The organism is Bradyrhizobium australafricanum (genome assembly GCF_020329495.1).
GTDB classification, from domain to species: Bacteria; Pseudomonadota; Alphaproteobacteria; order Rhizobiales; family Xanthobacteraceae; genus Bradyrhizobium; species Bradyrhizobium australafricanum.
Window position 1 is genome coordinate 57,672 of record NZ_JAGKJL010000005.1, and the last position, 57,523, is coordinate 115,194.

Annotated in this window: 49 protein-coding genes and 1 pseudogene (2 of these 50 only partly in view); 27 read left to right on the plus strand and 23 right to left on the minus strand. The window is 63.9% G+C overall.

Translation table 11 applies throughout. The annotated features are described in order from the left end of the window. Nucleotides 1-835 carry the 5' portion of a beta-keto acid cleavage family enzyme gene (locus J6525_RS06640; protein WP_225643002.1) on the minus strand. It extends 32 nt beyond the left edge of the window, so 835 of the gene's 867 nt are visible here — the first part of the coding sequence; the start codon lies at nt 833-835; the stop codon falls past the left edge of the window. A 214-nt stretch (nt 836-1,049) separates the two neighbouring features. Here J6525_RS06640 and J6525_RS06645 point away from each other — a divergent pair, with 214 nt between their 5' ends. After that, entirely contained in the window at nt 1,050-2,273 is a 1,224-nt protein-coding gene (locus tag J6525_RS06645) for an ABC transporter substrate-binding protein (protein WP_225643003.1), read from the plus strand. A gap of 142 nt (nt 2,274-2,415) precedes the next feature. Here J6525_RS06645 and J6525_RS06650 read toward each other — a convergent pair whose 3' ends face one another. From J6525_RS06650 to J6525_RS06665, 4 genes are all read right to left on the minus strand, one after another. Continuing rightward, nucleotides 2,416-3,246, minus strand: coding sequence for a helix-turn-helix domain-containing protein (locus tag J6525_RS06650; RefSeq protein ID WP_225643005.1), 831 nt, complete (start codon nt 3,244-3,246; stop codon nt 2,416-2,418). A gap of 197 nt (nt 3,247-3,443) precedes the next feature. Then, a complete protein-coding gene (locus tag J6525_RS06655; protein ID WP_225643007.1) occupies nt 3,444-4,100 on the minus strand; it encodes a glutathione S-transferase family protein in 657 nt (218 codons plus the stop codon). Beyond that, entirely contained in the window at nt 4,100-5,269 is a 1,170-nt protein-coding gene (locus tag J6525_RS06660) for an acyl-CoA dehydrogenase family protein (protein WP_225643009.1), read from the minus strand. Before J6525_RS06660 ends, J6525_RS06655 begins: the two co-directional genes overlap by 1 nt. 288 nt (nt 5,270-5,557) lie before the next feature. Further along, entirely contained in the window at nt 5,558-6,694 is a 1,137-nt protein-coding gene (locus tag J6525_RS06665; RefSeq protein WP_225643012.1) for an acyl-CoA dehydrogenase family protein, read from the minus strand. A gap of 215 nt (nt 6,695-6,909) precedes the next feature. On the opposite strand from J6525_RS06665, the gene J6525_RS06670 reads away from it, so the two are divergent. Together J6525_RS06670 and J6525_RS06675 are read left to right on the plus strand one after the other, a co-directional pair. After that, complete coding sequence (locus tag J6525_RS06670; protein WP_225643014.1) at nt 6,910-8,451, plus strand: acyl-CoA synthetase; 1,542 nt, start codon at nt 6,910-6,912, stop codon at nt 8,449-8,451. 125 nt (nt 8,452-8,576) lie between these two features. Continuing rightward, complete coding sequence (locus J6525_RS06675) at nt 8,577-9,797, plus strand: ABC transporter substrate-binding protein (RefSeq protein ID WP_225643016.1); 1,221 nt, start codon at nt 8,577-8,579, stop codon at nt 9,795-9,797. A gap of 236 nt (nt 9,798-10,033) precedes the next feature. Here the strand turns inward: J6525_RS06675 and J6525_RS06680 are convergent, their stop codons facing one another. Continuing rightward, entirely contained in the window at nt 10,034-10,798 is a 765-nt protein-coding gene (locus tag J6525_RS06680) for a helix-turn-helix domain-containing protein (protein ID WP_092079038.1), read from the minus strand. A 253-nt stretch (nt 10,799-11,051) separates the two neighbouring features. On the opposite strand from J6525_RS06680, the gene J6525_RS06685 reads away from it, so the two are divergent. From J6525_RS06685 to J6525_RS06695, 3 genes are all read left to right on the plus strand, one after another. Continuing rightward, complete coding sequence (locus J6525_RS06685; protein WP_376708449.1) at nt 11,052-13,271, plus strand: marine proteobacterial sortase target protein; 2,220 nt, start codon at nt 11,052-11,054, stop codon at nt 13,269-13,271. A gap of 204 nt (nt 13,272-13,475) precedes the next feature. Beyond that, nucleotides 13,476-14,066 (plus strand): class GN sortase, encoded by a 591-nt coding sequence (locus J6525_RS06690; protein WP_225643020.1) that lies wholly within the window; start codon nt 13,476-13,478, stop codon nt 14,064-14,066. Between the two features lie 170 nt (nt 14,067-14,236). Further along, a complete protein-coding gene (locus J6525_RS06695; protein ID WP_225643021.1) occupies nt 14,237-16,459 on the plus strand; it encodes an acetate--CoA ligase family protein in 2,223 nt (740 codons plus the stop codon). A 193-nt stretch (nt 16,460-16,652) separates the two neighbouring features. On the opposite strand, the gene J6525_RS06700 is transcribed toward J6525_RS06695, so the two are convergent. Next, complete coding sequence (locus tag J6525_RS06700; protein WP_225643023.1) at nt 16,653-17,414, minus strand: S1 family peptidase; 762 nt, start codon at nt 17,412-17,414, stop codon at nt 16,653-16,655. Nucleotides 17,415-17,548: 134 nt separating this feature from the next. Here J6525_RS06700 and J6525_RS06705 point away from each other — a divergent pair, with 134 nt between their 5' ends. The 4 genes from J6525_RS06705 (at nt 17,549) to J6525_RS06720 (ending at nt 21,295) form a co-directional block, all read left to right on the plus strand. Further along, complete coding sequence (locus J6525_RS06705) at nt 17,549-18,181, plus strand: HAD-IA family hydrolase (protein WP_225643025.1); 633 nt, start codon at nt 17,549-17,551, stop codon at nt 18,179-18,181. Between the two features lie 166 nt (nt 18,182-18,347). Next, on the plus strand, nt 18,348-18,665 hold the full coding sequence (locus J6525_RS06710; RefSeq protein WP_225643027.1) for a hypothetical protein: 318 nt from the start codon (nt 18,348-18,350) through the stop codon (nt 18,663-18,665). A gap of 299 nt (nt 18,666-18,964) precedes the next feature. Then, complete coding sequence (locus J6525_RS06715) at nt 18,965-19,912, plus strand: AAA family ATPase (RefSeq protein ID WP_225643029.1); 948 nt, start codon at nt 18,965-18,967, stop codon at nt 19,910-19,912. A 6-nt stretch (nt 19,913-19,918) separates the two neighbouring features. Beyond that, complete coding sequence (locus tag J6525_RS06720) at nt 19,919-21,295, plus strand: vWA domain-containing protein (RefSeq protein ID WP_225643031.1); 1,377 nt, start codon at nt 19,919-19,921, stop codon at nt 21,293-21,295. Between the two features lie 14 nt (nt 21,296-21,309). On the opposite strand, the gene J6525_RS06725 is transcribed toward J6525_RS06720, so the two are convergent. Continuing rightward, entirely contained in the window at nt 21,310-21,837 is a 528-nt protein-coding gene (locus tag J6525_RS06725) for a hypothetical protein (RefSeq protein WP_225643034.1), read from the minus strand. Nucleotides 21,838-21,944: 107 nt separating this feature from the next. On the opposite strand from J6525_RS06725, the gene J6525_RS06730 reads away from it, so the two are divergent. Together J6525_RS06730 and J6525_RS06735 are read left to right on the plus strand one after the other, a co-directional pair. Further along, nucleotides 21,945-22,223, plus strand: a complete 279-nt coding sequence (locus J6525_RS06730; RefSeq protein ID WP_225643036.1) for a hypothetical protein — start codon at nt 21,945-21,947, stop codon at nt 22,221-22,223. A gap of 64 nt (nt 22,224-22,287) precedes the next feature. After that, nucleotides 22,288-23,508, plus strand: a complete 1,221-nt coding sequence (locus tag J6525_RS06735; protein ID WP_225643038.1) for a T6SS phospholipase effector Tle1-like catalytic domain-containing protein — start codon at nt 22,288-22,290, stop codon at nt 23,506-23,508. A 395-nt stretch (nt 23,509-23,903) separates the two neighbouring features. On the opposite strand, the pseudogene J6525_RS06740 reads toward J6525_RS06735, so the two are convergent. The 3 genes and pseudogenes from J6525_RS06740 to J6525_RS06750 form a co-directional block, all read right to left on the minus strand. Beyond that, nucleotides 23,904-26,127, minus strand: a pseudogene (locus tag J6525_RS06740) (xanthine dehydrogenase family protein molybdopterin-binding subunit). Next, entirely contained in the window at nt 26,124-26,615 is a 492-nt protein-coding gene (locus J6525_RS06745; RefSeq protein WP_076834854.1) for a (2Fe-2S)-binding protein, read from the minus strand. Before J6525_RS06745 ends, J6525_RS06740 begins: the two are co-directional and overlap by 4 nt. Further along, nucleotides 26,612-27,955, minus strand: coding sequence for a cytochrome c (locus J6525_RS06750; RefSeq protein ID WP_225643040.1), 1,344 nt, complete (start codon nt 27,953-27,955; stop codon nt 26,612-26,614). The genes J6525_RS06745 and J6525_RS06750 overlap by 4 nt, the downstream gene beginning before the upstream one ends. A gap of 131 nt (nt 27,956-28,086) precedes the next feature. On the opposite strand from J6525_RS06750, the gene recQ reads away from it, so the two are divergent. Next, the gene (gene recQ, locus J6525_RS06755) at nt 28,087-29,955 is read left to right on the plus strand and encodes a DNA helicase RecQ (protein WP_225643042.1); all 1,869 of its coding nucleotides are present in this window, start codon (nt 28,087-28,089) and stop codon (nt 29,953-29,955) included. Nucleotides 29,956-30,022: 67 nt separating this feature from the next. Here the strand turns inward: recQ and J6525_RS06760 are convergent, their stop codons facing one another. Next, on the minus strand, nt 30,023-30,970 hold the full coding sequence (locus J6525_RS06760; protein WP_057021184.1) for a DUF1186 domain-containing protein: 948 nt from the start codon (nt 30,968-30,970) through the stop codon (nt 30,023-30,025). A gap of 211 nt (nt 30,971-31,181) precedes the next feature. Between J6525_RS06760 and J6525_RS06765 the strand changes: the two genes are divergently transcribed. Beyond that, nucleotides 31,182-32,930 (plus strand): flavin-containing monooxygenase, encoded by a 1,749-nt coding sequence (locus tag J6525_RS06765; RefSeq protein ID WP_225643044.1) that lies wholly within the window; start codon nt 31,182-31,184, stop codon nt 32,928-32,930. Nucleotides 32,931-33,014: 84 nt separating this feature from the next. Then, a complete protein-coding gene (locus J6525_RS06770) occupies nt 33,015-33,956 on the plus strand; it encodes a metallophosphoesterase (protein WP_225643046.1) in 942 nt (313 codons plus the stop codon). 159 nt (nt 33,957-34,115) lie between these two features. Here J6525_RS06770 and J6525_RS06775 read toward each other — a convergent pair whose 3' ends face one another. Then, entirely contained in the window at nt 34,116-35,381 is a 1,266-nt protein-coding gene (locus J6525_RS06775; RefSeq protein WP_225643048.1) for a S1C family serine protease, read from the minus strand. 467 nt (nt 35,382-35,848) lie between these two features. On the opposite strand from J6525_RS06775, the gene J6525_RS06780 reads away from it, so the two are divergent. Further along, the gene (locus tag J6525_RS06780; protein WP_225643050.1) at nt 35,849-36,160 is read left to right on the plus strand and encodes a hypothetical protein; all 312 of its coding nucleotides are present in this window, start codon (nt 35,849-35,851) and stop codon (nt 36,158-36,160) included. 1,219 nt (nt 36,161-37,379) lie between these two features. On the opposite strand, the gene J6525_RS06785 is transcribed toward J6525_RS06780, so the two are convergent. Both J6525_RS06785 and J6525_RS06790 read right to left on the minus strand, forming a co-directional pair. Beyond that, on the minus strand, nt 37,380-37,625 hold the full coding sequence (locus J6525_RS06785; protein ID WP_225643248.1) for a hypothetical protein: 246 nt from the start codon (nt 37,623-37,625) through the stop codon (nt 37,380-37,382). A 577-nt stretch (nt 37,626-38,202) separates the two neighbouring features. Beyond that, complete coding sequence (locus tag J6525_RS06790) at nt 38,203-39,216, minus strand: 1-aminocyclopropane-1-carboxylate deaminase (protein ID WP_225643051.1); 1,014 nt, start codon at nt 39,214-39,216, stop codon at nt 38,203-38,205. Nucleotides 39,217-39,377: 161 nt separating this feature from the next. On the opposite strand from J6525_RS06790, the gene J6525_RS06795 reads away from it, so the two are divergent. After that, a complete protein-coding gene (locus J6525_RS06795) occupies nt 39,378-39,842 on the plus strand; it encodes an Lrp/AsnC family transcriptional regulator (RefSeq protein WP_028335254.1) in 465 nt (154 codons plus the stop codon). A 185-nt stretch (nt 39,843-40,027) separates the two neighbouring features. Continuing rightward, the gene (locus tag J6525_RS06800; RefSeq protein WP_225643052.1) at nt 40,028-41,185 is read left to right on the plus strand and encodes an Ig-like domain-containing protein; all 1,158 of its coding nucleotides are present in this window, start codon (nt 40,028-40,030) and stop codon (nt 41,183-41,185) included. A gap of 20 nt (nt 41,186-41,205) precedes the next feature. Here J6525_RS06800 and J6525_RS06805 read toward each other — a convergent pair whose 3' ends face one another. Beyond that, nucleotides 41,206-41,586, minus strand: coding sequence for a c-type cytochrome (locus J6525_RS06805; RefSeq protein WP_225643054.1), 381 nt, complete (start codon nt 41,584-41,586; stop codon nt 41,206-41,208). Nucleotides 41,587-41,739: 153 nt separating this feature from the next. Between J6525_RS06805 and J6525_RS06810 the strand changes: the two genes are divergently transcribed. Then, on the plus strand, nt 41,740-42,543 hold the full coding sequence (locus tag J6525_RS06810; RefSeq protein ID WP_225643055.1) for an NAD-dependent protein deacetylase: 804 nt from the start codon (nt 41,740-41,742) through the stop codon (nt 42,541-42,543). A 120-nt stretch (nt 42,544-42,663) separates the two neighbouring features. Here the strand turns inward: J6525_RS06810 and J6525_RS06815 are convergent, their stop codons facing one another. From J6525_RS06815 to J6525_RS06840, 6 genes are all read right to left on the minus strand, one after another. Further along, nucleotides 42,664-42,960: a hypothetical protein gene (locus J6525_RS06815; RefSeq protein ID WP_057021179.1), complete on the minus strand. Its 297-nt coding sequence runs from the start codon at nt 42,958-42,960 to the stop codon at nt 42,664-42,666. Next, nucleotides 42,957-43,235 carry a cell division topological specificity factor MinE gene (minE, locus tag J6525_RS06820; protein ID WP_026192121.1) on the minus strand — a complete coding sequence of 93 codons (279 nt, stop codon included), beginning with the start codon at nt 43,233-43,235 and terminating at the stop codon, nt 42,957-42,959. The genes J6525_RS06815 and minE overlap by 4 nt, the downstream gene beginning before the upstream one ends. Next, nucleotides 43,235-44,050: a septum site-determining protein MinD gene (gene minD, locus J6525_RS06825; RefSeq protein WP_057021178.1), complete on the minus strand. Its 816-nt coding sequence runs from the start codon at nt 44,048-44,050 to the stop codon at nt 43,235-43,237. Before minD ends, minE begins: the two co-directional genes overlap by 1 nt. Nucleotides 44,051-44,071: 21 nt before the next feature. Further along, complete coding sequence (minC, locus tag J6525_RS06830; RefSeq protein WP_028335249.1) at nt 44,072-44,788, minus strand: septum site-determining protein MinC; 717 nt, start codon at nt 44,786-44,788, stop codon at nt 44,072-44,074. A gap of 180 nt (nt 44,789-44,968) precedes the next feature. Further along, nucleotides 44,969-45,310: a hypothetical protein gene (locus J6525_RS06835; RefSeq protein ID WP_225643057.1), complete on the minus strand. Its 342-nt coding sequence runs from the start codon at nt 45,308-45,310 to the stop codon at nt 44,969-44,971. Nucleotides 45,311-45,530: 220 nt separating this feature from the next. Then, on the minus strand, nt 45,531-45,797 hold the full coding sequence (locus J6525_RS06840; protein ID WP_069278709.1) for a hypothetical protein: 267 nt from the start codon (nt 45,795-45,797) through the stop codon (nt 45,531-45,533). Between the two features lie 578 nt (nt 45,798-46,375). Between J6525_RS06840 and J6525_RS06845 the strand changes: the two genes are divergently transcribed. Together J6525_RS06845 and J6525_RS06850 are read left to right on the plus strand one after the other, a co-directional pair. After that, entirely contained in the window at nt 46,376-46,612 is a 237-nt protein-coding gene (locus tag J6525_RS06845) for a DUF6894 family protein (protein WP_028335246.1), read from the plus strand. A 632-nt stretch (nt 46,613-47,244) separates the two neighbouring features. Then, entirely contained in the window at nt 47,245-47,661 is a 417-nt protein-coding gene (locus J6525_RS06850) for a VanZ family protein (RefSeq protein ID WP_092079104.1), read from the plus strand. A gap of 52 nt (nt 47,662-47,713) precedes the next feature. Here J6525_RS06850 and J6525_RS06855 read toward each other — a convergent pair whose 3' ends face one another. Continuing rightward, nucleotides 47,714-48,370 (minus strand): LuxR C-terminal-related transcriptional regulator, encoded by a 657-nt coding sequence (locus J6525_RS06855; RefSeq protein ID WP_225162391.1) that lies wholly within the window; start codon nt 48,368-48,370, stop codon nt 47,714-47,716. Nucleotides 48,371-48,832: 462 nt separating this feature from the next. Here J6525_RS06855 and J6525_RS06860 point away from each other — a divergent pair, with 462 nt between their 5' ends. From J6525_RS06860 to J6525_RS06885, 6 genes are all read left to right on the plus strand, one after another. Beyond that, nucleotides 48,833-49,753: a LuxR C-terminal-related transcriptional regulator gene (locus tag J6525_RS06860; protein ID WP_225643059.1), complete on the plus strand. Its 921-nt coding sequence runs from the start codon at nt 48,833-48,835 to the stop codon at nt 49,751-49,753. Between the two features lie 97 nt (nt 49,754-49,850). After that, nucleotides 49,851-50,861 (plus strand): UDP-glucose 4-epimerase GalE, encoded by a 1,011-nt coding sequence (galE, locus tag J6525_RS06865; RefSeq protein ID WP_225643061.1) that lies wholly within the window; start codon nt 49,851-49,853, stop codon nt 50,859-50,861. Between the two features lie 280 nt (nt 50,862-51,141). After that, the gene (locus J6525_RS06870; RefSeq protein ID WP_225643063.1) at nt 51,142-53,757 is read left to right on the plus strand and encodes an AMP-binding protein; all 2,616 of its coding nucleotides are present in this window, start codon (nt 51,142-51,144) and stop codon (nt 53,755-53,757) included. A gap of 378 nt (nt 53,758-54,135) precedes the next feature. After that, on the plus strand, nt 54,136-55,299 hold the full coding sequence (locus J6525_RS06875) for a GNAT family N-acetyltransferase (RefSeq protein ID WP_225643066.1): 1,164 nt from the start codon (nt 54,136-54,138) through the stop codon (nt 55,297-55,299). A gap of 249 nt (nt 55,300-55,548) precedes the next feature. Further along, nucleotides 55,549-56,460, plus strand: coding sequence for a 4'-phosphopantetheinyl transferase family protein (locus J6525_RS06880; protein ID WP_225643069.1), 912 nt, complete (start codon nt 55,549-55,551; stop codon nt 56,458-56,460). Between the two features lie 47 nt (nt 56,461-56,507). Beyond that, nucleotides 56,508-57,523, plus strand: the 5' portion of a protein-coding gene (locus J6525_RS06885) for a thioesterase domain-containing protein (RefSeq protein ID WP_225643070.1). The gene runs 25 nt beyond the window's last position; only the first 1,016 of its 1,041 coding nucleotides appear in the window; it begins with the start codon at nt 56,508-56,510; its stop codon lies beyond the right edge, outside the window.

Sequence of the window (57,523 nt, forward strand, 5' to 3'; positions counted from 1 at the left end):
CCACCGGGCTTGCGATCTCGCGGCCGGCGCGGCGCGCGCAGGCGGCGAGGCCTTCGACGAGCTGCCCGTTCGACGTCACCTTGGTGCCGTCGCCGAGATAGAACGTATCCTCGAGCCCGCTGCGCAGATGGCCGCCGAGGTCGGCGGCGCGCTGGTGCAGCGGCCAGATCTCGGCACGGCCGATCGCGGTGACCTGCCAATGCGCCTCCGGCGCCTTCAGCTTCAACAGGATCGGCAACAGCTCCGGATCGGCCGGCATGCCCGAGGCGACGCCCATGACGAAATTGTATTCGAGCGGACCGGAATACATCCCGGTCTGCCGGTACATGCCGACGCAGCGCACGATGCCGACATCGAAGCACTCGAATTCGGGAATGGTGCCGGCCACCTTCATCACGTCGAGATAGTCCTGCACCTTCTCGACGGCGTTGTCGAACATCATCGGCGGCCAGGCCCAGGTGTTGCCGGCCTTCACCTTGAGATAATTCAACGAGCCGGCATTGCAGGCGGCGATCTCGGGCCTGGTCTCGCGCACGCAATCGAGCGCGCCCTGGTAGTTCGGGCCGGAGGTGCCGGTGGTGTGGTTGATGATCACGCCGGGGCAGGCCTCGCGGATCGCCTGCTGGATCTCCTTGCTGACGCCGACGTCCCACGACGGCAGATGGCCCTTGTTCGGCTCCTGCTGGCGCAGATGGATGTGCATGATGCTGGCGCCGGCGTTGAACGCGGCCTTGGCCTCGCGCGCCATCTGTTCCGGCGTCACCGGAACGTTGTGCTGCTTCGGGTCGGTAAGCACGCCGTTCAGCGCGCAGGTGATGACGGCCTTGTCGCTCATGGGTCTCTTGTCCGCTTTGCAGCGCACCTGCGCTGCTGATTTCGCCATGATGAGAACTTTGCCTTCGCGCCATCTTGCGTTGACTGGCTAAGTGGATGCGCCGACGACACAATCCGTCGTCAGCCGGTTAACACAAGACGCGGCGCCCGCGTCACGCCTAACCTTGCCGCCAAGCAGAAGCGGCGCAACAAGCCGGCATCACGGGGAGAACGTCATGGTCTCGATCAACCGGCGCAGATGGCTCACCGGCGCGGCAGGCGTGGGGCTTGCCGCAGCCGCAGGCGTCCGAGCTTCACTTGCCGAGGACACGCCAGGCGTCACCGCGACCGAGATCAGGATCGGCAGCACCACCTCGCTGAGCGGCCCGGTGTCCGCGCTCGGCGTGCAGGCGCGCTGTCAGGAAGCCTATTTCAAGATGCTGAACGAGCAGGGCGGCATCGCCGGCCGGCAGATCAAATACATCTACTACGACGACGCGTTCAATCCGGCGAAGACGGTCGAGCAGGTGCGCCGCCTGATCGAGAGCGACAATGTCGCCTTCCTGTTCAACATGCTCGGCACCGCGCCGAATTCGTCGATCGTCAAATACATCAATGCCGCCAAGGTGCCGCACCTGTTTCTGTCGGTGAACGGCGACAAATGGGGCGACTACAAGACCTATCCCTGGACCATGGGCTTTGCGCCGAGCGCGCGGACCGAGGCGCAGGTGTTCGTCAAATATGCACTGAGCCAGAACAAGAACGCGAAATTCGCGGTGCTCTACCAGAACGACGACCTCGGCAAGGATTTCGTCGCCGGAGCCAAGGACGTGCTCGCCGAGCGGTTCGCGACCGCCGCCGTGGTGGCCTCGCACGAGGTGACCGATCCCACGATCGATTCCCAGATCGTGGCGCTGCGCGGCGCCAATCCCGATGTGCTGATCTCGGGCACCACGGCAAAGTTCTGCGCGCAGTCGATTCGCAAGATCTATGAGCTCGGCTGGAAGCCGATGCACTTCATCGCCAGCGGCGCCGCCTCGATCTCCTCGACCATCGCGCCTGTCGGCCTCGACAAGTCGCAGGGCACGATCTCGTCGGCCTATGTCAAGGACGTCGCCGACCCGGCCTGGGCCAATGATCCCGGCGTGAAGAACTTCCTCGCCTTCATGGAAAAGTACTTCCCCGACGGCAATCCGAAGGAAGGCTACAACCTCTACGCCTACACGGTGGCGCAGGTGCTGAAAATCGTGCTCGAGCAATGCAAGGGCGATTTCAGCCGTGACAACATCATGGCGCAGGCCAACAACCTGAAGGACATCGAGGTCCCGACGCTGTTGCCCGGCATCCGCGTCAACACCAGCCCGACCAATCATCACCCGCTGCAGCAGCTTCAGCTGCAACGGATCGAAGGTCCGGGCTGGCTGCGGTTCGGCGAGGTGATTCAGGGCGCGAACTTGTGAACGCAGAACAACCCAAGTGTCATCCCGGCGAAAGCCGGGACCCATAACCACAGCCGTCAATTGCTTCGCGAGATCTCTGCCATCCCGCGTCACGGATAGATCACGCGGTATGGGTCCCGGCTTTCGCCGGGACGACGGATGGTTAAGTCAGCGCGCGTTCGCTGGCGGCCTGCCCGGTGCGGTAGATCGCAAGGTCCCGCGAGCCGGAGAAAATCGCGCGCGGCTTCAAGCCATAGAAGCGACGAATCGAGTGGCTGAAATGGGTCGAGTCGGGATAGCCGATATCCTGCGCGAGATGCGCGAGGTTGATGTCCTGGTTGGCGAAGTGCAGCAGATGCCGCGCGCGCTTCCAGGCGCGGAAGGAGCGGAACGAAATCCCGGTCTCCTCCTTGAACAGATGCAGGAAGCGCGAGGGAGATAGCCCGGCTTCGGCAGCGCAGCCCGCCGCAGTCACCGGCTCGCCGGAGAACTGGCCGATGCGGCCGATCGCGCGCACGACCCGCGGATCGAGCACGCGCTGCGGCAGCGCGTCGCCGAAGCACATGGTGTCGAACTCGGCATTCGCGATCGCGTCACGGTGCTGCATCTCGGCAAGCGTCGCATAAGCGTTACGAATGCGATTGGCGAACAGATGAGAGTCCGGTCCTTGCAAACGGCGGGCGACGGCTTCGAGCGTGCCGTCGGGCACGCTTTCCGGCTCGATCGCGACGCAGATCGCCGAACGATATTCGCTGGTGATAGTGTGGCGCAGGTTCGGCATCGTCACCGCGAGCTCGCCGTGGGACTCGCGGCCTTCGCTGGTCGACAGATGCAAGCCGTCGCGGATCGCGACATAGACGTGGAATGCACCGGGACAGCGCTCGCGCGGGCGTCCGAGCAGCCCGGCATAGAACACCCGTTCCGGCGTGATCAGCATCCGGTGACCGGATTGCTGGTTGGAGCTCTGGCACTTCGCGTCCGCGATCGCGTCCATGGCGGTTCCTCCTCGCGCGGCTCTTTGGGCCGCTGCGGCGGAGCTACCATAACGCAAATTCGCACGGTGTCACTGCAACGAAACGTCGTCATTCCGGGGCGCATCAAAGATGCGAGCCCCCAATGCGCAATTGCGCATTGTGGAATCTCGAGATTCCGGGTTCGATGCTGACGCATCGTCCCGGAATGACGGAGAAGTTACGGCCGCGCCCGCGGCGCAACGTTCTGTTCCTGACCGGCTTTTTGCTCCGCCGCGACCGCGCGCTGGTAACCGTCGCGCTGCTGCAGCCGCGCCCAATAGGCCGCGACATTCGGCCCGAAATCCTTGGCAAGGCCGATATTGCTGGCGAGACGGAGCGCATAACCGTTGGCAATGTCGGCCGCCGTGAAGCGTTCCGCGCAGAGGAATTCAGACTTCGCGGCGGCGGATTCCACCGCACGCAGGCGGCCCAGGAACCATTTTGCATAGTCGCCCGAGACCTGCGGGTTGCGCCGCTCCTCTGGCTCGAGCTGGCTGTAGCGGAGCACCAGCGTCTGCGGAAACGTCAGCGTCGCGTCGGAAAAATACATCCAGTTCAGGAACGCGCCATAGGCCGGCTCGTCGACGCCGACGATCAGCGGCGTCGGGCCGTATTTGGTGCCGAGATAATGACAGATGCCGGAGGACTCCGTCATCCTGGTCTCGCCATCGATCATGAACGGGATGGTACCGAGCGGATTGATGCCGAGATATTCCTTGGCGAACACGCGCGGCGGGAACGGCAGCATCTTCAGCTCATAGGACAGCCCAAGCTCCTCCAGCATCCACAGCGGACGGAACGAGCGAGCGGCGTCGCAATGATAGAGCGTGATCATCAGGCGTTTCCCTTTTGCTTCAGGCCAGGTAGCGTGCCCATCATCTTGCACAATACCATGAGCATGACCTCGTCCGCGCCGCCGCCGATCGATGTCAGGCGGCTGTCGCGATAGGCGCGGCTGACCGGCGTCTCGTTGGTGAAGCCCATGCCGCCCCAATATTGCAGGCAGGCGTCGGTGAGCTCGCGGCCGAGCCGGCCGGCCTTCAGCTTGGCCATGGTCGCGAGCCGGGTCACGTCCTCGCCGGCCACCAGCGCCTCGCCGGCACGATAGATCAGCGAGCGCAGCAGCTCGACCTCGGTCTGCATTTCCGCGAGCTTGAAGTGCACCACCTGGTTATCGAGGATCGAACCGCCGAATGCCTTGCGGTTGCGAGTGTAGTCGATGGTCTCGTTGATGATGAATTCATGCGCCTTCAGGCAGGCCGCCGCACCCCACAGCCGCTCCTCCTGGAACTGGATCATCTGGTAGGTGAAGCCCTGGCCCTCCTCGCCGATCCGGTTGCGCTTGGGGACCCGGACATTGTCGAAGAAGATCTGCGCGGTGTCGGAGGAGCGCATGCCGAGCTTGTCGAGCTTGCGCGCGACCTGCACGCCCCTCGTCTTCATCGGTACACAGATCAGCGACTTGTTGCGATGGACCGGGCCGTCGCTGGTGTTGGCGAGGAGGCAGATCCAGTCGGCCTGGGTGCCGTTGGTGATCCACATCTTGCCGCCATTGATGACGTAGTCGTCGCCGTCGGAGCGCGCACTGGTCTTGATCGAGGCGACGTCGGAGCCGGCGCCGGGCTCGGAGACGCCGATGCAGGCCACCTGGTCGCCGGCAATCGCGGGGCTTAGAAATTCGCGCCGCACCTCGTCGGAGCCGAACCGCGCCAGCGCCGGCGTCGCCATGTCGGTCTGCACCCCGATCGCCATCGGCACGCCGCCGCAGGTGATGGCGCCTAGCTCCTCGGCCATCATCAGCGCGTAGGAATAATCCAGTCCCTGGCCGCCGAACTCGACCGGCTTGTTGAGGCCGAGGAAGCCGAGATCGCCGAGCTTCTTGAACAGCTCATGCGCCGGGAAGATGTCGGCCTTCTCCCATTCGTCGACATGGGGATTGATCTCGGCCGCGATGAACTTCTGTAGTGCGCGGCGCGGTTCGTCGTGGTCGGCGGTGAAGAGCATGTTCTCGAACTATCCTTTGTCATTCCGGGGCGATGCGAAGCATCGAACCCGGAATCTCGATCCATTACCTCTGGATTCCGGGTTCGCGCTGGCGCGCGCCCCGGAATGACCTTTCCTTCTCACCCCCCTGAAAGGGGGAGGTCGGCACGTTCGGCTATGCCGAGCGGGCCGGGTGGGGGTCAAACTAGCAGTCCGACTCGCGGCTTGACCCCCACCCTGCCCTCCCCCTTTCAGGGGGAGGGTTCACAATCCGCCTTTTCGCCGCGACCACATCATCACCTGACGCGATCACAACCCCATCTGCCGGCTCGCGAGGTCCTTCATGATCTCCTCGGTGCCGCCGCCGATGGCATTGACCTTGACCTCGCGGTAGATGCGCTCGACCTTGACGCCGCGCATGAAGCCGGCGCCGCCGAAGATCTGCACCGCCTCGGAGGCGCAATGCGCCATGGTCTGGGTCGCCTGGTTCTTCATCATGCAGATTTCGGCGACCGGGCTTTCGCCCTGGCCGAGCCGCCATGCCAGCATTTCCAGCATCGCCTGCGAGGCCGCGACCTTCTGTGCCATGTCGACGATCTTGTGCCTGATCACCTGGTGCTGCGCGATCGGCTTGCCGAACGTCTTGCGCTCCTTGGCATAGGCGACCGCCTCGTCGAGGCAGACGCGCGCATAGGCGGTGCAGCTCGCCGCCATGCCCATGCGCTCGCTGTTGAAGTTCTGCATGATGATCTTGAAGCCCTGCCCTTCCTCGCCGATCAGGTTCTCGACCGGCACGCGGCATTCGTCGAAGTGAAGCGTCGCGGTATCCGACGCCCACCAGCCCATCTTCTTCAGCTTGGTGCGGGACAGGCCCGGCGTATTGCCTTCGATCAACAGCAGGCTGACGCCGCCGGGACCTTCGCCGCCGGTGCGCACCGCGACCGTCAGATAGTCGGCGCGCATGCCCGAGGTGATGAAGGTCTTCTCGCCGGAGACGACATAGTGGTCGCCGTCGCGCCGCGCCCTGGTGCGCAGGTTCGCGACATCGGAGCCGCCGCTCGGCTCGGTGATCGCGAGCGCGGAGATCTTCTTGCCGGCGAGCACCTCCGGCAGCACCCGCGCCTTGACCTCGGGTCGCGCGGCACGGGCGATCGGCGGCGAACCGATGGTGTGGCTCATCAGGCTCGAGGAGACGCCGCCGGCGCCGGCACGCGCCAGCTCCTGCGAGGCCACGATTCTCATGAACTGGTCGGCGGCGATGCCGCCATATTCTTCCGGGAAGCCGAGGCCGAGTAGCCCGATCGCGGACGCCTTGGCATAGAGCTCGCGCGGAAACTCGCCGTCCTCGTCCCATTGATGGGCATAAGGCTCGATTTCTTTGGCAACAAAGCGCCGCATCACCTCGCGAAAGGCCTCATGCTCGCCGGTGTAGAACGGGTTTGCCATCCGCGTGCTCCGTTGATTCTTCCCTCCGACGATGTCCGGATTTCTCCCGGTTCACTTGCGTCGAGTGGCTGCCATCGGTGCCGACGCCCGGCCCGGCGATTTGCCAGCCACTAAACGCAAGACAGTATCCTTATACGCCCCCTCCACTGCCAATTCATGGCATCAATTGAGCCAGGAACAGGCGGCGCAAGACTGCCGTTCCGGAGGAGGGAAATTTGCCGGTTCGTTATTACGACTGGATCGCGCATCATCGCCGGCGCACGCCGGACAAGATGGCGCTTGTCGATCTCGCCAGCGGACGCCGCTTCAGCTATGCGGAGCTCGACGCCCGCGTGTCACGGCTCGCGGCCTGGCTGCGCGATGGGCTCAAGGTTGCCAGCGGCGACCGCGTCGCGGTGCTGGCGCTGAACACGACCGATACGCTGGAGGTGCAGTTCGCCTGCTTCCGGATCGGCGCGATCTTCCTGCCGCTCAACACCCGCCTCACCGTTCCCGAGCTGCGCTACATCACCGGCGACGCCGCGCCGAAGGTGATGATCTATGACGACAATCTCGCCGAGGCCGCGCTTGCGGTGGCAAAGCTCTGCAATGTCGCTGCGACCGTGAGGCTCGGCCCCGGCGGCGCCTATGAGGCCGGCATCGCGGCAGCCACGCCGCTCGAACGGTTCGAGGAGGTCATGCTCGATGACATCTCGACCATCATGTACACCTCGGGGACGACCGGCCAGCCCAAGGGCGCGATTATCACGCATGGGATGACGTTCTGGAATTGCGTCAATCTCGGCGGCCCCGCCTACATCTCGCCGGCCTCGGTGCTGCTCACGGTGCTGCCGCTGTTCCACACCGGCGGGCTGAATTGCTACACCAACCCGGTGCTGCATGCCGGCGGCACCGTGCTGATCATGCGCGCCTTCGATCCCGGCGAGGCGCTGAAGCTGATCGGCGATCCCTTGCAGGGCATCAACGTCTTCTTCGGCGTGCCCGCGATCTACCAGTTCATGGCGCAGCATCCTTCCTTCGCTACGGCGGATTTCAGCCGCCTCGTCATTGGCGGCGTCGGCGGCGCGCCGATGCCGGTGCCGCTGCTCAAGACCTGGGAGGCGCGCGGCGTGGCGCTGCAGCAGGGCTACGGCATGACCGAGACCTCGCCGGCGGTGATGGTGCTCGACCGCGAGGATGCCGCGCGCAAGGCCGGCTCCTCCGGCAAGCCGGTGCTGCACACCGAGGTCCGCATCGTGCGGCCCGACGGCAGCGACGCCGCGGTCGGCGAGCTCGGCGAACTCTGGGTCAAGGGCCCGAACATCACGCCGGGCTACTGGAACAGGCCGGACGCCAATGCTTCCTCCTTCACCGACGGCTGGCTGCACACCGGCGACGCCACGCGGATCGACGAGGAAGGCTTCTACTACATCGTCGACCGCTGGAAGGACATGTACATCTCGGGCGGCGAGAACGTCTATCCGGCCGAGGTCGAGAGCGTGCTGCATCAATTGGCCGCCGTCGCCGAAGCCGCCGTGATCGGCATACCCGACGAGCAATGGGGCGAAGTCGGCATGGCGATCATTGCCGTGAAATCCGGCCATTCGCTGACGCCGGCCGAGGTGCACGCGCATTGCCAGGCCAATCTGGCGCGGTTCAAATGCCCGCGCCTGATCGAATTCATCGAGGTCCTGCCGCGGAACGCGACAGGCAAAATTCATAAGCCGACGCTCCGGCAGCAATTCAGCCGGCCGAAGCCAACCGATACCGCGGCGTGAGCCAGACGCGCGCCGCGCGTTCCGGGATTCGCCGCGACAAGGATTGCCCCGCTGCCGTCTGCCGGGACCGGCTGCGGGTTCGTTGCGTAAGTCCCCAACCAAGATCAATCGAGGAAATTGCCTTTATGAAAACAACAACACTGTCGCTGCTGGCAGCCGCCACGGCGCTCTGCCTGCTCTCCACCCAGGCCGCCTTTGCACAAAAGAAGTATGATACCGGCGCCTCCGACACCGAGATCAAGATCGGCAATGTCGAGGCCTATAGCGGTCCCGCCTCCGCCTACGGCGTCATCGGCAAGACCGAAGAAGCCTATTTCAAGATGATCAACGACCAGGGCGGCATCAACGGCCGCAAGATCAACTGGATCTCCTATGACGACGGCTACTCGCCGCCGAAGACCGTGGAGCAGATCCGCAAACTGATCGAGAGCGACGAGGTCTTCCTGGTGTTCAACGCGCTGGGCACGCCGACCCAGACCGCGGTGCAGAAGTATCACAACGCCAAGAAGGTGCCGCAGCTGTTCCTCGCCACCGGCGCCAGCAAGTGGAACGATCCGAAGGATTTCCCGTGGACCATGGGTTTCCAGCCGAGCTATCGCGTCGAGGCGCGGATCTTCGGCAAGTACATCCTGAAGGCCAAGCCGGATGCCAAGATCGCGATCTTCTACGCCAATGACGATTTCGGCAAGGACTACCTGGTCGGCTTGAAGGAGATCCTCGACAAGTCGAGCGTCAAGATCGTCGCCGAAGAGAGCTACGAGACCACCGAGCCGTCGATCGACTCCCACATCGTCAAGCTGAAGGACACCGGCGCCGACGTGTTCGTCAACATCTCGACGCCGAAATTCGCGGCGCAGGCGATCAAGAAGATCGCCGAGCTCAACTGGAAGCCGATGCAGGTGATGACCGACGTCTCGATCTCGATCGGCGCGGTCATGAAGCCCGCCGGGCTCGAGGCCTCGGAAGGCGTGCTGTCGGCCGGCTATCTGAAGGACGCGTCCGATGCGCAGTGGAAGAATGACGAGGGCATGAAGAAGTTCATGGCCTTCGCCGAGAAGTACATGCCGGGCGCCAACCTCGCCGACGCCAATCTGGTCTATGGCTACGCCGCGGCCCAGACCATGGTGCAGGTGCTGAAGCAGGCCGGCGACAACCTGACGCGTGAGAACGTGATGAAGCAGGCCGCGAGCCTGAAGGATTTTGCGCCCGACACTCTGATCCCCGGCATTAGGATCAACACCAGCGCGACCGACTTCGCGCCGGTCGAGCAGCTCAAGATGATGCAGTTCAAGAACGGGCAGTGGGAGCTGTTCGGCGACATCATCAGCGCCGAGACCGGCGGCTAGCGCGACGCGCACCGCCACCAAACATCAGCCATCTCGAAGCCGCCCATCCGGGCGGCTTCGTTGCTTTTTGCGGTCCTTCGCAGGGTGGGGCTTGTTAAGTCCGCCGGCGACCACTCTATCACCGTCACCCTGAGGAGCCGCGAAGCGGCGTCTCGAAGGGTCGACGGCCCCGCTGGTGGCCGTGCATCCTTCGAGACGCGCTTCGCGCTCCTCAGGATGACGGGACTGGCAGATGACTATCCCGGCAAGAAAATCGCGAACGGCTCGTCGATCGTTCGACGCAGATGCTCGCGATAGGCGGCGTAGTTCGCATCATCCGCCGACACCCGGCCGAGGCTGGGCTTGGGCACGTTCTTCACCGGCAGGAACGCGATCGGCGCGGCGACCGGCGTCAGCAGCGAGCCGCGGCCGGCGAGCAGCGTCGTGATGATGCCGTACATCTCGCCGGAATTGCGCGGGCGCGACACCGTGATCACGCGATGCTGGCCGTGCCTGTTGGTCACGAGGTAGACGAAGCCGGATTCATTGGGCACCGCTACCTCGCCATACTGGGTGTAATCGGCGTCCTGCCGTTCGCCCTCGCGAAAGCCGAGCGATGACGCCGCTTCGTCCCAGGCGATCTCGGTGCGATAGGCGTACAGCGCGCCCTGCTCGCCGAACGACGGACGCACCGTGATGTAGGTCCCTTCGATCCGCGCCACCGCGCGGCGCGAATAAGAGCCGAGGCTGTCGGGTGCGATCCCGCCATTGGCGGGTGCGGCCACCGTGATCGCCTCCGGCAGCTTGCGCAAGGACACGCCGAGCGCCTGCTCCAGCCGCACCGTGGTCGCCAGCGTGAACGGGCGGCGGCCGCCGAGCACCTTTTCCAGCGTCGAGAGGCTGAGCTTGGCCTGCTCGGCCAGCGCCTGCCGCGAGATTCGGCGGCGCGCGATTTCCTCGCGAATGGTCTCCGCGACCTGCTGGCTCTGCTCGGCGGATAGCTGCTTGTCAGGCGTCGGCATCCGAATTCCTGCCCGGTTCCCCTTGATTCCGCGCAGTCTAGCAGACCGGACAATCCATCACCAAACCGCACAAATCCGCCTCCCGCGGCGGCGGGCCGCGCCGGACTGCGGCCAATCATTGCCGATCATTCTGCTCGCGCCAAAACCGCCGTTCTCCATGATCGCGAGGCAGCGAAAGCCTCGCTCGGGAGTGACGAAAATGACGATTTACGATGCATGTGAGAGCAGCCCGCAGATCCGCCTGTCGCGCAGGATGCGCATTGCGCTGTTCTTTCTGGTGGAAGGTGTCGCCGCGCTGGCGATCGGCTTTGCGGCCTTGTTCGTGAGCTTCGATCCGGTGTGGTCCGCCGAGTTGCCGCGACAGGCGGTGCTGCGGCCGAGCGATGCGCGTTCCGGCTCGCTGCTGTTCAAGACCGACGATGGCTACAGGGATGCACTCAGGCTCGGCGTCGATGTCGACCTCACCGTGTCGGGCCCGACCGTCCGCGCCCGCGTCACGCAGATCTTCCGCAACCCGACCAAGGACTGGGTGGAGGCGACCTATGTCTATCCGCTGCCGACTGGCGGCGCGGTCGACACGCTGAAGATGGTGGTCGGCGACCGCGTCGTGGTCGGCGACATCAAGGAGCGGCAGCAGGCTCGCGCGATCTACGAGCAGGCCAAGCAGAACGGCCAGAAGGCCGCCCTCACCGAACAGGAGCGGCCCAACATCTTCACCAATTCGGTCGCCAATATCGGCCCCGGCGAGACCGTGCTGGTGCAGATCGAATATCAGGAGCCGGTGCAGCAGAACGGCAACGAGTTCTCGCTGCGGGTGCCGATGGTGGTCGGCCCGCGCTACAATCCGCGCCCGGTGGTGCAGAGCGTCGACCTTCGCGCCGACGGCAACGGCTGGGGCGCCACGTCAACCGATCCCGTGCCGGACCGAGACCGCATCGCGAGCGAAGTGCTCGATCCGGCGGCGAATGCGCCGGTCAATCCGACCAACGTCACCGTGCGCCTGAACGCCGGCTTCCCGCTCGGCGAGGTGAAGAGCCATTTCCACCAGGTCAAAATCGAGAGCCCCGACAGCACCACGCGCATCGTCAAGCTCGCCGAAGGCCCGGTGCCGGCCGATCGTGATTTCGAGCTGACCTGGAAGCCGGCCGCCGAGAAGGCGCCGTCGGTCGGGCTGTTCCGCGAGCATGTCGGCAATTCCGACTATCTGCTGGCCTTCGTCACCCCGCCATCGGTCGAGCAGGCGCAACGGAAGCCGTTGCCGCGCGAGGTGATCTTCGTGATCGACAATTCCGGCTCGATGGGTGGCACCTCGATCATCCAGGCCAAGGCGAGCCTGACTTACGCGCTCGGCCGCCTGCAGCCGACCGATCGCTTCAACGTGATCCGGTTCGACGACACCATGGACACGCTGTTCCCGTCGCCGGTCGCGGCAAACAGCACCAATATCGGCAACGCGACGGCGTTCGTCGGCGCGCTGCAGGCCCGCGGCGGCACCGAGATGGTGCCGGCGATGCGCGCGGCGTTGTCCGACACCAACCATGACGACGCCAATTACGTCCGCCAGGTCGTGTTCCTGACCGACGGCGCCATCGGCAACGAGCAGCAATTGTTCGAGACCATCAGCGCGCTGCGCGGGCGCTCGCGCATCTTCATGGTCGGCATCGGCTCGGCGCCGAACACCTATCTGATGACGCGCACCGCCGAGCTCGGCCGCGGCACCTTCACCCATATCGGCTCGGTCGAGCAGGTCGACGAGCGCATGCGCGGCCTGTTCGCCAAGCTGGAAAATCCCGCGGTGACGAATCTCTCCGCGAAATTCTCCGAGGCGGCGGCCGACCTGACGCCGTCGGCACTGCCCGACGTCTATCGCGACGAGCCGCTCGTGCTGGCCGCCAAGCTCGACAAGCTGGCCGGCTCGGTCGAGATCAAGGGCCGCATCGGCGATCGCCCGTGGAGCGTGACGCTGCCGCTCGCGAATGCCGCTGAAGGCAAGGGCCTGTCGAAACTGTGGGCGCGCCGCAAGATCGCCGATGCCGAGGTGGCGCGCACCACGCGGCAGGAGAGCCCCGAGGACGCCGACAAGACCATCCTTGCGCTGGCGCTGGAGCATCAGCTCGTGACGCGGCTGACCAGCCTTGTCGCGGTCGACAAGACGCCGAGCCGCCCGGAAGGCGAGCCGCTGAAGTTGAGCGAACTCCCGCTCAACCTGCCCGCCGGCTGGGATTTTGCGAAGGTGTTCGGCGAGCGTCCGAGTCTGCCGGCCGTACCTGGCGAGCGGCGCGCCGACGCCGGCGACGGCAAGGTGCAGCTCGCTGCGCTGAAGCGGTCACCGGTCGCCACACAAGGTCCCGGCACGATCCAGCTGCCGAAGACCGCGACCGATGCGGAGTTGAAGATGATCGCGGGCGTGATCCTGCTCACGGTCAGCCTTCTCCTCCTGGTGTTCAACCGGCGTCAGACGTCGCCCCAATGACGTCGGATGAAAGGAGGAGGTGCCCCCCAACCTCCTCCTTCAAGAGCGCGCGCGGCCTTCCACCCGTCCCCCAAGGGCCGCGCGCGCCACTCTTCCTCAACCCGCAATGTCATTCCGGGGCGATGCGCAGCATCGAACCCGGAATCTCGAGATTCTGGGTCTGGTCCTTCGGACCATCCCGGAATGACAGCAACAGGCGCAACAATGCCCCGCTTCATCCCAGCCCTCGGCTTCGCCCTCATCGGCCTGATTCTGTTCGGCCAGGGCGCCTATATCCATGCCAAGGCGCTGCTCGCGCAGGTGCTGCTGGAGCGCGCCTTCGCGCAGAGCATCGCGACCGGCCAGCCGGTGAAGCCGTGGAACTGGGCCGATACCTGGCCGGTGGCGCGGATCGAGGTGAAGCGCCTGCACGCCTCCGCGATCGTGCTTGCCGGCAGCAGCGGCCAGGCGCTTGCGTTCGGCCCCGGCCATGTCGAACAGACCGTCGATGCCGGCGAGCGGGGCGTCGCGGTCTATTCGGCACACCGCGACACGCATTTTCGCTTTCTCAGGGATGTCACAATCGGCGACGAGATCGACGTCACGCGAAGCGACGGCAAGATCTTTCGCTATCGGGCCGATCGCAGCTCGGTGGTCCGATTCGATCAATCCGGCATCGATCCGATGACTGACCGACATGAACTGGTGCTGTCGACCTGCTGGCCGTTCGACGCGCTGACATCGGGGTCCGAGCGTTATCTGCTGCACGCGACCTTGATCGAAACGGATTCGCGCCCGCGCGAATCGGGTTCCTGATAGGCAATCAATTTTGCGCCTGCCGGGATATTGCGCGCGGTGCCCTGACCTGCGCCAGCATGAGTTGCTACCCCCTTTCCCTCGTCATAAAAACAATGAAAAATCGCGCGCCTCACGGTGATCCGCCGTGGCCAGAGGAAACAAAGACAACAAGGATAAGGGCAGGCTCCATGGAAGCTTTCGCAAGCACCGCGTCTCATGTGTCCCACGAATGGGCGCCGCCCGCTGACGCCAGCGATATCGTCAAGAGCATCCACGCGATGCTGCATCCGCGCAACATCGTGCTGGTCGGTGCCACCGACAAGCCCGGCAATTACGCCGAACGGATCTGGAACAATCTGGTCAAATACGGCTACGCCGGCGGCCTCTATCCGATCAACGCCAAGCGCGAAGCGATCTGGGGCGTCACCTGCTACAAGGACTTCGCCAGCCTTCCCGAGAAGCCCGACCATGTGCTGGTGCTGGTGCCGGCCCGGTTTGCCGTGCAGGTGATCCGCGATGCGGCCGCGGCCGGCGCACGCTCGGCGACCATCGTCACCTCGGGCTTCAGCGAGCTGCAGGATGAGGAGAGCCAGCGCCTCGCGGTCGAGCTGAAGCAGGCGATCAAGGAGACCGGGCTCGCCGTCACCGGCCCCAACTGCCTCGGCAATCTCAGCGCCGGCGAGAACCTGTTCACCAATATCGACGACCGCATCGTCACCATGGAGCCGGGCGCGGTGGCGATCGCCGGCCAATCCGGCGCGATCGTGATGGCGATCCGCCAGGCGCTGGAGGATCGTGGGGTCGGCGTCGGCTACATGGTCACGACCGGCAATGAATCCGGCCTCGAGACCCCGGACCTGATGAGCTATTTCGCCGCCGATCCGAGCATCCGTGTCATCGTGGTCTATCTCGAAGGCGTCAGGAACACGAAGGTATTCCGCGATGCCTGCAAGGCCGCGCGCGCCGCCGGCAAGCCGGTGATCGCGCTCAAGCTCGGCGCCTCCGAAGGCGGCCGCGCGGCGGCGATGGCGCATACCGGCGCGCTCGCCGGCTCGATCGAGACCTTCGATGCGATCTCGACCCGCGAAGGCGTGATCCGGGTGCGCGGGCTGGATGAACTGATCGAAACCACCGAGTGCTTCGTGCATGCCGATCCGCCGAAGGGCAATCGCCTCGCGGCGGTGTCGTTATCGGGCGGCAAGCGCGGCCTTTTGATCGACGCGTTCTATTCCGCCGGCCTGAACTTCGCGCCGCTGAGCCCGAGCGCCTCGGAGCAGCTGGCGAAGATGCTCGGCCCCGGCAGCATTGTCGGCAATCCGCTCGACGCCGGCTTCGCGGCGGTGGTCGATCCCTCCGTCTACATGAAGTCGATCAAGATCATGATCGACGATCCCGACACCGATATCGTCATCATCGATGCCGAGCTGCCGAAGGCGCCGCACGAGCTGCGCGAGCGCAATCTGCGCATCGTCAACGAGATGGCAGGCCAGGCCAACAAGCCGGTGATCTATATCAGCGCGATGTCGATCGGCTTCACCGAATTCACCAAGGGGCTTCGCAAGTCGCTGCCCGATATCGCGGTCATGCAGGGCCTCGACCGCGCGGTCGGCGCGATCAAGTCGCTGATCGAATATGCCGGCCTGCGCAAGGAGGTGCCCGATATCGCGTCGAGCTCGAAGGCATCGGCGCGCGCGGTGCTGGAGAAGACGCTGAAGGCCGCCAACGGCGCCGCCGCACTCGACGAGGTCGCCTCGAAGAAGCTGCTCAAGGCCTATGGTATCCCGATCTCAAAGGAAGAGGTCGCGCAGACTGCAGCCGAGGCCGTGAAGATCGCCAAGCAAATCGGCTTCCCGGTGGTCGCCAAGGTGGTCAGCCCCGACATCCTGCACAAATCCGATGTCGGCGGGGTGGTGCTGAATCTCGCCAATGCGGCCGAGGTGAAGAAGGCGTTCAACGACATCACCGCGCGGGTGAAGAAGCTGAAGGGCAAGCCGAAGCTCGAGGGCATCCTGATCGCGCAGCAGGTCAAGGCCGACCTCGAGCTCGTGGTCGGCGCCTCGCTCGACGCCGAGATGGGCCCCGTCGTGCTGTTCGGCACCGGCGGCGTCGACATCGAGCTGATGAAGGACGTCGCGCTCGCCGGCGCGCCGCTCGACGCCGCCGAGGCGAAGGAGCTGATCGCCAGGACCAAGGCCGGCGTCAAGATGAAGGGCTATCGCGGCAAGCCCGCGCTGCACGAGCCGTCGGCAGTGAAGGCGCTGGTCGGGCTTTCCAACCTGATGGCCGACGCCAATGGGCGCATTGCCTCGATCGACGTCAACCCGTTCCTGATCAACAGCAAGCTCGGCGTCGCCGTCGACGGCCTGATCGTGCTGAACAACGCCGCCGCGAACAAGGCCGCGGGGCATTAGGGTTCGATACTCGCTTTCTCCTTCCCCGTCATCCTGAGGTGCGAGCGGAGCGAGCCTCGAAGGATGCACGGCCCGGCTGGTGGCCGTCGATCCTTCGAGACGCCACTTTCGCGGCTCCTCCAGCGACAAAGGCGAAGCCTTTGCGCGGGGATGACGGAACTTTGAGCCCGTCAGCACTTCGACCGCCACCGCGCTAAAAGCTCGCGCCCCACTGCCGCGCGGTCTGCATCACCCAGTCGCGATAGAGTGTCAGCGGCGTCACGCCGGTGATGCCGCCGCAGCCGGCGGCGCCGTTCGGCCCTGTCGACCAACTCACCACGCCGACGATTGCGGGGCCGCCCTGCTTGTCCTCGAACACCGGCGCGCCGGAATCGCCGGTGCAGGCCCCGAGCCCGTCGCGCACGCCCTGCCCGACCGGATCGACGAGACGGATCTGCAACGTGCCGGGCTTGCCGCTCGCGATCAGGCCGGCGACGCGGGTAGCTCCACCGCTTTTGCCGTCGCCGCGCACGGTGACGCCGACGCCCGCGATGGTGAAGCGGCCGCCGACCTGGATCGGAATGTTTGGCATGCCGAGCGCGGCCGGCGCCTTGCCTGTGGCCGGCGCCGCGAGCTGCAGCAGCGCGACATCGGCGGTCGCGACATGATTGGTCATCGCCTGCATCCGAAAGCCGGGATGGATCGCAACCGTCCTGACGTCCTGCAGCTTCGGCTGCTTGTCCGCGCCATATTCGACGATCTTGTAATCGGCGCCGGGCTGCACGCAATGTGCCGCGGTCAGCACGACCTTCGGCGCGATCAGCGCACCGGTGCAGAAATTGCCGCGCGAGCCGACGATGGTGACGACGGAGCGCGCAACGCCATCCGTCGACGGCGCGCCGCCGCCGACGATGGCGAAAGCCGGAGGGCAGACCAGCGACACGAGAACGGCGAGGATCAGGCGGGATGTCTTCATCGGCGAAGCAATAGCCCGCTCCGCGCGGGTCGCCAAGCGCCGAACGAGCACCGAACAAGCGCCGGATCGGGCTGGTCCCGGTCTGCGATCCGTGTTAGCCGCTCCTCAAGCAACGCATCATTGGGCAGGAAAGCATGATCGAGGCAGTGATCTGGGATTTCGGCGGCGTGTTGACCACCTCGCCGTTCGAGGCATTCGCGCGCTATGAGACCGAGCGGGGCCTGCCGATCGACATCATCCGCCGCACCAATGCCGCCAATCATCTCGAGAACGCCTGGGCCAAGTTCGAGCGCGCCGAGATCGATATCGACGCGTTCGACGCGCTGTTCGCGACGGAATCGAAGGCGCTCGGCGCCGAGGTGCGCGGCAAGGACGTGCTGCCGCTGCTCTCCGGCGACCTGCGCCCCGAGATGGTCGAGGCGCTGAAGCGCATCAAGGCGAAATTCAAGACCGGCTGCATCACCAACAATCTGCCGGCGAACGCGATCGGCAGCCGCAGCGGACGCACGCTCTACGTCGCCGAGGTGATGGCGCTGTTCGATCACGTCATCGAGTCCGCGAAGATCGGCCTGCGCAAGCCCGATCCGCGCATCTACCGGATGATGGTGGAGACGCTGCAGGTGAACCCGAAGAACTGCGTCTATCTCGACGATCTCGGCGTCAATCTGAAGCCGGCGCGCGAGATGGGCATGACCACGATCAAGGTCGCGAATGCTGCGCAGGCGATCGGCGAGCTTGAAGCCGCGACCGGCCTCACGCTGAGGTGAAGCGGGCTCGGCGCCTATTCATGCCGCATTCACGCGGCGGCTTCTAACTGTCGGCCTCCCTTGGGTCACGGCGCGATCGCATCGTGACCCCTTTCCTGGTCTGAGCATGACGTTCCGGAAAACCGACGTCCACTTCTCCGGATCATGCCTCGCGGAGGCACTTCCCATGAAACGTCTTGTCGTCGCCCTTGTCTCGGCTGGTTCGCTGCTGATCTCGACTGCAGCGCTCGCGCAGACAACGCCGGCCCCCGCAACAGCGCCGGCGGCAGCTCCCGCGCAACAGGGCACGTCGACGGCAGCGCCCGTGCCCGGTGCGAAGCGCGCGGCCTGCCAGAGCTCGGCGAGGGCGCTGAAGGGCCAGGACCGGCACGACCAGATGCGGCTCTGCATGGCGCAGGCGCATGTCGACTGCCTGAAGCAGGCGATCGACCAGAAGATCACGGGCCCTCAGCGCAAGGATTTCGTGAAGAGCTGCGCGGGTTGACGGTAGCCGGGCTACGAGATTCTTCTCCTTCCCCCTGAAAGGGGGAAGGTCGGGATGGGGGTCAGCCGCAGACGCCGGCGTTGATGGAGAGAGTAGATCCCCACCCGCTTTGCTCTGGCGACAAAGCGACCTCCCCTTTTCAAGGGGAGGTTCGAACTACACGCTAACAAGCGTAGCCCGTATTGCGCTTGGCGGAATACCCCGGAACCATGCGCTTTGCGGGCCAAACGAGCCTTGTGCTTTGTCCGCAACGGGCGCAGAACAGGTCCGAGTTCAAGGCAAATTCGGAGCTGATCCTCGTGGCTGACACCAGGCCCACCGCCTCGATCGAGGCCGTGGAAAGCGGCCTCGCCGCGCAAGGCTATATTGCGAGCCGGCAGATCGCGACCGCGGTCTATCTGTCGCAGCAGATCGAGAAGCCGATCCTGGTCGAGGGCCCTGCCGGCGTCGGCAAGACCGAGCTGGCGAAGGCGATCGCCGCATGGCGCGGCATGAAGATGATCCGCCTGCAATGCTATGAGGGCCTCGACGAGGCCAAGGCGCTGTATGAGTGGAAGTACGCCAAGCAGCTGCTGTACACCCAGATCCTGAAGGACAAGCTCGGCGAGGTGCTCGGCGGCGCGCAGTCGCTGGCGGCTGCGCTCGACCAGCTCCACACCTTCGGCGACGTGTTCTTCTCCAAGGAATTCGTCGAGCCGCGGCCGCTGTTGCAGGCGCTGGAGCAGCCGGCCGGCTGCGTGCTGCTGATCGACGAGATCGACAAGTCGGATGCCGAATTCGAATCGCTGCTGCTGGAAATCCTCTCGGACTTCCAGGTGACGATTCCCGAGCTCGGCACCGTCTCCGCGGTGGCGCCGCCGACCGTGATCCTGACCTCGAACAGCGAGCGCGATCTTGGCGATGCCTTGAAGCGGCGCTGCCTGCATCTGCACATCGGCTTCCCCGAGCAGAAGCTGGAGGAGCGCATCGTCGAGAGCCGGGTGCCCGGCATCTCGCAGACCCTGCGCAAGCAGATGGTCGGTTTCATCCACGAGATCCGCTCGCTCGACCTGAAGAAGCTGCCCTCGGTCAGCGAGGCGATCGACTGGGCGCGCGTGCTGGTGCTGCTGCAGGCCAGCGAGCTCGACCACGAGATCGTCAAGGACACGCTCAACGTGCTGCTGAAATACGAGGCCGATATCGAGGCCGCGACGCCGCAGATTTCGACCTTCATCGCCAAGGCGTCGCGCCAGGGCGTGTTCAGCTAGACCAAGATGCGCGAGAACCTGCATCGCTTCTTTCGTGCGGCGCGGGGGGCCGGGGTCCGGGTCTCGCCCGCCGAAAGCATCGATGCGATGCGGGCGGTCGCCCAGGTCGGCTTTGCCGATCGCGACATCCTGCGCGACACCTTCCTGCTGACGCTGGCCAAGACCCAGGACGAGAAGCGCGCGCTCGGCGAATGCTTCGACCTGTTCTTCAGCCAGCCCGAGCCGCAGCAGGAGAGCGTCGAGCAGGACAAGACCGACGATGGCAGCGAATCCGGCGCCAACCCGTCGGCCGACGAGCATGGCGATGCGTCGGGCGGCGCCGCCAGCGAGAATGTCGGGCCGCTGGCGCAGATGCTGCTGTCGCAAGATCGCTCCGCGATTTCGAGCGCGATCGCCAATGCCTCCGGCGCCGCCTCGCTGCCAGACATCCGCTACTTCACCCAGCGCGGCATCTTCCAGACCCGCATCCTCGATGCGATGGGGATCCAGCGCCTGCGCGACGACATCGACGAGCAGACCACGCGCAATCCCGCGCTCGCCGAACGGCTGCAGGAGGCGCTCAACGGCCTGCGCGGCACCGTTCGCGATGCGGTCTCGCAAGCCCTGCTGCTGTATGGGCGCGAGGAAGCGGAGAATTTGCGCAACGAGATCCTGCGCAACGCGCCGCTGGCACGGATCGAGCCGCGGCAGGTCGAGCAGATGCGCACGCTGATCCGCCAGATCGCGCGCCGGCTGCGCGAGCGCTATTCCAAGCCGCGCAAGCGCCAGCGCCGCGGCCATCTCGACGTCCGCCGTACGCTGCGCCGCAACGCGGCCTGGGGCGGCGTCCCCTTCCTCACCGCCTGGAAGCGCAAGCATCGCGACCGCCCGAAGATCGTCGCGCTATGCGACGTCTCGGGCTCGGTCGCCCGCGTCTCGGACTTCTTCCTGCTCCTGATCCACAGCCTGCACGAGGTGGTGGACGACGTCCGCTCATTCGCCTTCTCGGGCCACCTGATCGAGGTCAGCGACATCCTGGAATCGAACTCGCCGGAAGAGGCGATGAAGGAGATCATGTCCAAGGTCGGCTTCGGCTCGTCCGACTATGGCAATTCCTTCGCCGATTTCGAGGACAATTGGATGAGCGCGATCACGCCGCAGACCACGGTGATCGTGCTCGGCGACGCCCGCAGCAACAACCTCGATCCGCGCGCCGACATCCTGCGCCGTATCGGCGAGCGCTCCAAACGGCTGGTCTGGCTCAACCCCGAGGGCCGCATGGTCTGGGGCTTCGGCGATTCCGAGATGCCGCGCTACGCGACCTTCTGCAGCGTGGTGCGGCAATGCGCGACCGCGCGGCAGCTCGAGCGCGCCGTGTCGGATATCGTCGCGACGTATCAATAGGCCGCCGGCCGCGCTTAGATGGCAAGCGACTCGCCGTGGAACAGCCACCCGACGAACGCAGCCAATGTCAGCGCGATCGAGGCGAAGATGCCGACCAGCTTGATCGTCGTGATCGCCTTCAGGATCGAGACCGACCGCGCCGCCGCATGCGGGTCGCCGTGCAGCAGCAGCCATGCCAGGAGACAATCCTCGATCAGGTCGCTGAGCAGGTACACAGCCGGCACGACCAGACCGAGCCAGGCCGCGGACGGATAGATCCGGCTGAGCCAGTGCGACGACGCCGCGCCCATCGCGCCCGCCAACGCCAGCATGACGATGAGATCGAACGGAAACAGGATCGGAAAGACATACTTCATCCGCAGATCTGACTGCACCAGCTCGCCAAGCTGGTCGCCGGTGTAGCTCAGCGTCTTCTCCGGAAAGCGGGTGCGGAACCTGCTTGCGAACACGCGATCGGAATAGCTGCCGACCCACCAGAACAGTCCGAACGCCGCCACCACAAGTCCTAGGAGAATGGCCGTCACGAGAGCTTGAGGGCTCATGCCGACCTGTTCCTGTTGTTGCTGAGGAAGCTGCGGCAGGCAGCCGGAAAGATGATCGCGTGCACCGCGGAGTCCCTGAAAGGGAGAAAATGCCGACGCATATAGCAATGATCGACGAGCAGATTTCCATCTTTTCCGAAGTGTTGCAATTGAATTCTGGGAGCGCCGTTGGCGGCCGACTCAACGCATCGCAAACGGAATTGGATCTCTCGTGGCCGGGCATCCGCGAGCTGAAGCGACGTCGTCCTTGGCGCAGCTTTGCCGGCCGTGGCGAGATTCAATTCGAGAGCCAACGGCAGGCAGCGTCGACGCGCATCGCGCTTCGGCTACCCGGCACCACCGGCGGTCACGCCGCCGCCACAGAACCGTCTTCAATTGGAGATTGAATTTTCACCACGTTCTGCCGTACATAGAGGCCGCGAATTTTCACGGCGGCCGCGAGGGCAACGGATGCCGAAGGATATTGTGATTTGTTGCGACGGCACCGGCAACGAGATCGGTGACAATATTTCCAACGTGCTGAAGCTGTTCCGCGTCGCCGACAAGAATGACCGGCAGCGGATCTATTATCATCCCGGCCTCGGCACCATCGGCCTGCAAAACGCCTGGGGCCGCTTCAAGCAGCAGATGCGCGGCCTGTTCGGGCTGGCCTTCGGCGCCGGTCTCGACCAGGACACGCTCGGCGCCTACCTGTTCCTGTGCCGAACGTGGGAGCCCGGTGACCGGGTCTGGATGTTCGGCTTCAGCCGCGGTGCCTACACGGTGCGCGTGCTCGCGGCCTTCGTCCATGTGATGGGCCTGCTGCCCGTCGACCAGCTCGACCTCGCGAGCTACGCCTTCGGCACCTACAAAAAAGCCAGCTCCGACGCCCAGAAATCCGACGGCACGTTCGACTATGCTCCGTTGAAGGAAGCCTGGCATTTCAGCCAGATTGCCGGCGGCCGCAACATCGCCATCGAGTTCGTCGGGGTCTGGGACACCGTGGCCTCGATCATCGTGCCGCGACAGGACAATTTCCTGTTCGACCTACAGACGCTGCTGTTCACCCGCACCAATTCCAGCGTCAAACGGTTCCGCCAGGCGATCTCGATCGACGAGCGCAGGCGCATGTTCCGACTCAATCGCTGGATCGAGCCGCAGAAATTTCGCTCGGATCCGTTCGATCCGGCGACGGAGGTGGAGCAGGACATCCGCCAGGTCTGGTTTGCCGGCGTGCACTCCGACGTCGGCGGCGGCTATCCGGAAGACCAGAGCGGACCGTCAAAGTTTCCGCTGATCTGGATGCTCGAGCAGGCCAAGGCGGCCGGACTGCACATGGATCGGGCGCTGATCGATCATCTCGCCTGGGGGATGCCGTTGCCGCCGCACAAGCACGACTATGTGCCGCCGAGCGCAACCGCCCCGCTGCACAATTCGCTGACCGCCGCCTGGGAAATCCTGGAATGGATTCCGAAGCGCGACAAATGGAAGGAATGGCCGGAGCGGAAATCCTTCTTCGGCTTCTATCTGCCGATGGGCGAGCCCCGTCCGATTCCGGATGGCACAACCATCCACGCCTCGGTGCTGGAGCGCATGGAGAAGGATCCGGCTTACAAGCCGATCAATATGCCGAAGACCTACAACGTCGAGCCAATGACGCCGCCCCCGGCGCCACCCGCGCCGACGGCCTGACGGCTTGAAGGCCTCAAAGCATGATTTAACCGCGAAGGCGACCTGCTCCCTCTCCCGCTTGCGGGCAGGGCAATCACATATGGAATGAACCGATTCTTCCTCGCCGTCATGGCCGGGCTTGTCCCGGCCATCCACGTCTTTTCTTCGCGTGGAAACGTAGACGTGGATGCCCGGGACAAGCCCGGGCATGACGAGTTTGTGGGAACTCCGATCGCCTCAAACGGTCATATGCGATTGCCCTACGCTTGCGGGGGAGGGCTGGGGTGGGGGTCTCTCAGCGAGTCACATTGTGGAAAGAGCCCCCACCCGTATCGCATCTTCGATGCGATACGACCTCCCCCGCAAGCGGGAGAGGTGCAGCGAGTTTGCGGTTAGATCAATCCAATCACTTCATTTCAGGCGTCGATCGCGTCCTTGATCCGCTTGCGGCTGAGCGGCAGCTCGCGCAGCCGCTTGCCGGTTGCATGCGCGATGGCATTGGCGAGCGAGGCGGCGGCCGGGCCCTGCCCGGTCTCGCCGCTGCCGAGGAACGGCTGGCCGGGGCGGTTGATGATGTGGACGGCGATACTGTCGGGCACCGCATTGAAGCGCAGGATCGGGTAGGTCTGCCAGTCGATGCTGGTGATCCTCGTCTCATCGAAGGTGACACTTTCATAGAGCGTCCAGCTCGTCGACTGCACGATCGCGCCCTCGATCTGGTTGGTGATGCCGTCCGGATTGACGACCTGGCCGGCGTCGACGGCGGCGACCGCGCGCACCAGCCGGGCCCGCCCGGTTTCTCGATCGACCTCGACCTCGGACGCGATGGCGCAATAGGCGGCGAGATTCTTGTAGCGCGCGAACGCGAAGCCGTAGCCGCGATTTCGGGGCGGCTGCTGCCCGCGCGTCCAGCCGAACTCCCCCGCGGCCTTCTCGACCACCGCGCGGCCGCGCTGGTCGTCGAGATGCCTGAGGCGAAACTCGACCGGATCGGCGCCGGCGAGACCGGCCAGTTCATCCATGAAGCTCTCGGTCGAGAACACGTTGTGATAGGCGCCGAGCGCGCGCATCGCGGAGATCCGCACCGGCATCGCGGGGATGAAGTGATGGATCACATGCGCGTTCGAAAAATTGTAGATCGGGATCGCGTTGCGATCGCCGCCGCCTTCCGGCAGCGGCAACGGCTTTGGTGCGGGCACCGCGAATGATCGCGCCATGTGCTGGGCCGCAAGCAGCGCGCCGGCGCCGCCCGGCCGCATCGAATGGGTGTTGCTCCACACCGCAAAATTCCAGTCGGCGATCTTGCCGTCGGTCGTCAGCGACGCGCTCAATTTCGTCACCATCGCCGGGCCATAGGGCTCCCAGCCATGCTCCTGCTCGCGCATCCACTGCACCCGGATTGAGCGCCCTGGCAGCGCCCGGGCGATCAGCGCAGCGTCGGCCGCGGCATCGTCGGCGCCGTTGTGGCCGTAGCAGCCGGAGCCTTCGATATGGATCAGGCGGATGCTGGCGGGCGTCATGCCGAGCATCTCGGCGATTGCCTGCCGGTCGGGATAGACGCCCTGCGTGTGCGTCCACACCGTCAGCGCGCCATCGACGAATTGCGCGACCGCGCAGGACGGCCCGATCGAGCCGTGCGACTGGTAAGGCCGCGTGTAGGTCGCTTCGAGCGACCGCGCGCCGCGCACCGTGGGATCGCTACGCTGGAAGATCGCGAAATCCTGCGACGGCAACGCAGTCAGCACGTTGGCCAGATCGTGCTGGTTCGGCAGCTTCGCGCTCTCCCGCCACTTCGCCGCGGCGGCCAGCGCGTGCATGGCCTTGACCGCCGAAAATTCCTTGTCCGCCACCACGGCCAGGAAGTTGCCATCGCGCACGATTTGAATAATGCCGGGCATTTTCTCGATCGCGGCCGTGTCGCATTCCACGAGCTGCGCGCCGTAGCTCGGCGGGCGCACCACGCGCGCATTGCACCATACCGGGAAGCCGCATGTCCTGCACATAGGCCGCGCCGCCCGTGACCTTGGCCGGAATATCGACGCGCGGCACCGGCTGGCCCATCACCTTGAAGCTCGCCGGATCCTTCAGGCTCGATGTCGGTTGCGCCTGGACGTGCAACATGTCCGCGGCGACAAGCTCGCCATAGCCCAGACGCCGGCCATCGGGAGCGATGACGGCCGCATTCTCGGTTCGCAAGCCGTCGGGTGGCAAGTCGAAGCGCCTTGCTGCCTCCGAAACCAGCAGCGCGCGCGCCTGCGCCGCGGCATGCAGGATCGCCGTGCCGCTGTCCTGCATCGAATGACTGCCCGATGTGTAGCCCTCATTCGCCGTGAGCTTGGTGTCGGCGGTGATGACCTTCAGCGCATCGAAGGGAATATCGAGTTGCTCGGCCGCGATCTGCTGGAACGCGGTGCGGAATCCCTGGCCGAGTTCGGCCTTGCCCGTAAAGGCCGTGACCTGGCCGTTGGCATCGATACGGATCCAGGAATCCAGATTGGGCGATTTGGCCAGGCTGCCCGGCAACGCCGGGCTCTGTGGCTTCTGCTCCTGTGCGATCGCGTCGCGCAGCGAGAAGCTGACGATCAGCGCGCCGGCGCCGGCCAGCACGCTGCGGCGATCGAGAACCACCGGCGCGGTCATCGGACGCTCCTGTCGCTTGCGGCGTCGGCCGTATCCATCAACCTGGCAGCGCGGTGCACCGCGCGCAGGATGCGCATATGGGTGCCGCAGCGGCAGAGATTGGGCTCCAGCTCGGCGCGGATCTGCGCATCCGATGGCTTCGGGTTGCGCATCAGCAGCGCCTGCGCGCGCATCATCATCCCGGCGATGCAGTAGCCGCACTGCGCCGCCTGCTCCTCCATGAAGGCGCGCTGGATCGGCGCCGGCGCGGCCACGGTGCCGAGCCCTTCGAGCGTCGTCACCTGCTTGCCCTCGACCAGGACCAGCGGCGTGACGCAGGACAGCACCGCCTTGCCGTCGACGATCACCGTGCAGGAGCCACATTGCCCCAGCCCGCAGCCGAACTTGGCGGCATTGAGCGCCAGATCATTGCGCAACACATAGAGCAGCGGCGTATCCGGCTCCGCATCGACCTGATGATCCCTGCCATTGACCTTCAATGTCATCATGGCTTGCCTCGCTGTCTGGATTCCGCCGGCGTGTCGCGCGCCGCAAGCGACGTCGCCTGCACCGCCCGCGCATCGCGCACCGCCTTGTCGAGATTGGCCCACGCCGGCCGCTTGCCGAACCGCTCGCGCAGATAGGCCGTGAGCGCGACCATCTGCGCATCATCGATGCTGCTGGCGAAGCCCGGCATGATCGGGCTGCGCTCGCCTTCGACGGCGCCAACGCCCGACAGCACGATATTGAGGAGGTTGCGCGGGTCGGGGCTTGCGATCGCCGTGCTGAGCGCGAGATTCACGCCGCCGTAGGGCAGCGCGCGGTTGCCCTCATGGCAGGAGGCACACGCCGCGGCATAGATCGCTGCGCCGGCCGCATGGGTCTGTGCCGCATCATCGGAAGACGATTGTGCGACGACGTCGGCCGGCCGTTTGCGATCCGGCGCCGGCGCGCCCGAGATATCGGCCATGTACACGGAGATGGCCCGCACGTCGCTGTCGGGCACCGTCGCCAGATTGCCGACCACTTCGGCCATCGGCCCGCGCGCGGTGCCATGATCGGCCTGCCAGCCGTGGCGCAAATAGGCGTAGAGCGCGTCGGCGGTCCAGCGCACCGGGGCGTGCGAGGTGTCGTTCAGCGCGTAGGCGTGCCAATTGTCGACCTCGCCGCCCGCGAACTGCGCATTGACACGCTCGGCGCCGAGCGCGTTGCGCGGCGTGTGGCAGGCGCCGCAATGCGCGAGCCCCTCCACCAGATAGGCGCCGCGGTTCCATTCCGCGCCCTTCGCCGAGTCCTGAGGGGCATCGCCGCTGCGCAGATACAGCAGCTTCCACCCTGCAATCAGCGGTCGATAGTTCAACGGAAACGAAAGCTGATTCGCCGGCGGCGACGCGTGGACCGGCTGTCGCGTCATCAGGAACGCATAGAGTGCCCGGTCGTCCGCATCCGAGACGTTGGTGAAATGGTCATAGGGAAAGGTCGGATAGAGATGCTGGCCATCGCGCGCCACGCCCGAGCGCATCGCGCGGACGAACGCCTCTTCCGGCCAGCGCCCGATGCCGGTTTCGGCATCCGGCGTGATGTTGGATGAGAAGACGATGCCGAACGGCGTTGGAACCGGGAGCCCGCCGGCATAATTCGCGCCGCCCTGCACGGTATGGCAGGTGTTGCAATTGCCGATCGCGGCGAGTTCGCGGCCGCGTTTGACCACATCGGGGTCGAAGGTATCAGCCCGCGGCGGCGCAATGGCGGCAATCTGCGGCCGCCAGGCGACGGCAAAGGCCGCCGCCGCGCCCGCGACCAGCACGATCGCGGCAATGCCTGTGATGATCCGCAGCTGACCAGTCATGCTGAATTGAGTTTGTTGTTGGGACGTGTATTAACACCTTTCGTTCCGGTATCGTTCGGCCAGAAGACCTCGATCACCGCCTGTTGACCTCAAGGAATCCTGAAAATCCCAAAGGGATCGCGCAAGGGATCATGACCGCCCAGCCCGCCCTCGATCGCGCATCCGCCCCGTCTCGCGATGCGCTGTCCGTGCTCAGTTCCGTGTTCGGCCTGTCGGGCTTCCGCGGCGCGCAGGAAAAGATCATTCGCCGCGTCACCGATGGCGGTAATTGCCTGGTGCTGATGCCGACCGGCGGCGGCAAGTCGCTGTGCTATCAGCTGCCGTCGCTGCTGCGCGACGGCTGCGGCATCGTGGTGTCGCCTTTGATTGCGCTGATGCGCGACCAGGTCGCGGGCCTCACTGAAGCCGGCGTCAACGCCGCGGTGCTGAACTCGACGCTGTCCTATGAGGAAGCCTCCGAGGTCGAGCGGCGGCTGCTCGCGGGCGATCTCGACCTACTTTATGTGGCGCCGGAGCGGCTGCTGACGCCGCGCTGCCTCAGTTTGCTCGGCCAGGCGCAGATCGCGCTGTTTGCGATCGATGAGGCGCATTGCGTCTCGCAATGGGGCCATGATTTCCGCCCGGAATATATCGGCCTGTCCGCACTCGCCGAGCGCTTCCCCAAGGTGCCGCGCATCGCGCTGACCGCGACTGCGGACGCGCTGACGCGAAGGGAGATCGCCGAGCGGCTGCAGCTTACCGACGCGCCGCAATTCGTCGCGAGCTTCGACCGGCCCAATATCCGCTACGAGATCGTCGACAAGCAGAATGCGACCACGCAGCTGAAGAACTTCATCAAGGAGCGGCATGCCGGCGACGCCGGCGTGGTCTATTGCCTGTCCCGCGCCAAGGTCGAGGACGTCGCGGCGGCGCTCAGCGAGGCCGGCATTCCGGCGCTGCCCTATCATGCCGGGCTCGATGCCGGCGTGCGCGCCCGGCACCAGGACCGCTTCCTCAACGAGGACGGCCTCGTGATCGTCGCCACGATCGCCTTCGGCATGGGGATCGACAAGCCCGATGTGCGCTTCGTCGCGCATCTCGATCTGCCGAAGAGCATCGAAGCCTACTACCAGGAGACCGGGCGTGCCGGCCGCGACGGCAAGCCGTCGGCGGCATGGATGGCCTACGGCCTGTCCGACATCGTGCAGCAGCGCCGCATGATCGATGAATCGACCGGCTCCGACGCCTTCAAGCGCGTCTCGGTCGGCAAGCTCGACGCACTGGTTGCGCTGGCTGAAACGGTGCATTGCCGCCGGCAGCGCCTGCTCGGCTATTTCGGCGAGACCCGTGCGGAGGAAAGCTGCGGCAATTGCGACAACTGCCTGACGCCGCCGCGCGTCCGCGACGGCAAGGTGCTCGCACAAAAGCTGCTGTCCTGCGCCTACCGCACCGGGCAGCGTTTCGGCGCCATGCACCTGATCGACGTGCTGGTGGGGCGGCTGACCGAACGGGTCAAGCAGTTCAACCACGACCAGCTGTCGGTGTTCGGCATAGGACGCGAGCTCAACGAGAAGCAATGGCGCGCGGTGCTGCGCCAGTTGGTGGCGATGGGCCATCTGCGTGCCGACAGCGACGCCTTCGGCGCGCTTGTTCTGACCGACAGCGCCCGCGGCGTGCTGAAGGGCGAGACCGCGGTGATGCTGCGCGAGCAGCCGGAAGGCGCGCGCAACCGCGCGGTCCGCGGCAAGTCGCGCCGCGGCGAGCTCGTGCCCGCGGCCGACAGCCCGGGTGGCGTCGCAAATCCCGCCCTGCACGCGGCGTTGCGCGCCTGGCGCTCGGACGTCGCGCGCCAGCGCGGCGTGCCGGCCTATGTCGTGCTGCACGATTCCACCATCGACGGCATCGCCGCGATGCGGCCGGACACGCTCAGCGAGCTGCGCAACATCGCAGGGATCGGCGACAAGAAGCTCGAGCATTACGGCGACGAGCTGATCCGCATCGTGAAGACGACAGGAGCGTGACCGGTCCTCTCTACGCCGAAGCGACGACAGTCGCTTTGGCCGGCGCTGAGACCGAGGGAGCCGCAGCTCAACGCTGGTCAGCGAGACAGCATTTCTTGTATTTCTTGCCGCTGCCGCACGGGCATGGGTCGTTGCGCCCGACATGGCGCAAGGGATTCCTCACGGGTTCGGTGTGGCTCCACAATGTATCGAGATCGTCCCCAAAGGGGGCATCCAGATCGTCGAAGGTCTCGTTGTAGCCGTAGTCGGTCCCTTCCATTTCCTGGACCGCATCCTTGATATAGCCGAGGCCAACTTCCTCGAATCGTGCGATTTCCTCGGGTCGCTGCTCGGCATCGACGAGCATCTCGTCGAACTCGCGGCGTTCTGTCATCCAATCGGGTATACGCCCGTCATCGAAAGCGCGATACGCCAAGGGCGCCAGCTCGCGCAGCCCCAGGAGGGCAATTGCCTGCTGCCACGCGTACCAGGCATGGTTCTCGTCATCCGCCAGGTTTTGCTCGTGGAATGCTTTGAGCAGGCGCTGCATGCGCTCCCGCCCGATCATCCCATTCCATGTGAGGAAGGTGGCCGCGCCGAGAACCTGCTCGCGCGCAAATTGATCGACGGACTGATCCACGACCAGACTCAACAAGGCGTCGACATCCCCGTCAAAGACACCCGCGACAATGCGCGCCATGCTTTCGGTCAGGCAGTCACCCAACAGGTCATCAAGTTCGCTTTCGGGTCTGCGCAGCAGTCGCAGCAGGTCGCGGCAAACATCCGTGTCACGAGCTCCACCGAGGATGTAGACACCTCGGAACAGCAGCCTGGCCTCATCGTCGGACAGTTCCTCGCCGTTCCCTGCCCGGGCGACGATGGCGCGCAGCGCGGGGGCCGCTTCTTCCATTCTGATCAGGCACATTCCGACTGCGGCCGCAGGCAATTGTTTCTCGGTCGCGACGGCCTCAAGATAGTCTTCGATCGGCCCCAAATCGCCCCGCTCGAAGATAGCTTCTACTTCTTCCTTCTTCATGGGACCTCGATCTTTGCGGGCAGATGAACGGTCACGACAGAACAACTACCCGATCACCGCTTATCCTCATCCTCTCCCAGAGACAGCATAGGAGCTATTCGCTGGACGGCAATACGCTTGCTTGCGGGCCGCGCCGCCCTCGCCCTAATCTTTGCCTACCGCGTCCAACGAGGCGCGGACGAGACATAACGATATAGGGAAGAGGCGGCCCATGGCTCAGGAGAGCACCGCGCGCAAGACTGTGCGCCCTGCCGAGACCGGAACGTTCGATGCCGTGGTGATCGGCGCCGGGTTCGCCGGCATGTACATGCTGCATCGGCTGCGCGGACTCGGCTTCACCGCGCGGGTCTATGAAGCCGGCGGCGGGGTCGGCGGCACCTGGTACTGGAATCGCTATCCCGGCGCGCGCTGCGACGTCGAGAGCCTGCAATATTCCTTCTCGTTCTCCGAGGAACTCGATCAGGACTGGAGCTGGTCGGAGAAATATTCTCCGCAGCCTGAAATTCTCGCCTACGCCAATCACGTCGCCGATCGCTTCGACCTGCGCAGCCAGATCGTGTTCGACACCCGCGTCACCGCGGCGACCTTCGACGAACAGGCAGGCACATGGCTTATCGAGACCGACCGCGGCGACAGGGTTACCGCAAAATTCTGCATCATGGCGGTCGGCTGCCTGTCGGCGCCGAACCGGCCGGCTTTCCCGGGCATGGCGGATTTCCGCGGGCCGATCTATCACACCGGCGAATGGCCGCATGAGGGTGTCGACTTCAGCGGCCTGCGCGTCGGCGTGATCGGCACCGGCTCATCGGCAATCCAGTCGATCCCGATCATCGCGCAGCAGGCCTCCGAGCTCACCGTGTTTCAGCGCACCGCGACCTGGTCGGTGCCGGCGTGGAACGAGCGGCTGTCGGCCGAATATCTCAAGGAAGCGAAGGCGCATTATCCGGAGCTGCGCGCCAAGGCCCGTGCGCGCCCGACCGGCTTCTATTTCCAGTTCAACGCCCAGCCCGCCTTGCAGGCGAGCGAGCGGGAGCGCGAGCAGCAATATGAAGAAGCGTGGCAGCGCGGCGGCCTGCCCTTCCTCGGCGCGTTCGGCGATCTCCTGTTCGAGAAGGCCGCCAACGACACCATCGCCGATTTCGCGCGCGAGAAGATCCGCGGCATCGTCAAGGATCCCGCCACCGCCGAGCTGCTGTGCCCGCGAAACGTGTTCGGCTGCAAGCGGCTCTGCGTCGACACCAATTACTTCGAGACCTACAATCTGCCGCATGTGAAACTGGTCGACGTGTCGACGACGCCGATCGATCGCTTCACGACGGAAGGCATTGTCGTCGACGGCACCGAATACAAGTTCGACGCGATCGTCTCCGCCACCGGCTTTGCCGCCATGACCGGCTCGTTCGACAAGATCGCGATCACCGGCCGCGGCGGGCAGACGCTGGCCGAGAAATGGCGCGCCGGCCCGCGCGCCTATCTCGGTCTTGCCTCCGAGGGCTTTCCGAACCTGTTCATGATCACCGGGCCCGGCAGCCCGTCGGTGCTCGCCAGCATGATCCAGGCGATCGAGCAGCATGTCGACTGGCTGGCGGATTGCATCAGTCATATGCGCGACATCGGCGCCGGCACGATCGAGGCGGTCCGCGACGACGAGGACGCCTGGGTCGCCCATGTCAACGACGTCTCCACGGTCTCGCTGCGCTCGACCTGCAGCTCTTGGTATGTCGGCGCCAACATCCCGGGCCGCCCCCGCGTGTTCATGCCCTATATCGGCGGCTTCCCGATCTATGTGCAGAAGTGCAATGAGGTGATGAACTCGGGTTACGACGGCTTCGTGCTGCAGGGCGGGCGCAACGGCAATGCGCCGCCGCAGGTGCGCTTCACCGAGCGCTGGCAAGTGCCGCTCGACATCGAGGTGATCTCGCCGGCCGCGGTTGCCGCGAAGCGGGTTCCCGTGGTCTGAGGGCCGGCGGTATCCCCGCCGGGATTGCGCATGATAGTGTCGCGCCGGTCCGCGCTTGGCATCGCGGGGAGCGCACGGGGGACGATGGCCGACACGGCATTGCAGGGACTGGTCGAGCGGATCGGCGCGGATCACGTCGTGCGCCGGCTTGGGATCGAGGCCGCGCATGAGAAGCAGGTGTTCGGCCAGGGCACGCTGCTGTTCAATGTCGAGAACTGGAAGCTGGCGCCGCGGATCATCGAGACTGCGCTCAAGGTGACCGGCCTGCACGGCCGCGCGCGGCGCAACGCCGATAGGGTCGAGGTGCGGCGCAATCTGGTGACGTCGGCGCGGCTGCCGGCGGCCTTCGACGGCTTCACCATCCTCCAGCTCAGCGATCTCCATGCCGACATCAGCCAACGCGCGATGCGGCATCTGATGGACATCGTGAGCGATATCGCCTGCGATATCTGCGTTCTCACGGGCGACTACCGCGGCAAGACGTATGGGCCGTTTGAAACAAGCCTCGCGTTGATGCGGGATCTGTGCGCGCGGATCAAGCTGCCGCGCTACGGCATCCTCGGCAATCATGACAGCATCCGCATGACGCCGGCACTGGAGGCGATGGGCATCAGGATGCTGTTCAATGAGCAAGAGCCGATCACGCGCGATGGCGCGACGATCCACCTCGCCGGGATCGACGACGCGCACTTCTACCGTACCGACGACATTGCAAAGGCTGCCGCGGCGATCCCGCGCGATACGTTCTCGATCCTGCTGGCACACACGCCGGAATCCTATCGCGCGGCGGCGGCCGCCGGCTTCGACCTGATGCTGAGCGGCCATACCCATGGCGGCCAGCTCTGCCTGCCCGGCGGCATCGCGATCAAGCTGGAGGCGCGGCTGCCGCGCCGGATGGGCAGCGGCGCCTGGCGGTTCGGTGAACTTGCCGGCTACACCTCGGCCGGCGCCGGCACCAGCCTCGCGCCGGTGCGGCTGAATTGCCCGGCCGAGATCACGGTGCATACGCTGCGGCGGCTCGGTTGAGCTCCGCCCGTACCTGGCAGGCGCCCATTGCCAAAATATCGAAAACAACCCCATGCAAAGGAGCCGGAGGCCGCCCGGACGTCGCAAGGAAAGACGCGTGGCCGGTAGCCAGATGCAGTCGCCCTGCCGTAAGGACGGGAAGAGGGCGTAGCGGAGGTCTCAATTGCCCTTCTTCGCGTTCGCGCTCTGCTCGTTCACCGTGCAGGTGATCAGCAATGTGTAGCCGCGCGCATTCTTGGCAATCTCGGCGGTTTCCTTCTTCATCTCCTCGCGCCACTCGGCGGTCCGGTACGCCACCGCGCTGTTGTCGAGAAAGTCGCGCAGCGCGCCGGTCTTGATCGCGAAATTGATGTTCTCCGGGATGGTCCCCGTCGCCCGCGCCATCCTGACCGCGTCGAGTTTGGCAGCCACCACGCCGACCACCGCGCCGGTGAGGTCGAACAGCGGACCGCCGCTGTTGCCCGGCTGCACGGCGGCGCTGATCTGCAGATGACGGGTATCGTTGAGGATGCCGCTCAGCGAAGAGACAATGCCCGTGGTGACCGTGAAATCGGATGTCAGCAATCCGTGATAGGGATAACCGATCGCCACCACGCCGTTGCCGACCAGGATGGGGTTTTGCCTGAGGCTGACGACATCCTTGAACGGGGTCGGCGCCTGCAGCAACGCGAGATCATTGGTCTCGTCATCGGACACCAGGCGCAGCTTGACCGGCGCCTCGCCGCTCAGGTTGCCCGTGATCTCGCTGCAGCCGCCGACGACATGGTGATTGGTGACGACGTGGCCGCTGCTGCTGACCACAAAGCCGGTCCCCGTCCCCGATCTCGCCTGCTTCGCCGGCGGCGCGCTGGGTGCTGCCGCCTGCTGCGGCGGCGCCGCCGCAGGCTTTGTCGCGACCGCGAACTCGCCGGCATTGGAGACGCCGTTCTTCTTCACCGAGACGACGCAGTTGAGCAGTGCCGGCAGCAGCTGCGCGGTCTGATTGAGGTTGAACTGAAACAATTGTCCCTGCGCGAATGCCGTCATCTGGCGCGCTTTGCGGAACTGGTTGATCAGGCTGGAATTCACTGGCATCTCGACATTGACGAGCTGGGTGCCGAGCGGCATGCCGTAGACGTTGAACGCCGGCTGGCCGTCGAAGGTCAGCGCCAGCGGAAAGGCCTCGCCCGGCGTCAGACGCCAGCTGTCATGGGCAAAGCCGAGCCGCCAGCTGCCATTCTCGGCGATCGACACCATGAAGAAGATGCCGCTTTGATAGGTGGTGCCCGCCGAGCAATGGGTGAAGGCGCCATTCTTGTCGTTGGTGAAAGCACCGCCCTTCCAGTTGCCGACCGTGATCGAGCCGTAGGGACCGCGGGCGCTCGACGGAGTTGCAGACGCAAACAGCCACGCGGCCGCAACGACCGCCCAGATCGCAACTCTCATGACGCGCACTCCCCCAGCCACAACCCATCATAGGAGGCGGCGAAATTCATCCGCAAGTGGTGCGCGGCTTGGTCTTTGGTCCTGCGGCCACGCAAGTCCGCCGCGGATGAGGCGATCGCCACACCCTCAGGTTACAGAACCTATGTTCCTATTATGTTCCTATGTCAACCGAGGTACTGGCCGTATTTAAGCCCCGTGTCCCAAGTTGAATCTTGGAATGTCTTAATTCCGATTAAGCGAACGAAAACCGTAACTTGGCCGATGTTCTCGGCAAGACTACTGAGTCGCACGCCAGATGTTCTGGCTTTTGCAATCCGCCAAGTGTTCCCCCTCCACAGGGCAGAAGTGTTACCGGGGTTCTCCGTGGGTGAACGGAGTTCCAGCCTCCGCTACCGTCCCCCTTAGCATTCCGCATGGAATAAGCCCGCCATCGCAGGGGTTGGAAGCTGAGGGAGGTCGAGCAAGCCATGGAAAGCGAAAGCGCGCCTTCAGGGCCGGGTGAAGCCGCATGGGAAGCGTTGACATTCGATGAGCCGGTCAACGTCGCGCTAGCCATCTGGGCGGCGCTATTGGTGGCCCACGTCATCGCGGCGTCGGTGTATTATTGGCGGGAGCAGCGCAGCCCGGAATGGTTGGCCGCTCTTGCGATTTTGGCATACTTGCCGATCTTGGTGCCGATCGTCTGTCTCGGCCTAATTCTAAAATATCTGATCCGACCGCTGATCGGACAAATAAAACTGTTCCGGCGAAGGTCCGATATCAAAGGCGTCGTTGAGTAAGGCCGCCTCAGTTGGCGGCCTCTCCGTTTATGATCTCGATCCATCGGCGCAAGCTCGATTCAAATCGCTCGCGCACTTCTGCTTCCGAGTTAGCCGTCACGCCAAATGAGAGCGGCGCGTCCCTTCCTGTAGTTGCGATCCATTCTCCGCAAGCTCGCGACTGAGTCTCCGGCACAATCCCCAGCTTGGGGCTGAAACATGGGCAAATGCAGCCCCGGTCGAAGCGCCCTCTAATACGACACCATGACGTCGGAAGAGATGCGAGCGATGGCAGCGCAGTGTGATGATGTGGCCTTGAAGTTACTCGCTCCCGAGCGCGCCATTGTCCGGAACGTCGCAGCCCAATCGCGTATGCTGGCACACCAATCCGAGATGGCGACGTAGAGAGTGGCGATCAATCAGGCCTTCCAGCGAGACTGCTCCCCGTGACGCCCTCAAGGAAACGGCCCCAGCGCGTTGGAACGAACGCTGAGGCCGCCTTGCCGCGCCGCTGAGAATAAGGCGGCCCCGGCACGTAGCTAGCGCCGGGGCCGGAGGGATTGTCATTCCCATGAGAACTCGACCCTGCGCCCAATAGGTCTGTTCCCGCATTTGCATGGGAAAGTCAGCATGCGTTTTCATCGCAGATGCGATGCGGCACTCAAGCAAACGGCCCCAGCACTCGGGCAAGGAGGCTGAGGCCGAGGAGCGCCCGTGGGGTAGGGAAAGATTATGGACACCCCCGCGTGAGCTAGAACCTCGATGGTACGGAAGGGCATTTGCATATGTGAATGAGTGTCCTGATTTCCTCAAGCGAATGTCCTAACTGGGACAGCATCTCAACCGGGGTGCTGTCCGCATTTAGGCCCCGTGTCCCAAGTTGATTTTGGAAGTGTCCTAATTAGAAAACGGCCCCAGCGCCGGGAGAGCGCTAAGGCCAAGTTGACGTTTCCAATGAGCTACGGCAGTTCAGCCGATCAGAAGCCAGCCTAAGCTGATGATGAACGCGACGAGCGATATCCCCGCCAAGCCTATGAGGCTGAACTCGACGCCATCTAAATCGGTCCTGAACATAATGTTCAAAGCATTACACGTCGGATCGGCGGGCGCTTTAGCGTATGTCAGTCAGCGGCAGTGTCCCATTTCCAGATTCCACCGGGCAACGGGTGTCCTAATTCCCCTCTCCGAGTGTCCTAACCAGGACAGCACCTCAACCGGAGCATTGCCGCCAAGGCGGACGCTACTGCGGCTCCCCGACCGAGGATTGCGCCGGCGGATTTGGATCGCTGAACCAGCACCAGGATGCGAGGGCATGGACGCCGACGCCGATCAGGAAGATGCCGGCGTAGAGCTCGACTGCGTGATTCATCGCCAGCAGGCGGGCGTGCGGCGCGGCACCCTGACCCTGGTAGGTCCAGACCCAATGTCCCACGGCGACGATGCCAGTGCCGAGCGCGGCGATGCCTCGGCCGGTCGCATTCATCATCCTCACGCGATGGTCTCCCAACTCGCCCGGCCCGGCAAAAATACCGGGCGAAGCTGACGCGGACCTGACGTGGGACATGGAACGTAACTCGGATGCAGCCACGAAATCAGAAGCCCACCAGTTCCTTCCCCCTGAAAGGGGGAAGGTCGGGATGGGGGTCAGCCGCAGGCGATGCTGCAAGCGGAGAGAGCAGATCCCCACCCGCTTTGCTCTGCGAGCAAAGCGACCTCCCCTTTTCAAGGGGAGGTAAGAATGCGTAGCGCGGATGGAGCGGAGCGAAATCCGGGGATCGTGCCGCCGAGGGACCTACCCGGATTGCACAGAGCCTGTCATCGGGCGCGCGTTCGCGCGACCCGTTGGCTTCATCCGGGCTACGAGGCCACGAATTCAGAAGCCCGCCAGCTCCTTCCCCCTGAAAGGGGGAAGGTCGGGATGGGGGTCAGCCGCTGGCGACGCTGCAAGCGGAGAAAGCAGATCCCCACCCGCTTTGCTCTGCGAGCAAAGCGACCTCCCCTTTTCAAGGGGAGGTAAGAATGCGTAGCCCGGATGCAGCCACGAAATTAGAAGCCCGCTCGCCTCAGCCGTTCCTGAACGCGTAGGCGTAGCCGTTGAGCGCCGGTGCGCCGCCGAGATGGGCGTAGAGCACCTTCGACCCGGCCGGGAAGAAGCCCTTCTGGACCAGATCGATCATGCCCTGCATCGACTTGCCCTCATAGACGGGGTCGGTGATCATGCCCTCGAGCCGCGCGCTGAGGCGGATCGCCTCCTTGGTCTCCTCCGACGGCACGCCGTAGGCGGGATAGGCGTAGTCCTCGATCAGCACGACATCATCCTCGACGATGTCGCGGCCGAGCTCGACCAGCTTTGCGGTGTTCTGCGCGATCGACAGCACCTGCGCCTTGGTCTGCGCGGGCGTGAACGAACCATCGATGCCGATCACGTTGCGCGCGCGCCCATCGGCGGCGAAGCCGACCAGCATGCCGGCATGGGTCGAGCCGGTCACCGTGCAGACGATGATGTAGTCGAACTTGACGCCAAGCTGGCGCTCCTGCGCGCGCACCTCCTCGGCGAAGCCGACATAGCCGAGCCCGCCAAATTTGTGCACGGAGGCGCCGGCCGGAATCGCGTAGGGCTTGCCGCCCGCCGCCTTGACCTCCTCGATCGCCTGCTCCCAGCTCTTGCGGATGCCGATGTCGAAGCCTTCGTCGACCAGCCGAACATCCGCGCCCATCACCCGCGAGAGCAGGATGTTGCCGACGCGATCATAGACCGCGTCCTCATGCGGCACCCAGCTTTCCTGCACCAGCCGGCACTTCATGCCGATCTTGGCCGCGACGGCCGCGACCATGCGGGTGTGGTTCGACTGCACGCCGCCGATCGAGACCAACGTGTCGGCATTGGAGGCGATCGCATCGGGGATGATGTATTCGAGCTTGCGCAGCTTGTTGCCGCCATAGGCGAGCCCGGAATTGCAATCCTCGCGCTTGGCATAGAGCTCGACCTTGCCGCCGAGATGCTTTGACAGCCGATCGAGCTTCTCGATGGCGGTCGGCCCGAATGTGAGTGGATAGCGCGCGAACTTCTCCAGCATGCTGGCATCCTCTTTGGTGATCTGGAACGGCGGCCACAGCTATCACCCCTGGCGCGAAAGGTGCTCTCTAACTCGGCTCGCGCAGCTCCTGAAGATTGCTGGATTTGGCCCAGATGATATGTTTTCTCTCGCGAAATTCGCCAACGATGAGAGATTCTTCCATGCCCGCCCGGCTCGACCGCATCGACCTCAAGATGTTGAGATTGCTGCAAAAGAACGGCCGGCTCAGCAATGCCGAGCTGGCCGATCAGGTCGGCGTCAGCCCCGCCACCTGCCACCGCCGGACGCAAGCGCTGTTCGACGAGGGGTATCTCAGCGGCGTCCGCGCCATGGTGGCGCCGCGCAAGCTCGGCAAGGGCACGCTGGTGATGGTCGGCGTCGTGCTCGACCGCTCGACGCCGGAAAGCTTTGCGAGCTTCGAGCAGGCGGTGGCAAAGCTGAAATGCGTGCTCGACTGCCACCTCGTCGCCGGCGATTTCGACTACTTCCTCAAGATCCGCGCCGGCGACGTCGACGACTTCAAGCGCATCCATGGCGATCAGCTGATCGCGCTGCCCGGCGTGCGGCAGACCCGCACCTTCTTCGTCATGAAGGAGGTGGTGGACAATGCGGCGCTGGAGTTCTGAACCTGACGTGATCCCGACCCGGGCCGAGCGCCGCGAGCCGCCAGGTCGGCCGGCCTGCCCGAGAGAAGTAATCCCTTCATCCGACTTGATGGCCGGCGCAAACCGGCGCAGTCTCTCACTAAATCCCCGCGGGGGGCGGGGGTCGCGCGCGGATGCGCGGGGGACATCATCCGCGGATGACAATCATGAACGCCACGGCGATCCGACTGGTCATTCCGTTGCTGGCAGTTGCCGCCGGCGGCACTGCGGCGCTCGTCTTCGGCATCCGCCAAACCCAGCAAATCCTGGGCGGGAGCACGCCTTTGACGGCGACGGCACCATCCGCGCCAGCGGCTCCGGCGCGAGACCAAAACAAGACCTCGCTGGCAAAGGCGCAAACCGAGACCGCGGCCCTGGCCGACGTGCTGACAGGACCGGCGCCGGCACCAAGCGGCGACGCGGTGCCGGAGTTCGACGTCGTCAACATCGAGCCGACCGGCGAGACCGTTGTCGCCGGCCGGGCGCTACCGGGCACGACGGTGGAACTGCTGCGCAACGGCGAGGTGCACGATCGCGTCGTGGTGGACAAGTCCGGCCAGTTCGTCATGGTCCCGCGCCCGCTTCCGCCGGGAAACTATGACCTCACCCTGCGCATGACGCGCGACGGCAAGCAGGTGACCTCCAAACAAAGCGTGGCGGTGGCGCTCGAGGCTGCGACGAGGGAGCGGCCGATGGTGGCGCTGATGGCACCGGACAAACCGGTCCGCGTGCTGTCGCAACCTGCGGCCACGGCGCCGGCGGCTGGGAAAGTGGCCATCGAGGCCGTCGAGACCGAACCGGATGGCAAGCTCCATGTGAGCGGTCAGGCAGCTCCCGGCGCTACCGTCAGGCTCTATCTCAACGGCAGCTTGATCACGTCCGCGACGGCCGACGAGGCGGGGCATCTCTCGGTCACGATCAACAAGGGCGTGACGGCCGGCAACTATCAGGTGCGGCTTGACGACGTCGACCCCACCTCCGGCAAGGTCCGCGCGCGGGCCGAGGTGCCGTTCAACGTTCCGGACACGATGACGACCGCATCGATCCCGGCATCGCCAACCTCGTCCGGCCGTAGGGATGTGGCCAAACCACAGCTCGCCGCTGCGGCAACCGCCACCGCATCCGATGTGAAGTCCCCCTCCGCCGTGATCGTGCCGAAGATCACCACGACCACCGTCGCCCGCGGCGACAGCCTGTGGCGGATCAGCCAGCGCGCATTCGGCGCCGGACAGCGCTACGCCGTGATCTATCGGGCCAACTCGCAGCAGATCCGCAATCCCAATTTGATCTATCCCGGCCAGGTCTTCGTCGTGCCGGCAAAGTGAGACCGGCCTTCCGCCAACGGTCACTTGCCGGGAGATTTCAGGAACGCCACGATCCTGGCGCGATCTTCCGCCGAGCGCACGCCGGTATACGGCTTCATGCCGTTGCCCGACACCACGGCATCGGGATCCTCGATGAAGCGCAGCAGCGTGCTCTCATCCCAGACGATGTCGGATGATTTCATCGCCTCCGAATAAGGAAAGCTCGCAACCGATCCGGCCTTGCGGCCGACGACATTGTGCAGGTTCGGGCCAACGCGGTTGTCGCCGTCCTTGACCGTGTGGCAGGTGCGGCAGGAATTGTTGAACGCTTGCTCGCCGGACACGCCCGCATCCTGACCATGGGATGGCGACAGCGCCAGCGACATCAGCCCGCAAACGACGATGATGAATCCCGGCCGCATCGGTCACTCCGTCGGCAATTGCGCCAGGCAAACAGGCGCGCGCAGCACCAGGTCTCGGGTGCCATGCCGTCAACGCAGAGGCGGCGTGAAAGGTCCGCTCGCGGCAGGCCCCACATCTGGCGCAGATGCGCGCGCCGCACTAGATGTGCTGCCATGCAACACCCCGCCCTCGAGGATTTCGTCGCCGGCCACCAGCGCCTGTTTGTCCTGACCGGGGCCGGCTGCAGCACCAATTCCGGCATTCCCGATTATCGCGACAGCGACGGCAACTGGAAGCGGACGCGCCCGGTCACCATCCAGGCGTTCTTGGGCGAAGCGGCGACGCGGCAGCGCTATTGGGCGCGCAGCATGGTGGGCTGGCGGCGGTTCGGCCGGGCCGCGCCGAACGGCGCGCATCGCGCACTGGCCAAGCTCGAACAGCAGGGGCGCTGCGAGCTGCTGCTGACCCAGAATGTCGACCGCCTGCACCAGGCCGCCGGCAGCCAGCGGGTGATCGACCTGCACGGCCGGCTCGACGTGGTGCGCTGCCTCGGCTGCGGCGCGACGATGCCGCGCGAACAATTCCAGCACGAGCTGGCGCGACGAAACCCCGCCTGGCTCACGCTCGATGCCGCCGACGCTCCCGACGGCGACGCCGATCTCGAGCAGGATTTTTCGTCGTTCGTGGTGCCGGCCTGCGAAGCCTGCGGCAGCGTGCTGAAACCCGACGTGGTGTTCTTCGGCGAGAACGTGCCGCGCGATACGGTCGCGTCGGCGCAGGCGCATCTCGAGCAGGCCGACGCCGTGCTGGTGGTCGGCTCCTCGCTGATGGTCTATTCCGGCTTTCGCTTCGTCCGGATGGCAGAGCAGCGCGGCCTGCCGATTGCCGCCGTCAATCTCGGCCGCACCCGCGCCGACGAGCTGCTCACGCTCAAGATCGAGGATAGTTGCGAGAGCGCGCTGGCGTTTTTGCTGTAGGTCGCCTGTCTCTTCCCGTCATTGCGAGGAGCGACAGCGACGAAGCAATCCATCGTTCCGCATACGCGGAGGGATGGATTGCTTCGCTTCGCTCGCAATGACGACGGGAGAATTATCGCGTCACGCGCGGTGGCGCGGCGCCTTGGCCATCGGCATGTTGGCGTTCCAGTGCGTCCAGCTGACGCTGGCGAGGCTGCCGAGGTCCGTCGCCAGTGGGCGACGGGTCCGGCGCTCGTACTCCGCGATGCAGCGGCCCGACTCGCCGATCTTGCGCTGCAATTCGTCGATCGTCATCTGCGTCGCGCGGCCGCAATTGGCCTTGCCGAGCTGATCGGCCTCGATCGCCCTCAACGCCGCCCGCAGCTTCTTGAGCTGCGCGCGCTGCCAGGCAATGTGACTATCGCTGTCTGCCGTCATGTGGCCGCCACCATCTTCGATCGTTGCACGCCATTGGGAACCTCGATGTCGACCTCGAGCATCGAGACGAACTTGCCACGGTCCATCCGGACCACGACCTTGTCGGGATCGACGTCGATATGTTTGGAAACCACGCTCAGGATTTCCGAGCGAAGTGTCTCCAGGAGATCTGGCGCGCCGGTCCGGCCACGCTCATGCGAAAGCAGGATCTGCAACCGCTCCCGCGCGACGGGCGCCGATGCGGCGCGGCCGCCGAACAGCCGCATTACGTTCATCATGCCGCCCTCCGTCGCAGTAGCCGATCCATTAGTCCCTTGCGTTGAACCGGCACGGTCATCTCCACCGCCTCGCCCATCAGGCGGCGCACCGCGTCGGTATAGGCCCGCGCCGGCGCGCTGCTTGCTGCGTTCAGCGTGACCGGGCAGCCGACATTGGAGGCGCGCAGCACGTCCTGGCTTTCCGGGACGATGCCGAGCAAGGGAGTCGCAAGGATCTCCAGGATATCGTCGATCGAGAGCATCTCGCCGCGCGCCGCGCGGCCGGCATCATAGCGGGTGACCAGAAGATGCTTCTCGACGCGCTCGCCGCGCTCGGCGCGGACCGTCTTGGAATCGAGCATGCCGATGATGCGGTCGGAGTCGCGCACCGACGACACTTCCGGATTGGTGACGATAACGGCCTCGTCGGCGTAGCGCATCGCGAGCGTCGCGCCGCGCTCGATGCCGGCCGGGCTGTCGCACAGGATCCAGTCGAACTTGGTCTTGAGGTCGGCGATCACGTGCTTGACGCCCTCTTCGCTCAGCGCGTCCTTGTCGCGGGTCTGCGACGCCGGCAGCAGCCAGAGATTCTCCAGCCGCTTGTCGCGGATCAGCGCCTGCGGCAGCTTGGCGACGCCCTGCACCACGTTGATGAGGTCGAACACCACCCGACGCTCCGCGCCCATCACCAGATCGAGGTTGCGCAGGCCGACGTCGAAATCGATGACGACGACGTTCTGACCCATTTGCGCGAGCGCCGCGCCGAGCGCGGCGGTTGAGGTCGTTTTGCCGACCCCGCCCTTTCCAGACGTCACGACCAATACCTTGGCCATTCTCTCTCTCCTTGTGGTCGGTCAGTTCAATGGTGTAATGCGCAGCATTTCGCCCTCGAGCCACGCCTGGGCGGGCCGGTTGCGCAAGCTGTCGGCGATTTCTTCCGCAGTCTGGTAGTAGCCGTCGATGGCGAGCAGCTCGGCCTCGATCCTCTGGCAGAAGATGCGGGCCGCCGAATTGCCGTTGATGCCGGCCATCGCCCGGCCGCGCAGCGTGCCGTAGACATGGATCGAGCCGCCGGCGACGATCTCGGCGCCGGAGCCGACCGAGCCGAGCACGGTGACGTCGCCCTCGGCAAACACGATCGACTGGCCGGAACGGACCGGGCTCTCCAGCAGCAGCGACGGCAGCTTGGTCTTGTCCTTGTCCTTGTTTTTTTCCTGCACCTGCGGCTTCTGCGGCTCGACATGGGTGATCGCGCAGGCCCGGCCGCCGGTCAGAAGCGGCGGCATGTTGGCGCCGAGCTTCGATTCGTCGACGCCCTCGATGCCGAGGATGCGGATGTTGCGCTCACCGAGGCTGCCGATCAGATGCGCGATCGCGGTCTGGCTGAGATCGACCGCCGAGAGGTCGAGCACGATGGGCTTGCCGGTGAAGAAGCCCGGCGACTTCGCCAGCGTCGCGTCGATCTCGGCCAGCCAGGACACGACAGGCACGACCGGCGAGAAAACGAACGCAACGTAGGAACGGCCGCGCATGCGGACCTGCTGACGTGCGACCTGTTGAGTTGCGTCCATCGCCCCTGACTCGGTTGTCTTGTCGAATGGTTAACAATCGGACCGCATGGTTAATCAAAGGTTAACGCGGTCAGGGTTTTCACCGATTTGAACAGCGCTCGCCCCGGGGGCCTCGAAACGTGCTTTGGGGTTTGAACAGGTGCGGAATTGGAGGAGATGCGGCCGCGTTTTTGAGCTGGATCAATTTTCGTCGCGCCAGACGGGGTTATCATTGCGCGAGCGTTTGCAGACGACGTCATGACCCAAACCTACTGGATTGAGATCCTGCGGTGCCCGAAATGCCGACGCACGGGCCACGCTGAGCTTTCCGAGGTCGCCCCGCTTCGCAACCGAATTGTTCGGGTTTCGGAGGAATTCGAAGTTCGCGCCGACGAGCGCGGCGACGATTTCCAGTGCCGAGCCTGCAAGCTGCCAGCCCTGCCATGACAGCGGATGCCTTGGCGCGCATCTGCCAATCACGCCGAAAATCATCGTTGTAGCTATTCCGCCTTGATATTCGCCGACTTGACGATCGGCCACCATTTCTCGACCTCGGCGACTGCCTCAGGTCGATCACCCGGACGAGGTCGACGACGCAATCAAACTCCACCCGCGGGAGTTCGCGCCAACGGCGTGAGGCGCCACTTGGCGGCGGCGAGCGGCACGAGCTTGCGTCGGACGCAGCTGAGCGCGCGATGTATTTGCTCTACGCCCGAGGGAGGCCCGCGCTTCGTCGCGGGCCTCCCGGGAACGGCTATGCCGATCAGTGGACCGAACGGTCGGTGCGGGCAGCGGCCCGCGCGGTCGTCATCTTGTTACGGGGCGTCAGAACGCTGAGCTGATGCGGCGTCGCCGAAGTGGTCGCAACAGGCGCCTGCTCGCGGGCATTGGCGGCGCCAATCACGCCGGCCTGCACCGCCGAGATCGGCAGGCCCGCAGCCTCATAGGTCGGAAGTTCCGCAGCGGACGCGGCGGTTGCGCTCGCGATCGCGAGGGCGGCGGCAAGGGTGGAGAGGGAAATCTTGATCACGGAAGGCTCCTCAGTGGCACGTGAGAAGCAGAGTTAGTCAGCTATTATTGCAATGCAATATCAATATTGCCGCACTGCACAAACAATTGATCGCCGGCGTCCCTGGCGAGCACCAGGGGGTGTTGTGAAATGCTGCTCGTTACCTTCGGCTGTTAGGTATTGCCGCATGCTTCCCTGACCATCCGAGAGATCTCGGCGCGTCCGGTGGTCCGCAGCCGTTTCCTGCTGGTTGGCCGCCTGCCTCAGCTTCCGTAATGGCGTGATTGTATTCGCGGTGACGAGCGGCGTTCTCTGCTTGCCGCCGGCCGCTTGCCATAGTCTCGAAATCACGGTGACCGAATCGCTGGCTCATTGCCGACAAGCCCGCACGAATTCGGCCGGTCTCCTCTGTCGACCCGATGCGTCGCTCGACCTTCCGAACCGATGTTGGTGCAGGTCCACGTCGGGGTACCCAACAATGATGATCCGCCCTCCTAGAATAGCGGCTTGCCGTCCGCCTCACCGTGGTGCGATGACACCACTTTGATGCGTCGAGCTCGTCGCAGTCGTCGGAATGTTCGCCTCATCCGGAGACACCAATGCCGCGGTATTTTTTTCATATCCACGGCGGCCATTCAGTGCTCGATGATGTCGGCCTGGATCTTCCCGACATTTTCGCCGCACGGACGACGGCGATTGAACTGAGCGGCGAGATACTCAAGCACGACGTGACGGAGCCATTCTTGCGTCATCTTCGCTGGCATGTCGAAATCAGCGACAGCCCCGAGCCGGGCGGCCAGTCACTGTTCGTCCTTCAGTTTTCCATTGCGGCATGAATAGCAGCGAACGCAGCGCTCGCTTGCGGCGCCTCGTGGCCATCTTAAAACTTCGCGATCGAACGAAGCGTGCAAGCTTGATGTCCAGGAGGAGTACTCTGAAAGCCCCGGCGACACGCTGAGCGAAAGCTGCAATTCCCGTCCATTGTGGACGGACCAATCGCCGGCCTGCTTTGGCTCGCAGAAACCAATCACGACTCCACAATGGAGAAGAAGCTTTCTGCCGATTCGCTTTCAGGTATCACCGCCCGGTGTCTCGAATTTGTATTCGCGCCTAGACCTGACCTCGGAGGTCCCGCATGACAGCAAGGCACATCTGGTACGTCTCCTTCATTGATCAACGCGATGCTCCGCCCGACAGGCACGCACGAAGGACTGCGACATTCGTATCCGAACAGGATGCGAAGCAGTTCACAAGGAAACTGGCGGAGGACCAGCGCATCGAGAGACTTTCAGCTGGAACGATCAACCCGTACCGGCCCAAACGGGTCATCGGATCCAGAGACATTGGCCAGTGGCTTGGCAAAACCTAGCCCGCCATGGTGATCGGCAGTTGAGCTTGACCCCATCGTGCAACGACGATCCATCTTTTTAAGACGACCACGCCTGACACGCCCGAAGAGTAGTTGCGAATGCGAATGATGAAACCAGGTTACTGCGCTCTTGCTGAACCACAAGGGATGACGCAAACCGTATTCCGATGCTTGGCTTGGGGTTTGATCCTAGGCCTCTTCATCGTCACCGATACACCGCTGGCATTCCGTCCGCACACGTTGATATCGGCGAACATCGATCGTTTTGCAGCTCTGTTCATTATCGGGGTCGCCTTTTCGCTCGCCTATCCGAAGCACGTGCTGCCAATCCTGCTCGTCCTTCTCGCTATAGTCGTCGGCTTCGAACTCATCCAAAGACTGCTCCCCGACAGACATGGATACGTAAAGGACATGTTCGTCAAAGGCGCCGGCTGCTGTGCAGGCGTTTTCATCGCAACTGCCTTGCGACGCTCGTTTTCTGTAATCTCCAGGCGTACAGACAGCCCGTTGGCCTAGCGGGGATGATCATCGCGCACGAAGCTCGATGAAAAACGCCGGTCCGTCGCCGCTATTCGACGGATGGAGACCCGGTCGGCCCGGAATATGAGACGGCAAGCGTAGCAAGGACGGTCCTGTTGCTGATCTCGAGCTTGCGGAAGATGTGGTGCAGATGAACCTTGATGGTACCGTCGGCCACCTTCAGACGGCGGCCAATCTCCTTGTTCGACAAGCCCTCCGACACCAAGCGCATGATCTGACGCTCGCGGTCCGTCAGCACCGCAAGATATTTCTCCGGGATCGTCGTTTGCGCATAAGGGATGGCTTCTTCGTACGAGGGCGGAGGCAACGTCTTCTGGCCGTCGGCGACTTGCCGCAACGTCTGCAAGAGCGTTTCGGGCTCCTCCTCGCTCAGAAGAACACCGCAAGCTCCCGCTGCTGCGAGCATGGCGAGATCGCGATCCTCAACCGAGGCGGCAAGAAACACGAGCCGCACACCAAGCGCCCCGGAGTTTGCGACCTCGAGCATGGCCTGCCCAGAAATGTCAGGCATCGACATGTCCAAAATGGCGATGTCGGGCGCGAGGCTCTGTATTGCCTTGAAGCAGCTCGCAATATCATTGCAGCGAGCAACAACTTTGAAATCACGCTCTGCTTCGAGCAGGCAGTTCAGACCCAATAAAACGACTGGATATCTACTGGCAATGACTACACGACTGAAATGCATTTCCGATCAACCCTCAGTCCCCCCTCAGTTCAGATCGGCGCCCATGTCATTAATAAGTTACTCCAATATGAGACATTTCAGTAAGGTTTTGTTGTCGCTTGGTCCCGTGAATCTACCGCCTGGAGCGCGCCGACAAACACGATTCCACAACGCGTAATCGCAGCGACGATCCGACACACTCTCAGAGAGTGTCTGTCGACCAGGACCGAGAGACCACCCTCGTCAGTTTGGCGGCCCCAAATGCCTATAACCAACGGTATATAGGGATATTGGGGATTAGCATCTAACATTCTTAAATATTTTGAGAGTGGGTTAAGCGCTTTTCGTCCCAGGTTTGTTCCATCGACCGAATCTGAGGAAGCTTGTTTTTACGTCGTTCTTTTCAGCTGGGCGGGCCACCAAAAATGAACCGGGTTCAACCCTTCAACCGCTTGTATCATTGTAGCGTCCGGGAGAGTTTCCATGAGACGACGATATCCTTTTGCCATTGCGCTGGTTGGTGAAAATAGTCTTCGCAAAGAAGGCCTTGCAAGAATTCTAAATTCGGAGAATTTCGTCCTAACCTCGATATACGACGCCGATGATTGGCCCAGCGACGAGGCGCTTCAGAAAGCCGCTGCCAGTCCGGCATTGTTCCTCATCGTTCATAGTGGCGATGATTTTCGCCCGACAGTCGAGCAAATCGACTCGTTCAAGCGCCGTCACGCGGATGCACGTGTCGCAGTTGTCGCGGATCACTTTCATCTGAATGATCTGGTTGCCGCATTCCGAGCCGGCGCCACCGGATATTTCATCGACGTGATGAACTGCGACGCGTTCATCAAGTCCATCGAACTCGTCATGATGGGTGGGACGGTATTCCCGCCGGCATTTTTGGAGTCCGCTCTCGATACCGAGAAACGCGAGGTGGACGATGCCCCTGTACCCAACGATGACGATCATGCCGTCGCAACGGCAGATGACACGCTGGCTCAGCAACTTTCGCCGCGCGAAGTTTCAATTGTGCAGTGCCTGATTGAAGGCGATTCCAACAAGTGCATTGCGCGCAAGATCAAGATTGCCGAAGCCACGGTGAAGGTTCACATCAAGGCGATCCTTCGCAAGATTCGGGTTCAAAACAGAACGCAGGCAGCAATCTGGGGATTGAACCATCGATCTGCGGCTTGGTCGAGAAACAGCAGTTCGGCGCATCAGATCGTTGACGTGACCGAGCGGCTCCTCCCACCTGGCCGGGAAATTCCCAAGATCGCGAGAGCGGGCCGGCCGGCGCCACTTGGCGCGATCGACCATGCGGAGAACTACTTCGAGGTCTCCCTCACCAACGGCCATACCCGCAAGGACATGAGCTCAAAAGCCGACGGGGCGATCCGACTGCGGAAATAGCTGAGACTCGTCCGGTCTGGCGCATCGGCATCACCGCGCGGGATGATTTCCCGCGCGCGGCGAGCATTGACCACGCAGACGCGAAACGGAAGCGGAAATGATCTTGTTGACCGGCGGTGCCGGCTATATCGGATCCCACATCGCCGTCGCGCTACTCGACGCCGGGCTCGATGTCGTCGCGGTCGACAATCTTTCCAACAGCAACAGCGCCTCTCTCGAACGGATACGATCCATCTGCGGGCGATCGGTCATTTTCCGGCATGCCGATATCCGCAATGAAGAGGCGATCTACCAGATCCTGCGCGCCCACGACGTGACCGCGGTCATTCATCTCGCCGGCCTCAAGGCGGTGGGCGAGTCCAGCGCTCAACCCATCACCTATTACGACAACAACGTCGTGGGAACGATGCGGCTCGTGTCGGCCATGACGCGAGCATCCGTCAAGACGCTGGTCTTCAGTTCATCCGCAACCGTTTACGGGACACCCGCGTACCTGCCGCTGGACGAGAAGCATCCTGTCGCACCGATCAATCCATACGGCCGCACAAAATACTTCATCGAAGAAATACTGAAGGACCTTCATGAGTCCGACAAGGATTGGCGGATTGCCATCTTGCGCTACTTCAATCCGGTTGGCGCCCACGAAAGCGGACTGATCGGAGAAGATCCCCTGGATGTGCCGAACAATCTGTTGCCGATTGTGGCACAAGTGGCGATCGGACGGCGTCCGACGGTGCATGTTTGGGGAAACGACTATGATACTCCGGACGGCACCGGGATCCGTGACTTCATTCACGTTGTCGATCTTGCATCCGGACATCTGAGCGCCCTGAGCCAACTGAGACAGCCCGGCCTTCTGACGGTCAATCTCGGAACGGGAAGCGGCAGTAGCGTCATGGACGTGATCCGGACATTCAAGGAAGTCAGTGGCCGGCCCGTGCCGTATGTGATCGACCAACGCAGGGTCGGTGACGTCGCAATCTGCTATGCCGATCCAACTCTCGCGAAGAACCTGTTGGGCTGGACATCAACGCGATCGCTGACACAGATGTGTGCCGACCATTGGCATTTCCAGATGAAGAACCCGAATGGCTATCGCGGCGCGTAGTCGGCGAGAGCCATCTGCGTCTTCGAGAATTTCCGTCTTGTTCGAGGCCTGCTCAATCCCGAGCAAGCCAGGCGACTGCTCGCATCGGCGAGCTCAAGTCGCGCCGCCGCCTGGTTAAGCTACCACTCACCAATGGTCGCAATCGGCAGTATGGCAGGATGACGCACCGAATATTGGCTAATCCCTAATTGCCGCCATCACTTGCTGTACAGCAAGGCATCTTCGGGAGCGGCGCGCTATGGTTGTGCGAGCCGACTTACGTTGTTCAAGGTAGGACGGAATGCTTCTGGACAACGAGACGCCGGGCGCCACCATGTGTTCCGAGAGCTTCCACGCTCGCGACCATGGGGAGTCGGAAGCCCGACTCACAATAGGCCAGGTCATAGGTCGAACTGCCAGTCGTTTTCCGAACCAGCCGGCGATCGTCTCGAGCGCTTTCGAGCCTCTGACGTACAACGGTCTTGAACGCCAGTTGAACGCAATCCGCCGGCGGCTGCGCTTGGCCGGCTTCGATTGCAATACCCGGATCGGGGTCTTGATGCCGAACGGCCCGGAGGCGGTTCTCGCCATCGTGGCGGTCGCCTGCTGTACCACCGCGGTGCCCCTCGATCCCCGCCTCTCCCAGCCTGAAATCGAGCAGCGTCTCGACATGCTGAACCTGAGCGCCCTCGTCGTGCTGCAGGGCAGTGCCCCTGAAGCTCGCCAGGCCGCAGCCCGCAGAACGCTTGCCATCATAGAAGCCGCTCCGGTCGGACAAGGGCAGCTTGGGCTCGAAATCGACGTGCAAGTTTCCGCCTCCCCTGCCATCGACGCCGAGCCGGATCCGCGCTCCCCCGCCTTCATCCTGCAGACGTCGGGCACGACCGCGCGGCCAAAGCTCATTCCGTTCAGTCATGACAATATGCTGGCGGCGGCCGAACGCCTTCGGGCCTGGTTCGGCCTCACGTCCCGGGACCGATGCCTGAGCGTGTCGCCCCCGTACTATTCTCATGGGCTGAAAGTGACGGTCTTCACGCCGTTGCTGACGGGAGGCAGCATTGCCATCCCGGCGAACAGTGCGATCGTCGCACTCGATGAGTGGTTCGATGTCCTACGGCCGACCTGGTACTCGGCAGGCCCGACGCTTCACGCCACGGTGCTGGACAAGGCGCAGAGCCTCGAGAATGCGCAGACTGCACACACTTTGCGGTTCGCCATGTCAGGCGGCGCGCCGCTCCCGAGGATCGTGCAGGAAGACCTGCAACACGCTCTCGGCGTGCCGGTGCTGGAGCATTACGGCTCCAGCGAGGCGGCGCAGATCGCCGCCAACCAGCTGCCGCCCGGTCCGAACAGACCGGGCACCTGCGGGAGACCCTGGCCCGATACCGTGGCGATCGTTGGTGAAGATGGACATCCCTTGGCAGCCGGCGAGCGCGGAGAGATCTGGATTCGTGGACCGACCGTGACGTCGGGCTATCTCGATGAGCCGGAACTCAATCAAGCCGCTTTCACGAAGGGTTGGTTTCACACCGGCGATATCGGCAGCCTCGACGAAGACGGCTTCCTTTCGCTGCACGGCCGCCTGAGCGAGCTGATCAATCGCGGCGGTGAGAAGATTTCTCCCGCCGAGATCGAAGCCGCGCTATTGCGACATTCGGCCGTCGCCGAAGCTGCGGCCTTCGCGATCTCACATCCGCGCCTGGGCGAGGACGTCGCAGTCGCCATCGTCCCTCATTGCGGGGCGCAGCCGACCGCTGCGGAGCTTCGCCAGTTCCTGCAACGCGAGTTGGCCTCGTTCAAGATTCCGAGACACATTCTGACGCTCGACCATCTGCCAAAGGGGGTGACGGGAAAGGTTCAGCGGCGACGTCTGCGCGAGTTGGCCGACCGGCCACGGGGTCATCTGGCGCCGATGCCGGCGTCCGTCGCGAACGGGCCGTTGAATCTAGAAGCCGAGTTGCTGACGCTCTGGCGCAGGCTGCTCAAGAACCAGGCCGTGACCGTTGACAGCGATTTTTTTGCCAGCGGCGGAGACTCCCTTCTCGCGATGGAGATGCTGATCGAGGTCGAGCGGCTCGTCGGCTATCCCGTGCCGGAAACCATCATGTTCGGGGCAGAAACCATCCGGCAATTTGCCGCAAGGGTTTCCGCACAGACGGACACGTGGGCGACGGCGTTCTTCCAGCCCCATGAGTGTGGCACGCGGTCTCCGCTGTACTTTTTTAACGGCGACCTTGTCAGCGGCCACGCGAGTGTGCGGCGGCTGGTAGAGCTTCTGGGGCCGGATTATCCGATCATCTCGATCAATCCCCACGGTCTTCATGGGGAGCCGATTCCGGCCTCGATCGAGGCGATGGCCGCCGACCGCCTGCCGTTCATCCTGGCAAGGCAAGCGAGCGGTCCCTTTCTTCTGGGCGGCAAGTGCAATGGCGCCATGGTGGCGTTCGAAGTGGCCCGCCAGCTGATGGCAGCCGGCCACACGGTTGATTTGGTCACGATGGTGGACCCGCCGACTGTCAGTGCCCGTCCGATGCCACGGGCGATCCTGGGGCTGCTGAAGCCGCTGGTTTCCCCTTATCTCTTGCGTTGGACCTTCGAGCAAATGGTGAGACTGGAGCGATATCTGAAGCTCCCCGCGAACGGACAGACTGCGAGCGCCAAGGTCGCAATTCCGACGGCGTTGTGGGACGCTCATTCAATCGCAATGGCGCAGTATTGTCCGGCACCGCTCGAGATCCCTGTGGCCTTTTACGCGGCCGACCACGATGGCCGAGCGTGGCGGCATCTCAGCTCTCAACTGGAATTGATACAGGTGCCTGGCGGACACCCAGGCTGCCTGTTGATCGGTGCGGAACGGCTCGTGGATCACCTGCGGCGGAGATTTGAAAAACTCACCTCTGGATCGAGCGCCACGTGACAAACCGGACGTCAGCCATGGCAGGCCCTGGTGAGCGGGCGAGGGATCAAGGCCGTCGGACGCCGAAGGCTGGAGCGCGCTGCACCAGCCCTGAGCCCGGTCGATCACAGCTTCACCTCGGCACAGTTGCTCGGCCGGCACAAGAGGCTAGCGTGGGTACTCAGGAAGGGTCCGCACCTCGATCAAATTCCGGATATAGTTCGCGTTATCGGGTTCCGCCGAGGCAACGGTCGGAGACGCCCAATCACGACGTGTCCGTCAGAGGGATGCCTGTGTGTGACCAGCCACCCGTCGGATCTTGCGCGAGCGTTGCAGCCTGGTCCTTCGGTCTTCCCGTCGCGGCGCGCGTTCGGTCCTCTGGCGTTGGAACGGGAAAGCATGCCTGAGACGGTTACCGATGTCAGCCTGGATGCCCTGGAGAGCATTGCGTGGCTTGAAGCCTCCTGGAAGGAGCTCGAAGCGCGAGTGACTCACTCGTTCTTCCTATCCTGGCTCTGGATCGGCACCTGGCTACGGCATATCCCGAAGGGCGCGCAACCACACGTCCTCGTGGCCCGGTCATCAGGCAAGATCGTTGGCCTGGCGATTATTTGCCCGCGGAGAACGTGGAGTCTCGGGCCGCATGCGCGGACGCGCTGGCTGCTCAATGAAACGGGAGATACCCGTTTCGACCGATTGTTCATCGAGTACAACGGTATTCTTGCAGAGCAATCCGATGCCATCATATCGGCGGGTCTCAATGCGTTGACGTCGCGTTTGCGCCGCTCGGACCAGTTGGTGCTCTCCGGAATTGATCCGGACCTGGAGGCGACCGCCGGTCGCGCCGCAGGCCGGGCCGGGCTCGTGACCGAGGTGAAGAAGGCTGATGCGGCATTGTGGGTTGATTTTGCCCCGGTCCGCCAGCGCGGGGGGGATTATCGCGCCACATTGGGCCGCAGCACGCGCCAGGCCGTGAACCGCGCCATGCGGCTGTATGCCGAACGCGGCCCCGTTGAACTCCGGATCATGGAAACGACGACGGAGGCCCTCGCCGCGTTCGATCTGCTGAGCGACTTTCATCGGTCGCGATGGGGACGCAGGGGAGCCTTCGCCAATCCCGGCTTCCGTCCGTTTCACGAGGAGCTGATTGCGCGCGGAGTCCCCACGGGGGCCGTTCGCATCTCACGGACGCTGGTTGGGAACGAGACAATCGGGGTCGTGTACAATTTCGTGCATGACGGCCGTGTCCTGAACTACCAGAGCGGCTTTCTCTATGAGAGCGATAGCCGGCTCAAGCCCGGGCTCGTCAGCCATGTGCTGGCTATTGAGGACAGCATTGCACGCGGGGAAAGCGGCTACGACTTCCTGGCTGGTGGCGGCGGGCACAAGTCCCATCTGGCCAATCGGGAGCAAGCCATGACGTGGATCGCTGTAGGCAAAGACAGTCCGGAGCGCCACATCGAGGCCAAGCTGCGCAGCGCCAAGCGGATGCTACGGACCATTGCCACGAATCTTCCAAAGAAGACTGCGGCTCTGTATTCCGTATTCGGGGCTGGTTCCTAGCCGGTCGGTTTAGGCTCCTTGGCGAGAACCAACGTCCGGTCGGCGATGTGGCCATGTCGGTGCTGCCCCTTTTTGACCGCCGACCCGGGGTAGGCGCTGACACCCGGACTGCATCCATTGACCGGCTAGCGGTCCATTCCCCTAGGAATATTCCCCCGTTTGCGCTCTTGGCGGAAGAACGCTGCGCTTGCCACCGGGTCACTCAACCCGAGCCGTACAATCCGGGCACGGGATGGGAACTGGCAAAAAATGGGTAATTACGATGGTCCATTGAGCCATGGCGGTGCGCGATTAAAATTTCAATCAGCAGTCCGCTCGAATGCCCATCGCAATACCGTTCGCAACCTACCGGCGGCAATCCGGATCGAGGCTAATAGAAAGCAAGTTGTGATGGCTTTTCGCACAGGTGCCTGTGAACAGAGCGAGTGGGAAAATAGTCGTTCCTTTGACGGGCCAGGCTATCGCAGACTTGAACGCGGGGCTCGCGGAGCCTCCACCGCCCCTTCGAGCTTTCTGGACAAAGCAGTCGAGCTGAGACCCGAGGTCATCACGCCGGTTGTCGAGAATGATGGTCTGGAGGTCCTGGCATTCATGCTCCATGTGGAGCGGGACGCCATCCGGGAGCTAAGCGCATGCCTCAACGAAGAGGAACATCGGCGCGCCGCGGGATTGAGATTGGAGCGCGATCGCCGCCGCTTCATTGTTAGCCGCGGGCAGCTGCGCCGGGTCCTCGCTTCCAGACTGGGAATTTCACCTTCAGAGATCGAGCTGGAATATGGACGGCTGGGCAAACCCCACCTCTCTCGCCGCATGCCCGCCCGCGACTTGCGCTTCAGCGTCTCGCGATCTGGAGAAGTAGCGGTCATCGCCCTCTCGATCAGGCAAGAGGTCGGGGTGGACGTCGAGGCGGTTCTCCCTGTGCCCGAAGCGGACGAGATCGCAGCGCTCTGCCTTTCCACCTCCGAATACGAGTCCTACGCCGCCCTCGATCCGGAAGACCGGCTGGAAGGCTTCCTCCAGCGCTGGACCCGGCTGGAGGCTGTCTCCAAGGCGCTGGGCTGTGGCTTGGGACAGCCGATTTCCTGGGATGAAAGGGATTGGGCTGTCCGAAGCTTCGTACCGCAACCTGGATATGTTGGGAGCGTGGTCGTCCGGAAATGAACTGTCATCCGGAGTCGAAGTCACCGCGATGGCGCACGGAACAGGAAATGTCAGCTTCATCGATGAAAAGCCCGATGTCAGCGCAGGTGATGCAATTTTCGGAGCTGCTCGCAGACCTCGCGGTCAAGGACATCAAGGTCTGGGTGGATGGCGATCGGCTGCGCTGCAACGCCCCGGCCGGCGCGCTGACGGCGGAGCTTCGCGATCAGTTGCAGGGGCGGAAGGGCGAGATCATCGCGTTTCTGAACATGGCCACGGCCGCGGCCAAGCAACCGTCTGCAATCGTTCCGTTGCAGTCTCGCGGTACACGCACGCCCATTTACGCCGTACCCGGTCATGTCGGGGCACCGTCCTCATTCCTGGACCTCTCGAAGCACCTGGGCGGCGATCAACCGTTCTACGCCCTGCAACCGCCTGGCTTCGATGGGCAGAGCGAGCCGATGGACCGCGTCGAAGATATCGCCGAGTACTTCGCCCGCCAGATCGTCGAATATCAGTCGACCGGTCCGTACATCATCGTCGGCTATTGCTCGGGCGCTCCAACAGCTTTTGAACTGGCGAAAATCCTGGGACAGCGCGAATCCGAGGTCTCATGCGTTGCGCTGTTTGGCCCGCTTCACCCCACCACCTATGGGGAATGGCCGCGCCGGCTGTATTTTATTACCAGGGGCAAGGCGGAATCGTTCCTGCATGAGACAGCGAAGCTGCCGACATTCGGCGCCCGTCTCCGATATTTCGGCAGTCGTCTGCGCGAGCACGTCCGTGCCCTCGCACCCCTCGTTGGGAAGAGCAAAGAGCCTGTCGCGACAGATCCGGTGTTGGCGAGCAGGGCTCTGCTCAAATCCACGGCGATCGCTGCCTTTCGGCGGTACACTCCCACTCCGTATTCGGGTCGGGTTTGCATAATCCTTCCCAACAAAGCCTGGCTGCGATCGGGTGCCGCGCCACACCGATGGCTGCGAGTAGTGCCGCATGCCGAATTTTACTTCGGGCCCGATGACTGCAACGAAGCCTCGATGCTGATGGAACCTGACGCACCTGCCATTGCGAACCTCTATCGCCA

Excerpts from the sequence above, each read along its gene's own strand:
- J6525_RS06645 (WP_225643003.1), top strand. The coding sequence starts at position 1,050 with ATGGTCTCGATCAACCGGCGCAGATGGCTCACCGGCGCGGCAGGCGTG.
- J6525_RS06650 (WP_225643005.1), bottom strand. The coding sequence starts at position 3,246 with ATGGACGCGATCGCGGACGCGAAGTGCCAGAGCTCCAACCAGCAATCC.
- J6525_RS06655 (WP_225643007.1), bottom strand. The coding sequence starts at position 4,100 with ATGATCACGCTCTATCATTGCGACGCCGCTCGCTCGTTCCGTCCGCTG.
- J6525_RS06660 (WP_225643009.1), bottom strand. The coding sequence starts at position 5,269 with ATGCTCTTCACCGCCGACCACGACGAACCGCGCCGCGCACTACAGAAG.
- J6525_RS06665 (WP_225643012.1), bottom strand. The coding sequence starts at position 6,694 with ATGGCAAACCCGTTCTACACCGGCGAGCATGAGGCCTTTCGCGAGGTG.
- J6525_RS06675 (WP_225643016.1), top strand. The coding sequence starts at position 8,577 with ATGAAAACAACAACACTGTCGCTGCTGGCAGCCGCCACGGCGCTCTGC.
- J6525_RS06680 (WP_092079038.1), bottom strand. The coding sequence starts at position 10,798 with ATGCCGACGCCTGACAAGCAGCTATCCGCCGAGCAGAGCCAGCAGGTC.
- J6525_RS06685 (WP_376708449.1), top strand. The coding sequence starts at position 11,052 with ATGCGCATTGCGCTGTTCTTTCTGGTGGAAGGTGTCGCCGCGCTGGCG.
- J6525_RS06690 (WP_225643020.1), top strand. The coding sequence starts at position 13,476 with ATGCCCCGCTTCATCCCAGCCCTCGGCTTCGCCCTCATCGGCCTGATT.
- J6525_RS06695 (WP_225643021.1), top strand. The coding sequence starts at position 14,237 with ATGGAAGCTTTCGCAAGCACCGCGTCTCATGTGTCCCACGAATGGGCG.
- J6525_RS06700 (WP_225643023.1), bottom strand. The coding sequence starts at position 17,414 with ATGAAGACATCCCGCCTGATCCTCGCCGTTCTCGTGTCGCTGGTCTGC.
- J6525_RS06705 (WP_225643025.1), top strand. The coding sequence starts at position 17,549 with ATGATCGAGGCAGTGATCTGGGATTTCGGCGGCGTGTTGACCACCTCG.
- J6525_RS06710 (WP_225643027.1), top strand. The coding sequence starts at position 18,348 with ATGAAACGTCTTGTCGTCGCCCTTGTCTCGGCTGGTTCGCTGCTGATC.
- J6525_RS06720 (WP_225643031.1), top strand. The coding sequence starts at position 19,919 with ATGCGCGAGAACCTGCATCGCTTCTTTCGTGCGGCGCGGGGGGCCGGG.
- J6525_RS06725 (WP_225643034.1), bottom strand. The coding sequence starts at position 21,837 with ATGAGCCCTCAAGCTCTCGTGACGGCCATTCTCCTAGGACTTGTGGTG.
- J6525_RS06730 (WP_225643036.1), top strand. The coding sequence starts at position 21,945 with ATGATCGACGAGCAGATTTCCATCTTTTCCGAAGTGTTGCAATTGAAT.
- J6525_RS06735 (WP_225643038.1), top strand. The coding sequence starts at position 22,288 with ATGCCGAAGGATATTGTGATTTGTTGCGACGGCACCGGCAACGAGATC.
- J6525_RS06745 (WP_076834854.1), bottom strand. The coding sequence starts at position 26,615 with ATGATGACATTGAAGGTCAATGGCAGGGATCATCAGGTCGATGCGGAG.
- J6525_RS06750 (WP_225643040.1), bottom strand. The coding sequence starts at position 27,955 with ATGACTGGTCAGCTGCGGATCATCACAGGCATTGCCGCGATCGTGCTG.
- recQ (WP_225643042.1), top strand. The coding sequence starts at position 28,087 with ATGACCGCCCAGCCCGCCCTCGATCGCGCATCCGCCCCGTCTCGCGAT.
- J6525_RS06760 (WP_057021184.1), bottom strand. The coding sequence starts at position 30,970 with ATGAAGAAGGAAGAAGTAGAAGCTATCTTCGAGCGGGGCGATTTGGGG.
- J6525_RS06765 (WP_225643044.1), top strand. The coding sequence starts at position 31,182 with ATGGCTCAGGAGAGCACCGCGCGCAAGACTGTGCGCCCTGCCGAGACC.
- J6525_RS06770 (WP_225643046.1), top strand. The coding sequence starts at position 33,015 with ATGGCCGACACGGCATTGCAGGGACTGGTCGAGCGGATCGGCGCGGAT.
- J6525_RS06775 (WP_225643048.1), bottom strand. The coding sequence starts at position 35,381 with ATGAGAGTTGCGATCTGGGCGGTCGTTGCGGCCGCGTGGCTGTTTGCG.
- J6525_RS06780 (WP_225643050.1), top strand. The coding sequence starts at position 35,849 with ATGGAAAGCGAAAGCGCGCCTTCAGGGCCGGGTGAAGCCGCATGGGAA.
- J6525_RS06785 (WP_225643248.1), bottom strand. The coding sequence starts at position 37,625 with ATGATGAATGCGACCGGCCGAGGCATCGCCGCGCTCGGCACTGGCATC.
- J6525_RS06790 (WP_225643051.1), bottom strand. The coding sequence starts at position 39,216 with ATGCTGGAGAAGTTCGCGCGCTATCCACTCACATTCGGGCCGACCGCC.
- J6525_RS06795 (WP_028335254.1), top strand. The coding sequence starts at position 39,378 with ATGCCCGCCCGGCTCGACCGCATCGACCTCAAGATGTTGAGATTGCTG.
- J6525_RS06800 (WP_225643052.1), top strand. The coding sequence starts at position 40,028 with ATGAACGCCACGGCGATCCGACTGGTCATTCCGTTGCTGGCAGTTGCC.
- J6525_RS06805 (WP_225643054.1), bottom strand. The coding sequence starts at position 41,586 with ATGCGGCCGGGATTCATCATCGTCGTTTGCGGGCTGATGTCGCTGGCG.
- J6525_RS06810 (WP_225643055.1), top strand. The coding sequence starts at position 41,740 with ATGCAACACCCCGCCCTCGAGGATTTCGTCGCCGGCCACCAGCGCCTG.
- J6525_RS06815 (WP_057021179.1), bottom strand. The coding sequence starts at position 42,960 with ATGACGGCAGACAGCGATAGTCACATTGCCTGGCAGCGCGCGCAGCTC.
- minE (WP_026192121.1), bottom strand. The coding sequence starts at position 43,235 with ATGAACGTAATGCGGCTGTTCGGCGGCCGCGCCGCATCGGCGCCCGTC.
- minD (WP_057021178.1), bottom strand. The coding sequence starts at position 44,050 with ATGGCCAAGGTATTGGTCGTGACGTCTGGAAAGGGCGGGGTCGGCAAA.
- minC (WP_028335249.1), bottom strand. The coding sequence starts at position 44,788 with ATGGACGCAACTCAACAGGTCGCACGTCAGCAGGTCCGCATGCGCGGC.
- J6525_RS06835 (WP_225643057.1), bottom strand. The coding sequence starts at position 45,310 with ATGGTGGCCGATCGTCAAGTCGGCGAATATCAAGGCGGAATAGCTACA.
- J6525_RS06845 (WP_028335246.1), top strand. The coding sequence starts at position 46,376 with ATGCCGCGGTATTTTTTTCATATCCACGGCGGCCATTCAGTGCTCGAT.
- J6525_RS06850 (WP_092079104.1), top strand. The coding sequence starts at position 47,245 with ATGCGAATGATGAAACCAGGTTACTGCGCTCTTGCTGAACCACAAGGG.
- J6525_RS06855 (WP_225162391.1), bottom strand. The coding sequence starts at position 48,370 with ATGCATTTCAGTCGTGTAGTCATTGCCAGTAGATATCCAGTCGTTTTA.
- J6525_RS06860 (WP_225643059.1), top strand. The coding sequence starts at position 48,833 with ATGAGACGACGATATCCTTTTGCCATTGCGCTGGTTGGTGAAAATAGT.
- galE (WP_225643061.1), top strand. The coding sequence starts at position 49,851 with ATGATCTTGTTGACCGGCGGTGCCGGCTATATCGGATCCCACATCGCC.
- J6525_RS06870 (WP_225643063.1), top strand. The coding sequence starts at position 51,142 with ATGCTTCTGGACAACGAGACGCCGGGCGCCACCATGTGTTCCGAGAGC.
- J6525_RS06875 (WP_225643066.1), top strand. The coding sequence starts at position 54,136 with ATGCCTGAGACGGTTACCGATGTCAGCCTGGATGCCCTGGAGAGCATT.
- J6525_RS06880 (WP_225643069.1), top strand. The coding sequence starts at position 55,549 with ATGGGTAATTACGATGGTCCATTGAGCCATGGCGGTGCGCGATTAAAA.